41 protein-coding genes and 8 pseudogenes are annotated in these 42,440 nt (G+C 70.8%); 26 read left to right on the top strand and 23 right to left on the bottom strand.

Features of this window, described 5'->3' with window-relative positions; translation table 11 throughout:
• Positions 1–175 precede the first annotated feature (175 nt).
• Entirely contained in the window at positions 176–931 is a 756-nt protein-coding gene (locus ACWDO5_RS09845) for an SIS domain-containing protein (RefSeq protein ID WP_450529808.1), read from the bottom strand.
• Between the two features lie 226 nt (positions 932–1,157).
• Between ACWDO5_RS09845 and ACWDO5_RS09840 the strand changes: the two genes are divergently transcribed.
• The 3 genes from ACWDO5_RS09840 to ACWDO5_RS09830 all read left to right on the top strand — a co-directional run bounded on the left by ACWDO5_RS09840 (position 1,158) and on the right by ACWDO5_RS09830 (position 3,408).
• Entirely contained in the window at positions 1,158–1,850 is a 693-nt protein-coding gene (locus ACWDO5_RS09840) for a metal-dependent transcriptional regulator (protein ID WP_450529807.1), read from the top strand.
• Positions 1,851–2,387: 537 nt separating this feature from the next.
• Positions 2,388–3,257 carry an alpha/beta fold hydrolase gene (locus ACWDO5_RS09835; protein ID WP_450529813.1) on the top strand — a complete coding sequence of 290 codons (870 nt, stop codon included), beginning with the start codon at positions 2,388–2,390 and terminating at the stop codon, positions 3,255–3,257.
• A gap of 13 nt (positions 3,258–3,270) precedes the next feature.
• Entirely contained in the window at positions 3,271–3,408 is a 138-nt protein-coding gene (locus tag ACWDO5_RS09830) for a hypothetical protein (RefSeq protein ID WP_450529806.1), read from the top strand.
• 15 nt (positions 3,409–3,423) lie between these two features.
• Here the strand turns inward: ACWDO5_RS09830 and ACWDO5_RS09825 are convergent, their stop codons facing one another.
• The 6 genes from ACWDO5_RS09825 to ACWDO5_RS09800 form a co-directional block, all read right to left on the bottom strand.
• On the bottom strand, positions 3,424–3,624 hold the full coding sequence (locus tag ACWDO5_RS09825; protein WP_450529805.1) for a hypothetical protein: 201 nt from the start codon (positions 3,622–3,624) through the stop codon (positions 3,424–3,426).
• Positions 3,625–3,747: 123 nt separating this feature from the next.
• Positions 3,748–4,212: an SSI family serine proteinase inhibitor gene (locus ACWDO5_RS09820; protein ID WP_450529804.1), complete on the bottom strand. Its 465-nt coding sequence runs from the start codon at positions 4,210–4,212 to the stop codon at positions 3,748–3,750.
• 382 nt (positions 4,213–4,594) lie between these two features.
• Positions 4,595–5,392 (bottom strand): hypothetical protein, encoded by a 798-nt coding sequence (locus ACWDO5_RS09815; RefSeq protein WP_450529803.1) that lies wholly within the window; start codon positions 5,390–5,392, stop codon positions 4,595–4,597.
• A gap of 75 nt (positions 5,393–5,467) precedes the next feature.
• Positions 5,468–7,072 carry a transporter gene (locus tag ACWDO5_RS09810; protein WP_450529802.1) on the bottom strand — a complete coding sequence of 535 codons (1,605 nt, stop codon included), beginning with the start codon at positions 7,070–7,072 and terminating at the stop codon, positions 5,468–5,470.
• Positions 7,069–7,890, bottom strand: a complete 822-nt coding sequence (locus tag ACWDO5_RS09805) for an ABC transporter ATP-binding protein (protein WP_450529801.1) — start codon at positions 7,888–7,890, stop codon at positions 7,069–7,071. Before ACWDO5_RS09805 ends, ACWDO5_RS09810 begins: the two co-directional genes overlap by 4 nt.
• A gap of 59 nt (positions 7,891–7,949) precedes the next feature.
• Positions 7,950–8,606 (bottom strand): bifunctional DNA primase/polymerase, encoded by a 657-nt coding sequence (locus tag ACWDO5_RS09800; RefSeq protein ID WP_450529800.1) that lies wholly within the window; start codon positions 8,604–8,606, stop codon positions 7,950–7,952.
• A gap of 279 nt (positions 8,607–8,885) precedes the next feature.
• Between ACWDO5_RS09800 and ACWDO5_RS09795 the strand changes: the two genes are divergently transcribed.
• Both ACWDO5_RS09795 and ACWDO5_RS09790 read left to right on the top strand, forming a co-directional pair.
• Complete coding sequence (locus ACWDO5_RS09795; protein WP_450529799.1) at positions 8,886–10,268, top strand: transcriptional regulator; 1,383 nt, start codon at positions 8,886–8,888, stop codon at positions 10,266–10,268.
• A 157-nt stretch (positions 10,269–10,425) separates the two neighbouring features.
• On the top strand, positions 10,426–12,003 hold the full coding sequence (locus tag ACWDO5_RS09790) for a hypothetical protein (protein WP_450529798.1): 1,578 nt from the start codon (positions 10,426–10,428) through the stop codon (positions 12,001–12,003).
• A gap of 28 nt (positions 12,004–12,031) precedes the next feature.
• Here the strand turns inward: ACWDO5_RS09790 and ACWDO5_RS09785 are convergent, their stop codons facing one another.
• A complete protein-coding gene (locus ACWDO5_RS09785) occupies positions 12,032–13,357 on the bottom strand; it encodes an ABC transporter substrate-binding protein (RefSeq protein ID WP_450529797.1) in 1,326 nt (441 codons plus the stop codon).
• 173 nt (positions 13,358–13,530) lie between these two features.
• Between ACWDO5_RS09785 and ACWDO5_RS09780 the strand changes: the two genes are divergently transcribed.
• Both ACWDO5_RS09780 and purU read left to right on the top strand, forming a co-directional pair.
• A complete protein-coding gene (locus tag ACWDO5_RS09780; protein ID WP_450529812.1) occupies positions 13,531–13,977 on the top strand; it encodes an SCO4402 family protein in 447 nt (148 codons plus the stop codon).
• A gap of 74 nt (positions 13,978–14,051) precedes the next feature.
• Complete coding sequence (gene purU / locus ACWDO5_RS09775; RefSeq protein WP_450529796.1) at positions 14,052–14,903, top strand: formyltetrahydrofolate deformylase; 852 nt, start codon at positions 14,052–14,054, stop codon at positions 14,901–14,903.
• Between the two features lie 13 nt (positions 14,904–14,916).
• On the opposite strand, the gene ACWDO5_RS09770 is transcribed toward purU, so the two are convergent.
• The 3 genes from ACWDO5_RS09770 to ACWDO5_RS09760 all read right to left on the bottom strand — a co-directional run bounded on the left by ACWDO5_RS09770 (position 14,917) and on the right by ACWDO5_RS09760 (position 21,222).
• On the bottom strand, positions 14,917–16,215 hold the full coding sequence (locus ACWDO5_RS09770) for an extracellular solute-binding protein (protein WP_450529795.1): 1,299 nt from the start codon (positions 16,213–16,215) through the stop codon (positions 14,917–14,919).
• Positions 16,212–17,375, bottom strand: a complete 1,164-nt coding sequence (locus ACWDO5_RS09765) for a hypothetical protein (protein ID WP_450529794.1) — start codon at positions 17,373–17,375, stop codon at positions 16,212–16,214. Before ACWDO5_RS09765 ends, ACWDO5_RS09770 begins: the two co-directional genes overlap by 4 nt.
• A 61-nt stretch (positions 17,376–17,436) precedes the next feature.
• Positions 17,437–21,222, bottom strand: a complete 3,786-nt coding sequence (locus ACWDO5_RS09760) for a tetratricopeptide repeat protein (protein ID WP_450529793.1) — start codon at positions 21,220–21,222, stop codon at positions 17,437–17,439.
• A gap of 36 nt (positions 21,223–21,258) precedes the next feature.
• Here ACWDO5_RS09760 and ACWDO5_RS09755 point away from each other — a divergent pair, with 36 nt between their 5' ends.
• On the top strand, positions 21,259–21,564 hold the full coding sequence (locus ACWDO5_RS09755; RefSeq protein ID WP_450529792.1) for a trypco2 family protein: 306 nt from the start codon (positions 21,259–21,261) through the stop codon (positions 21,562–21,564).
• A 42-nt stretch (positions 21,565–21,606) separates the two neighbouring features.
• Here the strand turns inward: ACWDO5_RS09755 and ACWDO5_RS09750 are convergent, their stop codons facing one another.
• Positions 21,607–22,899, bottom strand: a complete 1,293-nt coding sequence (locus ACWDO5_RS09750; protein ID WP_450529811.1) for a maleylpyruvate isomerase N-terminal domain-containing protein — start codon at positions 22,897–22,899, stop codon at positions 21,607–21,609.
• A gap of 47 nt (positions 22,900–22,946) precedes the next feature.
• Entirely contained in the window at positions 22,947–23,528 is a 582-nt protein-coding gene (locus tag ACWDO5_RS09745) for a sigma-70 family RNA polymerase sigma factor (protein ID WP_450529791.1), read from the bottom strand.
• A gap of 222 nt (positions 23,529–23,750) precedes the next feature.
• Between ACWDO5_RS09745 and ACWDO5_RS09740 the strand changes: the two genes are divergently transcribed.
• The 4 genes from ACWDO5_RS09740 (at position 23,751) to ACWDO5_RS09725 (ending at position 26,654) form a co-directional block, all read left to right on the top strand.
• Positions 23,751–24,125 carry an STAS domain-containing protein gene (locus ACWDO5_RS09740; protein WP_450529790.1) on the top strand — a complete coding sequence of 125 codons (375 nt, stop codon included), beginning with the start codon at positions 23,751–23,753 and terminating at the stop codon, positions 24,123–24,125.
• Positions 24,126–24,238: 113 nt separating this feature from the next.
• Positions 24,239–24,751 carry an EF-hand domain-containing protein gene (locus ACWDO5_RS09735; protein WP_450529789.1) on the top strand — a complete coding sequence of 171 codons (513 nt, stop codon included), beginning with the start codon at positions 24,239–24,241 and terminating at the stop codon, positions 24,749–24,751.
• Between the two features lie 128 nt (positions 24,752–24,879).
• The gene (locus tag ACWDO5_RS09730) at positions 24,880–25,788 is read left to right on the top strand and encodes an acyl-CoA dehydrogenase family protein (RefSeq protein ID WP_450529788.1); all 909 of its coding nucleotides are present in this window, start codon (positions 24,880–24,882) and stop codon (positions 25,786–25,788) included.
• A gap of 413 nt (positions 25,789–26,201) precedes the next feature.
• On the top strand, positions 26,202–26,654 hold the full coding sequence (locus ACWDO5_RS09725) for an ATP-binding protein (RefSeq protein WP_450529787.1): 453 nt from the start codon (positions 26,202–26,204) through the stop codon (positions 26,652–26,654).
• A gap of 94 nt (positions 26,655–26,748) precedes the next feature.
• Here the strand turns inward: ACWDO5_RS09725 and ACWDO5_RS09720 are convergent.
• Positions 26,749–27,068 (bottom strand): annotated as a pseudogene (locus tag ACWDO5_RS09720) (cyclase family protein); the annotation flags it as partial.
• An 82-nt stretch (positions 27,069–27,150) separates the two neighbouring features.
• On the opposite strand from ACWDO5_RS09720, the pseudogene ACWDO5_RS09715 reads away from it, so the two are divergent.
• Together ACWDO5_RS09715 and ACWDO5_RS09710 are read left to right on the top strand one after the other, a co-directional pair.
• Positions 27,151–27,312, top strand: a pseudogene (locus ACWDO5_RS09715) (SDR family NAD(P)-dependent oxidoreductase); the annotation flags it as partial.
• Between the two features lie 49 nt (positions 27,313–27,361).
• A pseudogene (locus tag ACWDO5_RS09710) lies at positions 27,362–27,571 on the top strand (Zn-dependent alcohol dehydrogenase); the annotation flags it as partial.
• Between the two features lie 23 nt (positions 27,572–27,594).
• Here the strand turns inward: ACWDO5_RS09710 and ACWDO5_RS09705 are convergent.
• Positions 27,595–28,587: a GlxA family transcriptional regulator gene (locus ACWDO5_RS09705; protein ID WP_450529786.1), complete on the bottom strand. Its 993-nt coding sequence runs from the start codon at positions 28,585–28,587 to the stop codon at positions 27,595–27,597.
• Between the two features lie 115 nt (positions 28,588–28,702).
• Between ACWDO5_RS09705 and ACWDO5_RS09700 the strand changes: the two genes are divergently transcribed.
• A complete protein-coding gene (locus ACWDO5_RS09700; protein WP_450529785.1) occupies positions 28,703–30,043 on the top strand; it encodes an MFS transporter in 1,341 nt (446 codons plus the stop codon).
• Here ACWDO5_RS09700 and ACWDO5_RS09695 read toward each other — a convergent pair.
• Positions 30,033–30,176 (bottom strand): hypothetical protein, encoded by a 144-nt coding sequence (locus ACWDO5_RS09695; RefSeq protein WP_450529784.1) that lies wholly within the window; start codon positions 30,174–30,176, stop codon positions 30,033–30,035. The two genes, ACWDO5_RS09700 and ACWDO5_RS09695, sit on opposite strands and share 11 nt — an antisense overlap.
• 203 nt (positions 30,177–30,379) lie before the next feature.
• On the opposite strand from ACWDO5_RS09695, the gene ACWDO5_RS09690 reads away from it, so the two are divergent.
• Both ACWDO5_RS09690 and ACWDO5_RS09685 read left to right on the top strand, forming a co-directional pair.
• Positions 30,380–31,270: a sigma factor gene (locus ACWDO5_RS09690; protein WP_450529783.1), complete on the top strand. Its 891-nt coding sequence runs from the start codon at positions 30,380–30,382 to the stop codon at positions 31,268–31,270.
• Between the two features lie 38 nt (positions 31,271–31,308).
• Positions 31,309–31,527 (top strand): annotated as a pseudogene (locus ACWDO5_RS09685) (cytochrome ubiquinol oxidase subunit I); the annotation flags it as partial.
• 15 nt (positions 31,528–31,542) lie between these two features.
• Here ACWDO5_RS09685 and ACWDO5_RS09680 read toward each other — a convergent pair.
• The 3 genes and pseudogenes from ACWDO5_RS09680 to ACWDO5_RS09670 all read right to left on the bottom strand — a co-directional run.
• Positions 31,543–31,764 (bottom strand): annotated as a pseudogene (locus ACWDO5_RS09680) (enoyl-CoA hydratase/isomerase family protein); the annotation flags it as partial.
• Positions 31,765–31,775: 11 nt separating this feature from the next.
• A pseudogene (locus ACWDO5_RS09675) lies at positions 31,776–31,919 on the bottom strand (acetate--CoA ligase family protein); the annotation flags it as partial.
• A 69-nt stretch (positions 31,920–31,988) separates the two neighbouring features.
• Positions 31,989–33,146: a flavin-containing monooxygenase gene (locus tag ACWDO5_RS09670; RefSeq protein WP_450529782.1), complete on the bottom strand. Its 1,158-nt coding sequence runs from the start codon at positions 33,144–33,146 to the stop codon at positions 31,989–31,991.
• Between the two features lie 174 nt (positions 33,147–33,320).
• Between ACWDO5_RS09670 and ACWDO5_RS09665 the strand changes: the two are divergent.
• Positions 33,321–33,591, top strand: a pseudogene (locus tag ACWDO5_RS09665) (DoxX family protein); the annotation flags it as partial.
• A 97-nt stretch (positions 33,592–33,688) separates the two neighbouring features.
• Here ACWDO5_RS09665 and ACWDO5_RS09660 read toward each other — a convergent pair.
• Complete coding sequence (locus ACWDO5_RS09660; protein WP_450529781.1) at positions 33,689–34,357, bottom strand: pyridoxine/pyridoxamine 5'-phosphate oxidase; 669 nt, start codon at positions 34,355–34,357, stop codon at positions 33,689–33,691.
• A gap of 53 nt (positions 34,358–34,410) precedes the next feature.
• On the opposite strand from ACWDO5_RS09660, the gene ACWDO5_RS09655 reads away from it, so the two are divergent.
• Positions 34,411–34,983 (top strand): TetR/AcrR family transcriptional regulator, encoded by a 573-nt coding sequence (locus tag ACWDO5_RS09655; RefSeq protein WP_450529780.1) that lies wholly within the window; start codon positions 34,411–34,413, stop codon positions 34,981–34,983.
• Between the two features lie 111 nt (positions 34,984–35,094).
• Here ACWDO5_RS09655 and ACWDO5_RS09650 read toward each other — a convergent pair whose 3' ends face one another.
• The 3 genes from ACWDO5_RS09650 to ACWDO5_RS09640 all read right to left on the bottom strand — a co-directional run bounded on the left by ACWDO5_RS09650 (position 35,095) and on the right by ACWDO5_RS09640 (position 36,502).
• Positions 35,095–35,472: an FAD-dependent monooxygenase gene (locus tag ACWDO5_RS09650; protein WP_450529779.1), complete on the bottom strand. Its 378-nt coding sequence runs from the start codon at positions 35,470–35,472 to the stop codon at positions 35,095–35,097.
• Positions 35,406–35,708 (bottom strand): hypothetical protein, encoded by a 303-nt coding sequence (locus ACWDO5_RS09645; RefSeq protein ID WP_450529778.1) that lies wholly within the window; start codon positions 35,706–35,708, stop codon positions 35,406–35,408. Before ACWDO5_RS09645 ends, ACWDO5_RS09650 begins: the two co-directional genes overlap by 67 nt.
• Before the next feature lie 146 nt (positions 35,709–35,854).
• Complete coding sequence (locus ACWDO5_RS09640; protein ID WP_450529777.1) at positions 35,855–36,502, bottom strand: TetR family transcriptional regulator; 648 nt, start codon at positions 36,500–36,502, stop codon at positions 35,855–35,857.
• Positions 36,503–36,800: 298 nt separating this feature from the next.
• Here ACWDO5_RS09640 and ACWDO5_RS09635 point away from each other — a divergent pair, with 298 nt between their 5' ends.
• From ACWDO5_RS09635 to ACWDO5_RS09605, 7 genes and pseudogenes are all read left to right on the top strand, one after another.
• Positions 36,801–37,574: a VOC family protein gene (locus ACWDO5_RS09635; RefSeq protein WP_450529776.1), complete on the top strand. Its 774-nt coding sequence runs from the start codon at positions 36,801–36,803 to the stop codon at positions 37,572–37,574.
• A 276-nt stretch (positions 37,575–37,850) separates the two neighbouring features.
• Positions 37,851–40,292 (top strand): outer membrane protein assembly factor BamB family protein, encoded by a 2,442-nt coding sequence (locus ACWDO5_RS09630; protein ID WP_450529810.1) that lies wholly within the window; start codon positions 37,851–37,853, stop codon positions 40,290–40,292.
• 99 nt (positions 40,293–40,391) lie between these two features.
• Entirely contained in the window at positions 40,392–40,535 is a 144-nt protein-coding gene (locus ACWDO5_RS09625) for a hypothetical protein (RefSeq protein WP_450529775.1), read from the top strand.
• 48 nt (positions 40,536–40,583) lie between these two features.
• Positions 40,584–40,898, top strand: coding sequence for a hypothetical protein (locus ACWDO5_RS09620; RefSeq protein ID WP_450529774.1), 315 nt, complete (start codon positions 40,584–40,586; stop codon positions 40,896–40,898).
• Between the two features lie 70 nt (positions 40,899–40,968).
• Positions 40,969–41,517 carry a hypothetical protein gene (locus tag ACWDO5_RS09615; RefSeq protein WP_450529773.1) on the top strand — a complete coding sequence of 183 codons (549 nt, stop codon included), beginning with the start codon at positions 40,969–40,971 and terminating at the stop codon, positions 41,515–41,517.
• An 89-nt stretch (positions 41,518–41,606) separates the two neighbouring features.
• Positions 41,607–42,095, top strand: a complete 489-nt coding sequence (locus ACWDO5_RS09610; protein ID WP_450529772.1) for a hypothetical protein — start codon at positions 41,607–41,609, stop codon at positions 42,093–42,095.
• Positions 42,096–42,135: 40 nt separating this feature from the next.
• A pseudogene (locus ACWDO5_RS09605) lies at positions 42,136–42,438 on the top strand (fatty acid--CoA ligase family protein); the annotation flags it as partial.
• Positions 42,439–42,440 lie beyond the last annotated feature (2 nt).

Raw genomic sequence — 42,440 nt, 5'->3', positions numbered from 1 at the left:
CCGACGCCCAGCGCGACGGCGACGACCAGGACGTACGAGCCGAAGACATTGCCCAGGGCGGTGGCCACCACAGGCCTGGGGGCTTGCTCGCCCCACGCGGCGGAGCCAACGAATTGACACAGCCGGGAAGGGGCGCGGTGGGGGAAAGCCCGCGCAGCGGCCCCACCCCCACCACCTAGTGGCGGAAGAAGATCCGGTCCCCGTACTCACTCATCACACGCCCATTCCACTCGTGCCCCCCATCCACATTCCCCGACCTCAGCAGCGGCGGCTCGATCCCCCGCTCCACCAGTCTCTCCGCCGCCGCCACCACCATCGCCTGCATCAGCGCGCTCGTCACGACCGTCGATGCCGGCGCGAACGGCGCCTCGATCCCCTCGTGCGTCAGCTCCGCGTCCCCCACCGCGATCTTCGAGTCGAGCACTATGTCGCAGTGGTCTTTGAGGAACGTGCCGGACACATGCCGGGACGTCGTCTCCCGCGCGTACGCCGCCGATGTCACGCCGATGACCTTGAGCCCGAGCGCTCGCGCGTTCATCGCCATCTCCACCGGCAGCGCGTTCCGCCCGGACAGCGAGACGATCACGAGTACGTCGCCGGACCTGGCCGGGCTGGCGTCGAGCACCGCCCCCGCGAGCCCGTCCACCCGTTCCAGCGCGGAGCCGAGCGTCGCCGGCATGACGTCGACGCCGACGGTGCCGGGCACGGCGAGCAGGTTCATCAGGGCGAGGCCGCCGGCCCGGTAGACGACGTCCTGCGCGGCGAGCGACGAGTGTCCTGCGCCGTAGGCGAAGAGCCGCCCGCCCGCAGCGACGGTGTCGGCGATCGCGACCCCGGCGGCCTCGATGGTCGCCGCCTCCTCGTCCCGTACGCGCTCCAGCAGACCGATCGCGGCGTCGAAGAACTGACCGGCCAGCTTGCTCTCGCTCATCGCTGAGCCCTTCCGGAGGACGGGTAGATGCGTACGCAGGCAACGCAGGGGGAACGACCACATGGCACGCGGCGGGAACACCAGTGTCGCGGATCACGTTGCGGTCTGGACCATTGCCCTGTCAATACGGGCTCTCCGACAGGCTTCCCTGGCACGGCACGCTTGTCAGTGGGATGCGTCAGAATTGAGTCGGGGCCGTAGCGCACGATTTCATCGAGGGGCACGTATGTCCGGACTGATCGACACGACGGAGATGTATCTCCGCACCATCCTCGAGCTGGAAGAGGAAGGTGTGGTGCCCATGCGCGCCCGTATCGCCGAGCGACTCGACCAGAGCGGTCCGACGGTCAGCCAGACCGTGGCCCGTATGGAACGGGACGGCTTGGTGATGGTCGCCGGCGACCGCCACCTGGAGCTGACCGACGAGGGCCGGCGGCTGGCGACGCGCGTGATGCGCAAGCACCGCCTTGCCGAGTGTCTGCTCGTAGACGTGATCGGCCTGGAGTGGGAGCAGGTCCACGCGGAGGCGTGTCGCTGGGAGCATGTGATGAGCGAGGCGGTGGAGCGGCGCGTGCTGGAGCTGCTGCGCCACCCCACGGAGTCGCCGTACGGCAACCCGATCCCGGGCCTGGAGGAGCTGGGCGAGAAGGCGGAGGCCGATCCGTTCCTGGACGACGGCATGGTGTCGCTGGCGGACCTGGACCCGGGCGCGGACGGCAAGACCGTGGTCGTACGGCGTATCGGCGAGCCGATCCAGACGGACGCCCAGCTGATGTACACGCTGCGGCGGGCGGGCGTGCAGCCCGGCTCGGTGGTGAGCGTGACGGAGTCCGCGGGCGGGGTGCTGGTGGGCAGCAGCGGCGAGGCGGCGGAGCTGGAGGCGGATGTCGCCTCGCACGTCTTCGTGGCCAAGCAGTAGCCGGAATAGCTGGGTAACCGTCACCTCGCTTTCCGCCAGCCAGCAACCGATTTCTGTCCGGAATGGCAGCGCCCGGGCGAATCGCGTGCCACTCTGTGGCTGAGGCATGACCCGACGGCCGGGGAGGGATCAGGGTGATGCGCCCGTCGTATGCTCCGCCCGCACAAAACCGCGCCCAGCACATTCGGTACGCCCAGCAGGCCCCGCACGCCCAGCGCATGCCATGCGGCCCGTACGCACAGGAGGGCCCCGGCGCCTATCGGCGCCGGGGCCTGTCCTCCCCTGTGCTGACCCGGAGCCCCGAGCTCTCAGGGTCAATCCCCTCGGACCGTCTTCCCCGAGCGGCCCGCCTCCCGCTGAAAATCTCCCCTCGGCCACGGGCATCAATCCTTGAAGGCGGTCACTCGAACGAGGGGTGTTGCGCGGCAGAAGGGTTTTCTCGAATAGAGGTTCGATAGTCTGGCGGTACTCGCCAGAGCTCGACAGGGGCTCGGCGCGGTCTCGATCACCGGGGGAGAGAAGGGGGTGCCAGGCCACATGGTGCGGCGCATCGACGTAACCGGAGCCGACGGCGTACGCCTGGCTGCCTGGGAGTTCGCGGATCCACCCAAGGGGCCGGGCGAGGCCGTGCACACCCCTGCGCCTGGGGTCTTATTGCTCCACGGACTGATGGGCCGTGCCTCCCACTGGGCGTCCACGGCCCGCTGGCTGGCGGAGCGTCACCGCGCGGTCGCCCTTGACCAGCGCGGTCACGGCCGCAGCGACAAGCCGGCCGAGGGCCCGTTCACCCGCGAGGCGTATGTATCCGACGCCGAGGCCGCGATCGAACGGCTGAGCCTCGCCCCGGTGACCCTGATCGGCCACTCGATGGGCGCGCTCACCGCCTGGCAACTGGCAGCCAAACGCCCGGACCTGGTCCAGGCCCTGATTATCTGCGACATGCGTGCCTCGGCGCTGGGCGCGGCCTCGCAGCGCGAGTGGGACGACTGGTTCCGCTCCTGGCCCGTCCCCTTTGCGACGCTGGCGGACGTACGGAAGTGGTTCGGCGAGGACGATCCGTGGGTCGAGCGCCCCAGTCCGACCCGCGGCGAATTCTTCGCAGAAGTAATGGCGGAACGGGCGGACGGCTGGCGCCCGGTGTTCTCCCGCCGCCAGATGCTGACCTCCCGTGAGACATGGGTATACGACCCCCACTGGGAGGAGCTGGCCCAGGTCCAGTGCCCGACCCTGGTGGTGCGCGGCCTGGACGGGGAGTTGGGCCGCGCGGAGGCCCAGGAGATGGTCAGGGTCCTGCCGCGGGGCGAGTACGCGGAGGTGGCGGACGCGGGCCACCTGGTGCATTACGACCAGCCGGAGGGGTGGCGGACGGCGATCGAGCCATTCTTGGACGGGGTGCTGACGCCTTGAGGTGTGGCGCCAAATGCGGCCCGGCTATTTCGTACTGACAGCTTCGGATCGCGAGTTCCAGAACGATGGCGGGGAAGAACGGGTTGAGGATGAGCCGTTCCTTCGCCAGTTCTTCGAGGAGGCGCGCTGGGTTATCGAATGGAAGCAATGATCAAGGGTTAACCCTCTAAGTTTCGTACTGGCCGTCCCAAGGCGCCGAGAAGCTAAGACCGTCCGGGTAGGGCTCCGCCCAGTCGTCTTCGGCCGCGAACTCGGCGTGGCATGCGGGGATGAGGCCGAAGACCACGCCGTCAACGGTCAGACGGGACGGGCGGATCTCGATGTCCGTGGGCGTGCGCTCCTGCAATGCCCCAAGCAGCTCGGCCAACCGCGCCCGAGACGGTCAGCCGACCGTGGCAGGAATCCCCGCCCTTTAGGACGGGCAGCGGAAGTCAACGGCCTCGTGGAACGTCGCGCGCCGCGCCGCGCAGGGTTAGAACGTCGCGCAGGGTTAGAAGGCGAAGACCGCGCCGTCGGCCAGGCTGCCTTCCATCTCGCACGCGTTCCCGAACGTGGCCGACCACGCGACCCGCTTGCCCTGCCACACGCCCTGGGCGGTGACCACGACCGGGGCCCACTGGCGCGTGCACCTCTTCGTCGACGGGGTCTCGGTCAGCGCGCCGAACTCGCCCTCGATGTACAGCAGTTCCATACACGCGGCCGCAGGCATGGGGTGGGTGCCGTCGGGGCGCCGGGCGCAGTTCAGGGTTACGGCGCGCTCGACGGTGGCGGTTACCGCGTCCTCGCCCTTGCCGATGGTGAGTACGAGGGCGGAGGGGGCGTACAGGCTCTTCGCCTGGGCGGGCTGGGCAGTTTGCGTGGGCTCGGCCTGTGCGACGCCCGCGGCGGCCGTGCCGGTCAGCAGGAGGGCGGCTGTCGTGGCGGTCGCGGCGACTGTGTTGAGGATGTAACGCATGTGTGCAACTCCTTCGCTCGGGGGGCGATTGCGGTCGGGAGTCTTGCGCATGCGGACAGTGAGTGCACATCCATCGCCACTTTCCGGCCGCGTACGTTGCAGTGAGGGTTACCGAATGGTCGTTCGGGCAGCTCGGGGTGGGTGCGGGAGCGTGTCCAGTATGTGGACGATCATTGATGGTGTAGCGCAAAACTACCGTCTGAGCTGCGTAAATGTTTGGACGGTACTTTGTTCGGGCGGGCTGCTTCGACTGGAAAGCATCGCTCGGTGAGGGGTGCGGGCGTCGCGGCGCGGTCCGTCTGTGGGGCGGAACGTATACGCGTGCTAATCAGCGGGTGTCGCTCCGATGGCCGCAATGAGGGTGCGGAGTTGTGTGGGCGAGTCAGCCGATCGGCTTACGGGTCTCCTCACGGACCTTCAGCGTCGCCTCCGCCACCGCCTTGAGGTCGACCTCCTCCGGGGACTGCTTGGCGATCTGGACGTTGGTCAGGCCGACCGCCGCGTTGGTGTTGTCGTCGGCCCAGGCGCACATCGGGAGCGTGGACGTTCCGCCGCCGGTCTGTTCCGTCGTCAGTACCTGGCAGGTGATGGTCACTTCCGAGCCGGCCGGAGTGAAGTCCTTGGCGGGTACGGCGATGGTGGACCCGTCCGACTCCCCGGCGCCCTCCAGGATGCTCGTGCGGGCCTCGTCCGGGTCCTTGATGCGGCCGTACATGCCCGAGATGACCAGGACGCCGGACTCCGACGTCGAGAGGTACTGCGCCACGGCGGCCTTGGCGTCGCGGATGTTGGCATCGCTCGTGCCGGCCAGCCCGTCCTGGCGCTTGTCGGACTGGTCCTCGCCCAGCTTGTACTCTCCGTCCAGCAGCGTCTCGGGGAGCGTCAGTTGGTACTCCGCCTGCGGGAAGCTCCCGCTGCTTCCGCCGCTGCCACCACCGACGACGTTGTTCCCGAACCAGGCGAAGGCGAATACACCCGCGATGCACGCCAGCGTGATGAGCGCGATCTTCGGGCCTTGGTTCTTCTTCGGCGGCTGGGGCGGCGGCGCGCCCCAGCCGTACGCCGGGCCACCCGTCCCCGGGTACGGCTGCTGGTACTGGGGCTGCGGCGCGTAACCCTGCTGCGGGTACTGCGGATACTGCGGCTGCGTATACGGGTTCGGGGGTGGCGGCGTCGACATGGCCGTGACGCTACTTCACGCGTGCTCAGCTCCCCACCAGCAGGCCCCTCACCCCTGGCCCTCACCCCTGACCCCTCACCCCTTACTGACCGCCGTCAGAATCTCCGGCAGCCTCCTCGCCGTCTGCGGCGCCGCCACCCGTACACCCGCCCACCCGATCAGCATGCCGTACGCCGTGCCCAGCGGCAGCAGCAGCCACAGCGCCGAATGGGAGTTGGAGGCATGCAGCCAGATCGTCAGGGCGATCACCGGGGCGCACAGCACCGCCGCCGAGACCATGCCGCCGAAGATCGAGATCCAGGCGAGCCCGCCCTGGCCCGGCGCGACGTTCTTGTACGCGCTGTCCTGCGGGATCGAGTACGGGAAACGGGCCGACGCCACCGCCCCCGTCGCCAGCATCGCGCCCAGCAGCGCGAAGGATAGGCCGAGCACCTCCGGCAGGGCCTTCCAGTCGCCGAGCACGGCCGCGGTGAGGGACGAGACCAGGACCGTGTACGGGAGGGTGATCACCAGCAACGCCAGGGCGCGGGCGCGCAGTTCCGTGTACGCGTCCTTCGTGGACGAGATCGTCAGCGCCACCATCCAGAACGCGGACGTGTCCTGGCCGAACTGGTTGTACATCTGGATACCGAGCATCCCCGCCGCGAAGCAGGCGAAGTAGATCGAGCCCGTGCCCTGCAGCGCGTTGAAGAGCGGCACGATCAGACCGATCGCCAGCGCCGTCACCCACGCCGCCTTCGTCTTCGGGTCGCGCCACACATAGCGCAGGCTCCGCTGCATCACCGTTCCGGTGCGTCCCTCGGGCAGCAGCTGGTGGAAGCCGGACGATATAGCCGTAGCCTCCTTGCGGCCCGGCTCCGAAGCCGCGGCCAGGGTCGAGCCGTCCGGGGTCGTCATCAGCTTCGTCAGGCTGCGCTGCCAGGACCACAACAGAGCGAACAGAGCCACGGCAGAGAGCGCCAACTGCCCCACCGCGACCGCGTACGAGCCCTCGCTCGCCGAATCCACCGCGCCGATCGCGGCCGCCGGCGGCAGCCACCGTACGATCCCCGCCACCGGGTCCAGCGCCGAGAGACCGCCCGCGTTCCCGATCCTCTGTGCGCCGAAGTTGACGACCTGGATGCCCACCGCGATCACCAGACCGCTGAGTACCGCCAGGTCGCGGCCCTTGCGCGAGGTCAGCAGGCGGATGTTGGCCGCCGCGACCGCTCGGGCCAGCGCCACGCACACCAGCAGTGTGAGCAGGGTGGCGAGGACGGAGACCAGAACCCCGGCCGCCCCGTGCGCGAGGGCGATCGCCGAGCCCACCACCAGGCACAGCGTGAACAGCGGGCCGATGCCGACGAGCGATGCGGCGAGCAGGGCCCGTACAAGAGGCTGGGGACGCAGCGGCAGCATCACCAGACGGGTCGGGTCCAGCGTCTCGTCACCGCTGGGGAAGAACAGCGGCATCACCGCCCAGCCGAGTGCCAGCAGCGCCGTCAACAGCACCACCACCGACGCCGCGTGATCGTTTCCGCGCAGCGCGATCAGGCCGATGAGCTGGAGCGCCGCGAAGAGCAGGGTGACGACGATGGACGAGATGTACGCGGCCCTGCGGCCGGACGACTGCCGCAGTCCGTTGCGCAGCAGCGACAGCTTCAGCCTTACGAAAATGAGGGCCAGGGAAGCGGTGTTCACCGTGAGCCACCGCCGCCGAGCCAGTCCAGCGACTGACCGGAGTCCCGGCTGTTCGCCCCCACCAGCTCCAGGAACGCGCTCTGCAGCGACGGCGCATCGCCCCGTACCTCCGCCAGCGGGCCGTGCGCGCGGATGCGGCCCGCGGCCATCACCGCCACCCAGTCGCACAGCGACTCCACCAGTTCCATCACATGGCTGGAGAAGACGACCGTGGCTCCCGACGCGGTGTACCGCTCGAGGACGCCGCGGATCGTCTGCGCCGACACCGGGTCGACGCCCTCGAACGGCTCGTCCAGGAACAGCACTTCGGGGTTGTGGAGCAGAGCGGTCGCGAGTCCGATCTTCTTCCGCATGCCCGTCGAGTAGTCGACGACCAATTTGTGCTGCGCGCCCGCCAGGTCCAGTACGTCCAGAAGCTGCGTGGTGCGCTCGTCGACCTCGGCGCCCGGCAGGCCCCGCAGCCGCCCGTTGTATACGAGCAGCTCGCGGCCCGAGAGGCGCTCGAAGAGGCGCAGCCCCTCCGGCAGCACGCCTATCCGGGACTTCACCTCGACCGGATCGCGCCACACATCGCGGCCCGACACCTCCACCCGCCCCTGATCCGGGCGGAGCAGGCCCGTCACCATCGAAAGGGTCGTCGTCTTGCCCGCGCCGTTCGGTCCGACCAGACCGATGAACTTGCCGGCGGGGAGCGTCAGATCGATGCCGGCGACCGCGATCTGCTCGCCGAACCGCTTCCACAGCCCCTCAACGCGAACGGCGGGCGGCGCTGTGTGCGCTCCGCCCGCCTCTGTGGCTCCAATTGCCTGGTCCGGCATGGTGCCCTGCCTTTCGGTGTCCCCATGTCTGTACAGGTCCACCTTATGTACGGCACGCCCTATCGACGGCGTGCTCGTTCGGCTGCCGCCTCCCGCCCGCATGCGTACGCCAGCGGGCTGATCAACTCGTCCGAGTCCGGCAGCCACCGGTTGGCGGAGGTGGGGCGGCGCGCCCACTGCACCGCGCCATGGCCGCCGATGCGGGTCGGCGGGGCCGCTACATAGTGGCCCTGGCCGCGCGCGATCAGATCGATGGCGCTCGGCGCCCAGCCCAGGGTGCGGATCAGATCGGGGACCTTGAGGGCGGCTCCGGGCAGTACGAAGAACAACATCCGGCGGTTGGGGGTGCAGGTCACCGGACCGAGAGGGAGGCCCATCCGCTCCAATCGCGCGAGGGCCAGGAAGCCCGCGGACTCGGGGACGTCGATGGCGTCGAAGGTGCGGCCGGTCGGCAGCAGGATCGACGCCTTCGGCTGCTTCGACCACAGCCGGCGGGCCGCGGTCGCGCTCCCGGTCGCCTGGTTGCCCCAGTCCGGCCTTGCCGGGTGGGCGCCGGGCGAGGCGCAGGCGACGTCGCCGCACGAGCAGTGTTCTCTGCCGTCCACCGCCTCGAGCCAGGTGCCGGGGAACACGTCCCAGTGCCTCTCTTCCGCGTACCGCACGGCATGTTCCAGCTGCTGCTCACCTCGCTGCTGGGGGATCTGCGCGGCTTCCATGACTCCGATGGTCTCTTCCACGACACACTCAACTACCGCCGTCACCTTGGGTTACGGGCGTGCCGTGGGCGGGGCGCGAAGCATCGGTCCTGCACGCAGGGCGCACGGGTGCACGGGTGGGGGCGCGCATGAGGCCGGACCGCGGCGGGTGGGTAGCCACTCGCAGGGGGTCACGCCGATTCCCGGGAAAAACCGACGAACTCGCTCCAAGTCTGCATTCTCCGTATATCAGCCGGGCAGTGATCACTTCATGGATCACCGCGGCCTCAGGGGGTAGTCATGGCAGCCAGGCCTCTCGTCGCCCGACAACCGAACGAACGGTTGCAGGCGCTCATTCAGGAAGCCGGGTGTTCCAACGCCGGCCTCGCCCGCCGAGTCAACATGGTCGGCGCTGAGCGCGGGTTGGACCTGCGCTACGACAAGACATCGGTTGCGCGCTGGCTGCGCGGGCAGCAGCCGCGCGGCCGGGCGCCGGGAATCATCGCGGAGGCGCTCGGCCGCAAACTCGGCCGTACGGTCACGATCGACGAAATCGGCATGGCGAACGGCAAGAACCTGGCGACGGGCGTCGGCCTGCAGTTCTCGCCGACCGTGGTCGGCGCGATCGAGCAGGTCTGCGAGCTGTGGCGCAGCGACGTCGGCCGCCGCGACTTCCTGTCCGGGTCGGCGGTCGCCGCCTCCGCGCTGGTCGAGCCGAGCCGCGACTGGCTGATCACCGGTGCGGACACGCAGGTGGCGCGTACGGCGGGGGCGCGGGTCGGGGCCTCGGACGTCGAAGCGGTACGGGCGATGACGACAGCCCTGACCGAGCTGGACCACCGCTTCGGCAGCGGGCACGTCCGTCCGGTCCTCGTGCACTACCTGAACAGCGTGGTCTCCGGTCTCCTTTCGGGGTCGTACCGCGAATCGGTCGGCCGCGAACTGTTCGCGGCGGTCGCCCGGTTGACGGAGCTCGCCGGCTACATGGCCGTCGACACCGGTCAGCCCGGGCTCGCCCAGCGCTACTACATCCAGGCGCTGCGCCTCGCCCAGGCGGCGGGGGACCGTGGGTACGGCGGGTATGTGCTGGCGGCCTCCATGAGCCACCTCGCGGCGCAGCTGGGGAACCCCCGGGAGATCGCCCAGCTGGCGCGGGCCGCGCAGGAAGGCGCGCGGGGGCAGGTCACCCCGCGGGCCGAGGCGATGTTCTTGGCGGCCGAGGCGCGCGGGCACGCCCTGCTCGGCGACGCCCGCACCTGCCACGAGGTGGCCGGCAAGGCGCTCGCCGCGCTGGAGCGGGCCGATCCGTCGGCGGGCGACGACCCGGTGTGGATCGCCCACTTCGACCACGCCTATCTCGCGGACGAGCTGGCGCACTGCTACCGCGACCTGGGCCAGGCGGAGGCGGCCGCGCACCACGCGTCCCAGGCGCTGGACGGTCACCCGGATTCGAGGGCCAGGCGCCGGGCGATCGGCCTCGTTCTGCTGGCCACGGCCCAGGTCCAGCAGCGTGAGGTGGAACAGGCCTGTCACACGGGCACGCGCGCGGTGGAACTGCTGGGGAGGCTGCGCTCGAGCCGGGGCGCGGAGTATCTGGAAGACCTCCAGCAACGGCTCGAGCCGTACAGGGACGAGTCGGCGGTGCGGGAGTTCGGGGCGCGGCTGGAGCTCCAGGCGGCCTAAGGGGTGTCTTTCGGGACGCTTCTGGAGCGCATCGGCGGCCGACCCTTAACAGCGTCTTAAGGAGGCTTCTTGTTACTGCTTCCACACGTGTGTGCGGAGCCGCTGAGGTACCCGGTAGCGTGAGCCGACGGCCGTAGGTCCACACGTAGGAGTCCCGGTGACGCAAAGCGGACAGGGTGACGAGCGGCAGCTGCCTGCTGCGCGGCCCGCGCATGAAGGCGTCGTGCTTCCCGCCGACGGAAGTGAGCCCTGGATTCCAGGCGTCTCCGACGCCCAGGTGGCTCCGGCGGGCGGACAGCCGTGGGGCGAGCCGTGGGGACCGCAGCAGCAGCCCGGGCAGCCCGGGCCGCCGGCGGACGGTGGGCCGGTCGCGCAGCACGGCTGGGGCGATGCCCCGCATGCGGGGACGGGGTACGGCGGGCAGCCGCTGCCGCCGCAGGCTGGGTACGACGCGCTCCCGCCCGCGCAGGCCGGGTACGGCGCTCCGCTGCCCGCTCAGACCGGGTACGACTCGCTCCCGCCCGCTCAGGCCGGGTACGGGGCTCTGCCGCCCGCTCAGACCGGGTATGACGTGCTGCCGCCGGAGCAGGCGGGGTACGACGCGCACCCGCAGGGGCAGGCCCCCCAGGCCTCCTACGGCGCGCAACCGCTGCCGCAGGCTCTGCCCCCGCAGGCCGTCCCCATGGGGGACTCCGACGCCACGCAGTACATCCCTCCTGTCGCGCCCGGGGCGCTGCCGCCCGAGACTCCCGCCGAGTCGACGCAGTTCCTCGGGGCCGGGCGCGCGCAGGCGCCCGTCCCGGGGCCCGACGCCGAGGCCACGCAGTACATCGCGCCCGTGCCCCCCGCGCCCTCCGCCGCGCCCTTTGGGATCCGGCCGGGAGCTCCCGGTGACCGGCAGCCGCCCGCGGAGTTCGACAGCCTCTTCCGTACGGACGCGCCCGCCGCCCAACCCCCGGACGCCACACAGCAGTTGCCCCCGTTCGGGGCTCCGCGCGCGGCCGCTCAGCCGCCCCGTCAGCAGCAGTACCAGCAACCGCAGTACCCGCAGCCGCAGGCGCCGTACGAGCCGCAGGGTCCCGAGCGCGAGCCCCGGCGGCGTAAGTCCGCGCATGTGCCCGTCATCGCCGCTGTCGTCGTCGGCTGTGCCGTCCTCGGGCTCGGCGTGAGCGCCGTCATGTTCGGCGGCTCCGGGGACGGGAAGACCGACCCCGGCGCCGGCAAGAACGTCGCCGCCGCCTCTGACGCCCCCAGTAACAACCCCAAGGCCGCTGACGACCCCGCCAAGCCGCAGGCCGAGGCGCTCGACAAGCTCCTCGCCGACAGCAACAACAGCCGCGCCGCGGTCATCCGCTCGGTGGAGAACATCAAGCAGTGCAAGAACCTGGACCAGGCGGCCAGTGATCTGAGCGGGGCCGCGGAGCAGCGCCGCGGTCTGGTGACGCGCCTTGGGGGGCTCGCCGTGGACAAGCTGCCCAGCCACGCCCAGCTGACCGCGTCGCTCACCAAGGCCTGGCAGGCGTCCGCATCGGCAGACGACCACTACGCGGCCTGGGCCAAGCAGGTCAAGGGCAAGAACGGCTGCAAGGACGGCAAGGCGCGCAATACGGGACAGACCGCCCTGGCCACCCGTGCCAGCGGAGACGCGACCAAAGCCAAGCAGGAAGCCTCCGGGCTGTGGAACGCCATCGCTGGAAAGTACGGCCTCACCCAGCGGCGCAGTGACCAGCTGTAGGGGACGACAGGAGACGAGACGCGCGGCGTCAGCCGGACGCGACGGCGGAAGCCGACAGCGTCTTGCTGACGTCCACGAAGCCCGGCTTCTGGGAGACCAGCCGCCCGTCGCGCACCACTTGGAACGTCACGCTGTGGTTCACGATCCGCGGAAAGCCGGGCGTCCCGAGCATGTCCACGTACTCCCAGCGCAGGGTGGGAGTCAGCCCGCCGGTCGTCACCGGTACCCCGCTGTCCAGGGCGTGCGAGATCTTCCCCGGCGTGATGTGGTCCGAGTCGAGCGACTGGATGACCGTCCGCAGCACGGTGTACGCGATCCAGGTGGTCTGCACGCCCGCGTCGGCCGGGTCGATGCGGTTGTCGCCGAACGCGTGGGTGCGGATCACCTGCTCCATCTCGCCCCAGCGCGCGTCGCCGGCGTCCGGGTACCAGCCCGTGATGTAGGCGCCTTCGAACGGGCCGTTGCGGCCGCCGGTGCGGTCGATGAGGGGCTGGCCGACGGAGCCCATGACCGAGGAGACCCGGATCTTCCGGTCGTCCTCCGGCAGCCGCCGGAAGGAGTCGAAGAAGGTCTCGGTACGGTCGCCGAGCGCGACGGTGACGCACCCCGGGCGGTCGTCCGACCCGGAGCCCGACCCGGGTCCGGACCCCGCCTTCTTGCGGGCCTGCTCGGCCTGCGCGGTGTAGTCCGTCGCGTCCTCCGCCGCCAGGATGTCCGCGGACTCGTGCCGATCGCCCTTCGCGAGGCCGGCGTTGAGCAGCCCGGGCAGTTCGTCGCCGGCTATGGTGTTGGGCCGCACCAGCGAGACCCGGTCGCAGGCGTCCGCGAGCTGCTCGCCGTTGCCGGCCAGCAGGGCCGCCTGGCCGCCGTTGACGGGGTAGGAGAGGTAGCTGGTGAACTCCTCCTCGGATATCCCGTAGCCGCCGATGAAGGGGATACCCGCGGCCTCCAGCGGGGCCATGAAGGCTTCGCCGTGCTGGCTGTACGAGCCGACGACCGCGACGACGCCCTCCTTGACCGCCCGCCGGGCGCAGGCGGCGGCGCCGGTTGAGGTGTTCTGCTCGTTGCAGGAGATGACGCGCAGCTCGTGTCCGTCGAGCCCGCCGTGCGCCTTGGCCCAGCGGGCGTAGGCCTTCGCCATCGCCGGCATGCCGGGCATGTTCGTCGCCCGTGTCTCCTCGGGGGCGAAGGTCATTACCTTGATGGGCTCCCTGCCCCCCGAGCCGCCGGGGAGGACGCCACAGCCCGTGACCAGGGACGCACCGGCTGCCACGGCAGCCGTCGTCATGCATATGGCGCGAATCCGAGCGGTCTTTGATGGGCGGGTGGAGGAGGAACGTCGCCAACCGGTCATGCTCCGCCACATTTCCGCTTCCCGGGTAACGGAGTAGCGAGCATGGTTCAACGAGGGGTGACGGCAAGGTGAATTGCAGGGGGGCGTCCAGCCGTGCGAGAGGGGAACGTACGATCGGCGGCGTGCAGCAAGGTTCGGACAACTCTTCCCGTCGCGGCCGTCGCTCCTCCACCATGGGCGGCATGCCGCTCAATGACATGCCCTGGTGGCGCTGGCGCAGCAACGTGCGCTCGGCGCTGCACATGCTTTCCGACCCCGTCTTCCATCAGGAGTGCTGGCTGGCCGGCCGCGAGGGGTACGGCGACGTCACCGACGCCGTGTACCGCCTGGTCGAGGACACCTGGCTGGACAACTGGTCCGCCGAGAAGTACGTCGGGACGATCTTCCGCGACTCGGGCGAGGCCGCTCTCGTCGATGTCGCCGTCCTGCGCGTGCTGCGGATCATGCACCAAGTCGGTGCGGACGCTCCCGTATCGGCCTATCTGGAACACCACGGCTGGCCGGAAGCCGTGCGGGCCGCCCGGGAGGCGCACGTACGCCTTTCGGCGAGCGACGACGAGGATCCGGACGTGCCGCCGCGCTCGCTCGATGTGCTGCGCATCATGACGCGGTCCGCCTGAGGGTCCGCTCCCCGAAGGGTCCGCCTGACGGACCGGGATCCGCCGGGACCCGGCGGATATGGCACCCTACGAGGATGACCGACCAGTACGTCCTGACGCTCTCCTGCCCGGACAAACAGGGCATCGTGCACGCCGTGTCGAGCTATCTCTTCATCACCGGCTGCAACATCGAGGACAGTCAGCAGTTCGGCGACCGTGACACGGGACTGTTCTTCATGCGGGTCCACTTCTCGGCCGAGGCGCCGGTGACCGTGGACAAGCTGCGGGCCAGCTTCGCCGCCGTCGGGGACTCTTTCCAGATGGACTGGCAGATCCATCTCGCCGACGAGCGGATGCGGATCGTGCTGTTGGTCAGCAAGTTCGGTCACTGCCTCAACGACCTGCTCTTTCGCTCCGGGACCGGCGCGCTGCCGGTCGAGATCGCGGCGGTCGTCTCCAATCACACGGACTTCGCCGAACTGGTCGCCTCGTACGACGTCCCGTTCCATCACATTCCGGTCACCAAGGACAACAAGGCCGACGCCGAGGCGCAGCTGCTGGAGCTGGTGCGCGGCGAGAATGTCGAGCTGGTGGTGCTCGCCCGCTATATGCAGGTGCTCTCGGATGATCTGTGCAAGCAGCTGAGCGGCCGGATCATCAACATCCACCACTCCTTCCTACCGAGCTTCAAGGGCGCGAAGCCGTACCACCAGGCGCACGCTCGCGGCGTGAAGCTGATCGGCGCGACCGCCCACTATGTGACGGCCGACCTCGACGAGGGCCCGATCATCGAGCAGGAGGTCGAGCGGGTCGGCCACGGGGTCACCCCGGAGCAGCTGGTGGCGATCGGTCGCGATGTGGAGTGCCAGGCGCTGGCGCGGGCGGTGAAGTGGCACGCGGAGCACCGGATCCTGCTCAACGGCCGCCGTACGGTGGTGTTCGCGTAACCGCGCGCATTCCTCACTGGCTGCCGGACGGCTTCGGCACGTTGTCGCAGAGATCGTCCAGTACGAACGCCCCCTCCTGCCGTTGCAGGATCCGTTCCGCATCAAGCCGGTCGAGCAGCCGGCCCAGCAGCTTCGCGTCCTGCGGTGCGCCCAGGAATTCCAGTACGGCGCGGTAGAAGGCGTCCCGCAGCGTCGGCGGCATGGCGTCCGAGGCGTCCAGGCAGATCTGGCCCGCCCCGTCGAACAGGCCCTGGACAGCGCGGGTGCTCTGCGACAGCGGTACGGTGCCGAACGCGCCGCCGGGGAAGTACGGCCGCTCCCCGGGCCGCGCCGCCTTCGCCCAGTCCTCGCGGGCCTGGCGGGAGGTCAGCCGGTCGAGCAGGTCCCAGGCGGCGGCGCTGGGCTTGAAGACGGCGGCCATGTCGCCGGACACCTCGAACGCGTTGTCCTCGCTCTGCCCGTCGCTGAGCCCATCGGTGTTCTGCGCGTCGAAGAAGGCGGCGGTGGAAACGGGCTGCACGTCGTCGCCGTAGTGGCGGCGGATGAAAGAGCCCTGGTGCTCATGGGTGCAGTGACCGCTGTTCAGCAGTCCGTACCGGCCGTTGCCGAGCTGCTCGAAGGACAATTTGAGCCCCTCCGCGCCGAGGTTCCCGCCGTTCGCGGCGAGCAGTTCGGCCCACTCCTCCCAAGCCGCCTTCGTCTGCCACCACGAGGTCTTGCCGGTCGCCCACCTCTCGTACGCGGTGGGCCCCTCGCGTTGCAGCAGCAGGTCCTCCACCCAGTCCGTGCCCGGCCAGCCGGAGGTGGCGCCGGAGCCCACACCCAGGCACCAGTCCGGCCTCTTCCCGGTGCTCTCCGCACGGCTGAAGATCAGCGACTTCAGGTCGACCCGCACCGGCGCCCAGTAAGCGCGTGTACGGGCCTCGCCCTGCTCGTTCTCGATGGTCAACGAGGGCGCCCACGGCGGGACCGCGGCCCCGGCCACCCGCTCAGGGAGCGGATACGCGTCTTTGGCCCTGGCGTACTCGGCGAGCTCGCCGGGGCTGCTCAGTATCGCCAGGTCCGGCGGCGCGCCCGCCTGGAGCTGGGCCACCAGCGTCTCGCGCAGGGAACGGGTGCCCTTGTAGACGTAACTGCGTCCGGTCCGCTCACCGATGCGCCGCAGCGCCTCCACGAACGGCTTCTCCTCGCCGTCGGTCCACGGGCCGAGGACGACCAGGGTGCGCTCCTCGGCCGCGTCCGAGCAGCCGCCCGCCGTCACGGCGGCAGCGGCGAGCAGACAGCAGGCCAGCAGTGCCCTCAAGCGCTTCATACGTCTGTGTACTCCCGTCGGGGGCGAACGGCCGGATAGGGCCGGCCGTAGAGGAAGAGCGTGACGCCGCAGGCGAGCGCGCCCACGCCGGCCGCGGGAACGACGATGCCCGCGGTCAGCGACCAGCCGTCGGGGTGGGCTTCGCGCATCACGGCGGCCGCCGCGCGTGCGGTGGACTCGATCGTGCGGGGTGCCCTACGGGCCGCGCCCATGTGCTCCAGGACGCCGACGGTCGTACGCACCCGCTCCTGCGCGGCGTGCTCCTCGGCGCCGCCGACGGCCAGCAGCACGGGCGTGAGCAGCACCGGCACCGACGCCACCGCCAACTGCAGGCTGATCAGCCGCAGCCGGTCCCGCAGGAAGACCGAGGTGCCGACGAGGACGAAGGCGAAGAGGGCGGCGGCTAGTGCCGCGGCGGCCGCCGCGGCCAGGGTGAGCGGGCTCCAGGCCGCCAAGTCGCGGTTCTCCTCGTGCAGTTGGCGCTCCAGCTCGGCGATGCGGTCGAGGATGGAGATGGGCTCCTGGGGGGTGGCCTGGGCTACGGTCCGGTGCTTACCGCGCAACATGTCGTCGGCGTAGTCGACTCCGGCGTTGCGCAGCAATGGGCTCAGACGGTTCCGGTCGGCCCATGCGATCTTGTCGTCGTATGCGACGACCAGGCCGGAGACGACCCGCAGCTCCTGCTCCTGCGCCTTGTGCAGAGCCCCGGACTGTGCGACCCGGTTGAGGCTCTGCGAGGCCTCGGTCAGCAGGGAGCGGTAGGTCTCGCCGAGCTCGACGAAGCCGGCCTGCTTGGCGGTGCGGAGCCGTAACTCGGCCTGGACCTGGGCGAGTTCAAGGGAGATCCGGGCCTGCGCCAGATCCACGACTGCGGGCGCGCAACGATCCCGCAGCCGCTCCGAACGGCTGTGCACGTCGCCGTAGGCGGCCGCGGAGAGGGCGAGAGCGACCACGGCGAGCGCGGGCAGCACCAGCATCCGGCGGCGTAGGAACGCGGCGGTGGGGCGGCCGCCCTCGGGGGCGCGGCCCGCGGCGCGCAGCCACAGGGCGGGGAAGAGCCCGCGCAGGGCGGGGAGGGCACGGGTGGCGGCGGGGCGCAGCCGCGCGAGGGCGGGGCGGAGCCGGCTCAGGCGCGGGCGGAACAGCTTGCGGCTGGTCATGCGCCCTCCCGGGGGCCGCGGTGCCGGGCCGGCGCGGGACGGAGCAGCCGATTCAGGCTGCTCATGTGTCATCGCCCGGCCCGCGCAGCCGCGGACGGCGCGGCAGCCATCCGGTCAGCGGCCGCGCCGCCCGGTCCCGGTCCCGGTCGCGGTCGCGGTCCCGGTCGCGGTCCCGGTCCCGGTCCCGGTAGTGCTTCAGGCCAAGCGGACGAGTCCGGTACGCACTGTCGAGCAGCGCCTCCGCGAGCGCCGCGTCCTCCGCCCGGTCGGTGCGCGGCACCTGCTTGGCCAGCTTGCGGTAGCTGGCGGAGAGCTGCTCGCGCAGCTCACGTTCGGTTGCCGGGACGGGTATCCCGGGCGGCAGCGAGGCGCGCAGCTCGGCCAGCGGGTCGGTCTTCTCCCGCGCGGCGCCGACCAGTTCGAGGAGCAGTTCCAGGAGCTCCGCGGTGAGCCGTTCGTACGCCTGCCGGTCGGTGAGCCCCTCATGGCTGACCAGCCTGCGCAGCGCGGCGAACGCGCGCACCGCAGAAGCCACCGTCGGCGCGCTCCCGTCCGCGGGCGGGCTGGCGTGGATACGGACCATCGCCGTACGCGCCGCGGTGCGATGCCGGGAGTCCGGGGGCACACCGTCCAGGAACGCGAGGGCCAGATCCGGGCTGCGCCGGGCGAGATGGATGCGGGCGAGCCCGAAGGCGGCGCTGCCGAGCGCGTGATTGCGCCGCCACACCGCGTCGTAGAACTGCATGGCCTGCCGCTCGCGGTCCTCCCGGGCCGCGGCCGCGGGGGTGCCGACGTCGTCCGCGGCGCGCCGTTCGTCCGCCAGCCTTTCGTGGCAGTAGCCGAGGGCGAGCTTCGGCGCGTACTCGCCCGGGATGGCGTAGTACACCTCGTCGAAGCAGGTCAGGGCCTGGTGCAGGCGGCCGTGGGCAAGCTCGGTGAGCCCCTGGTGCCAGTCGAGCCGCCAGTCGTAGTCCGCGCGCTCGCCGAGCAGGCCCCGGGCCCGGTCGAGCTCCATCGCGGCGGCGACCAGCTGCTGGTCCCTCCCCCGGCGGCCTCCCCCAGCTACCGCTGGGGGTGTCCCCAGGCGCACTTGGTCGCGGGCGAGCTCCAGATGGAGCCGGCAGCGCAGCAGATGCAGCTCGGGGGAGGCCAGCCACTCGTCGCTGAGCTGGAGCAGACCTGCCGGGTCGGCGTACGAAGTGCGCTGCAGCTCCTTCCAGTTGGGGTCCCGCTGGTCCGGCTTGGGCATGGGGAGGGCCACCGCGACCTCGGCCGGGTCGGGCACCCCCGCGCCGAGGAGGTAGCCGCGGGTGCCGCCTGTCCGCCAGCGGCCCAGCGGCGGGGCCTTGCCGAGCTGACCGTCCAGGGCGGTGGCGGCCCGGTCGAAGAGCGGGGACGGCTCGAAGGTCTCTTCGCCGAGCCGCAGGGAGCGCAGTTCGCGCAGCACGCCGCGCAGTTGGAGGGCCATCTCCTGGGCGGATGCGTAACGCCGCTTGGGATCGGGTGCCATGGCGCGCCGCAGGGCGCGCTCCAGTGACTCGGTGCCGAGGTCGGCGGGCGGCGCGGGAGCCTTGGCGAGCAGTGAGCCGAGGACAGCCCCGACGCTGTAGAGGTCGCCGGCGGTCGTCATCTCGCCCGCGGGGCCGGTCTCGGGCGGCCGGTGGCTGACCGGTCCTGGCGTGCCGGGCTTGCGGACGCCCGCGACGTCGATGAGTTTGATGCCGTTGCCGCAGTGCAGGACGTTGGTGAGGGACAGATCGCCGTAGACGAGGCCCTCCTGGTCGTGCAGATAGCTGAGCGCGTCCAGGATGAGCAGCCCGTACACGACGATGAACTCCCGCACCCGGGGCCCGGAGAACGGGGGACGGTGCTGGGCGATCCGGGCAGCGACCCACTCCAGCGGCGCCCCGTCGGCGAACTCCATCACGATGAACTCCGCCGAAGTCGACGGATGGCGCGCGTAGTTGACCACCCGTATGACGGACGGATGGTTGAGGCTGACCAGCCGCAGCCGCTCCTGATGCGCCTGCAGGACGGCTGCGGGGTTTCCCGGGTCGAGGATTCCCTTGAGCGCCACCGGACGGTTGTCGAGCAGCAGATCGCGGGCGAGATACACCTGCCCGTGGCTGCCCTGGCCGATCGGGCCCACCACCTCGTACTGCTGGTGCAGCCGGTCGCCGCCCGTCAGATGGGGCCCGGCCGGTGCCGTGACGAGCGCGTCCGGGTTACGCACGGCGACGACCGGCAGATCGGTGAGCCCGTCGCCGGGCGGGTCCACGGCGAACTCGTGCGGGCCCAGCGGCCCGGCCAGGGTCAGCTCCGCCGCCTCGGCGTCCAGCAGCGCCGTCTCGATGTCGACAGCGAGCCGGAACAGCTCGTGCGGCAGGGCGGGCGTGTCGTACAAGAGGCCACCGCGGCAGAGCTGTTGGAGCCGCCCGCGCAGCCGTGGGGACCGGTCTTCGGGGCGCCGCGGTATCGGCCGGCCTGCCGTGGCCGGATGCCCTGGCAGCTGCCGTAACCGCTGTTCGGTCTCGGCGAGCCGGGTGACACGCGCGGCGAGCCGGTCGGCGCGGCGGTCCGGCCACCCGGGTTCCAGGAGCTCGGCGCGTACCCGGGCGAGCAGCGGCGAGCGGGGGTCGCTGAAGACGAGCAGCAGCCGGCTGTCGCCGCGGGCGAGCAGCGCGCGCAGCAGCGCCACGATCTCCGCGTCCGGCGATGCGGACCGGTCGACGGCGAGGAAGGCCGCGATCAGCGGCGGGCTCGCCTCGGCGATCTGGTCGAGCAGCTCGGTGTGGGGTGTGCGGGGCGGGGGCGGGTCGTCCAGGCCGATCCGGTCGGCGGCGTGGACGGCGAGCTCCTCGGCGGTGCGGTTGGTGGCGTCGACCGCGATGTCGATGCTGCCCACCTGCGGCTCGCCCACCGAACTCGCGGACGCGGACGGCGGGCTCTGCTCCCGGTCGGCGAGGGTGAGCGCGGAGCGGACGGTGTGCAGCAGCGCGTGCTCCCCCTCACCGGCGAAGGCAAGCTCGACGGGGTCGGTGTCCGCAGCGCCGTCCAGCCAGCGAGTAAGCCTGCGATGCAGGCCGGGGACCCGGCCGGAGGCGGTCCTGTCGGGGGCGACGGCGACGTCGCGGGAGACGGCACGGGGCCCGTTGACCGTCAGCCCGAGCCGTTCCAGCGGCAGATACTTCAGCACGGTCTCGGTCGGGATCATGTAGGCGTGCTCACGGCGTACGGGCGCCTGCGGGGTACCGAACTGGTGGGCCACGATGCCGATGAGCCGGCGTGAGCGGCTGTGGACGACTCCGCTGCCGCTGTAGCCGTGCCGCACGACGTACGAGGAGCCCTCCGTGTCGAGCTGCACCCACTCGGGCTTGGGCGCGGGCCCGCCGCGCCCCATCAGCCGGGCGTCGAGATGCTCGCCGCCCGGCAGGTCCTCCGGGTAGCCGGTGAAGTGCACCGGCTCATTGCGCGCCGGGATCTGGCGGTGCAGCACCGCATGCGGCACGGACGGCTCGCGGTCCAGTTTGAGCAGGGCGAGGTCGCCGCTGAAGTACGGGGTGGGCAGGGCCAGATACTCCCGCAGCAACCGGGCGCGCAGCGGGCCCGGGTCCTCGCCGCTCAGGGCGGCTCCGGGTCCGTCCACGTAGACGGTGTCGAAGGGGGTGCGGGCGCCGTCCTGGCCGGGGCGCGACAGCACCGTATGGGCGCAGGTGAGCACCAGACCCCCGGGGAGCAGCACCCCGGCGCCCAGCGGGCGGCCCGAACGGTCTTGCGTACGCAGCAGACAGACCCGCCAACTCTCCTCATGCGAAGAGGAGTTGGACGCACGCAACGGCTCCCTCATACTTCTCAACGATAACTACAGGAGACGGGGGACGCGATGGCTGTGCGTGACAATGAGTCGGTGGCCGGGCTCGCCGAGGTGATCGGACAGGTCCGGGACGAACTGGAGCGGGCGCAGCGGGCCGGCGAGGGGCGCGATCTCAAATTCAGTGTGGAGAGGGTGAATCTGGAGTTCGCGGTGCAGGTCCGGCGCGAGGGCGGCGGCAGGGCCGAGTTGCGGATCGGGGTGGTCACGGCGGGCGGCGGCGGGACGGCGGCGCGGGACACGACACACACGATCCAGATCGAGCTGAAACCGCAGGGACGCGACGGGGACCCGAACGTGCGGGTGGGCGGGGAGTAGCCCGCGCCGGCGGTAGCCCGCGCCGGCGGGCGGCCGCGGCCGCTACAGCCTGCTCAGCGACGCCGCCGCGAACAGCACGTCCCGGATCGCCTCGCGGTCCCCGTCCTGGCCGGCCGCGGCCTCCTCCGGCGAGACGTGGCCCGCCACCAGGTGACAGAACTCCACGCCGTCCAGCGCCACTTGGGCCACCGCCTGGTCCGCGGAGCCGACGGCCGCCGGGGAGTCCAGCGCGATGAACCAGTTCCCGCCGCCCGAACCCTCGACCTCCAGATGCAGCGAACGGCCCGGCGCACCCGCCGCGACCAGATGTTTCGCGGGTCCGGCGAGGCCCGCGCGTCTGCGGTCGGCGAGCGCCGCGGGCAGCAGCCGCGCCGCCAGGTCGATCATCCGGTGCAGATGGGAGCCGCTCGGCGGCTCGTACGGATAGTCCACCGCGTCCGCGATGTCGCCCGCGTGCATCCAGCACTCGAAGGCCCGGTCCAGCAGGGAGTCCCGCAGTGGCAGGGCGAAGTCTCCGTACGAGACGGACAGTTCCGCGACTCCGCGGCCGGCGAAGGAGACCGTGCGGATGAGGGAGTGGCTCTGGTCGCGCCACGGCTCGCGGATGGTGCGGGTGGGCGGCAGGTCGGCCGTGCGCCAGAAAGCTTCGGTGCGCTCGGTCGGTACTGTCGGCGCGTTCGGTCCGAGCGGATCGTCCAGACCGAGGGTGCCCGCGACCAGACCGTCGACGGTCATCAGATGCGCGATCACCCCGGCCACGGTCGTCCGGCGGCTCACCTGGCGCTCGCCCTCGAACCACTTGAGGCGCACGGGCGCGTGCCACTCCGACTCGCCGATGTCCCGCAGCAGGGCGTCGAGCCGCGCGGTCTCGGCGTCGTACGGATTGGCCCAGGTGGGCACCGGGATACGGGCCGGCCTGCGCCCCAGGCAGTTCTCAAGGACGCGGAACCGCAGCAGCGGGTCGAGGTCCAGGTCCCGGTCGGTGTGCAGCAGCGCGACGGCATCACGCAGCCGCAGGGCCTCTTCGGCGCAGGGCGCGCAGTCGCCGAGGTGTTCCTCGACAGCCGCGGTCTCCTCGGCGGAGCAGGCGGACAGCGCCCATGCGCCCAGCAGGGACTTCAGCACGCTGTGGGACGGGCCTTCGCCCCCGGGCGGTCCATCTCCCGTTCCGCCGGCCGTTCCGCCCCCTGTCTCGGGCGGCAATTCCGGCGGCAATCGGGGCGGCAATTGGGGCTCTGGGGGAGCCGCTCCGGGCAGCAGGAGCGGGGGTGCGTCCAGCGCGTCCAGATTGTCCGCCGCCGAACGCGGTCCCGGGATACGCGGCGCGCCCCGCATCTCGTCGCGGCCGTCGTCGTCGCCGTGGCCGCCGCCCAGCGGGCCGTTCACAAGGAGCGTCCGTATCCGGGCGGGGACGACCCCTCCAGCGGGCGTGTGTTGGCGGTGGACAGCAGTTGGAGGCCGAGCCGCAGCCGGCGTCTGGCCTCGTCCTCGGTGACCCCGAGGTCTGCCGCGGTCTGGCGGTAGTCCCTGCGCTGGAAGTACGCGAGTTCCAGCGCGGCGCGCAGCGGCGCCGGCATGGAGGTGACGATGTAGTCGGCGCGGGCCGCGACCGCCGCCCGGCGCACCTTCTGCTCCAGCTCCTCCGTCGTGCCCTCGCCGCTGTCCGCGAGCGCGGCGGCCTCGGCCTTCCGCAGCCGGTATACCGCTTGGCTGTTGGTGATCCTTGCCACCCAGGAACGCATTGAGCCCTGCTTGGGGTCGTACGCGTCGGGGTTCTCCCAGATGTAGCCGAAGACCTCGCGGGTGACCTGGTCGGCGGCTTCGTCATCGTCGAGAACCCGGTGGGCGAGCATGTGCACGAGTGACGCGAACCTGTCGTACAGCTCCCCGAGCGCGGCGGCCTCTCCGCGCGAGAGCCGTTGCTGCATCCTGCGGTCCCAGCGCGGTGGTGTGTCCTTTGCCATACGGCCCCCAAGCCTTGCCCCTGTGCCTGTCGCCCCTTCGAATGTAGTGCGCGCGGCCGCGGACGCACGACCCTTTGCGCCAAGAGTGCCCGTCGAGGGGGACCAGGATGGTAGGACCCTGACGGTCCCCGGTCGGCCTGCCTGGACCGTTGTGTTTCGTGTGGGGACGGCTGGGCAGCTGCGACAGGAAGCGCGGATTCCGGTACGAGGAGAGGTCGCGTCGTGATGCTTGAAGTGGACGAGACCCGACAGGGTGCGTGGACCGTGCTGCACGTCTGCGGCGAGCTCGATCTCGTCTCCTCGCCGGTGATCCGCCAGCATGTCCATGACGCGGTCGCCGTCGGGCGCCGTGATCTGGTGCTCGACCTCTCCGAGGTGCTCTTCTGCGACTCCAGCGGCGTGGGCCAGCTGATCGCCGCCCGCCGCCTGCTGCGCTCCTGCCAGGGCAGACTCCGGCTGATCCTGCCCGCCCGCGGCGCCGAGGAAGGATCGCACGTCAACCGGGTGCTGGCGGCCCTCGGGGTGCGCCGCCTCTTCGAGGTGTACGCGGACGCCGGCTCGGCCACCGACGAGGAGGCCGAGCCTCTCTCCGCCTGACCGTAGTCACCGGGTGACTGTCTGTCCGTCACCAGGCCATCGCCCCGATGTCGCCGTCACGTAATTGGCTGGGTACTTGCACACGTCAGCGTCCGGGGTCGTACCCTCGCCGCATGGACAGCGCAGAGTACGAGCGCAAGATCGCTTCCCGCTTCGCCGCCTTCGACCAGGACGGCAACGGCTATATCGACCGTGAGGACTTCAGTGGGGCCGCCGCGGCCCTGCTCGCCGAGTTCGACACGACCGCACGCTGCGACAAGGGCCAGGCCCTGTACAGCGGCGCGGAGGCGTTCTGGCAGGGCATGGCCGGGATCGCGGACGTGGACGGCGACCAGCGGGTCACCCGCCAGGAGTTCATCACGGGTGCGGTGAAGAGGCTGCGCGACAACCCCCAGCGGTTCGCCGAGATTGCCCGCCCCTTCCTTCACGCCGTGGTCGCCATCGCCGACGAGGACGGCGGCGGCGTGACCCCGTCGGCCGCCGAGCGGGTGCTGCGGGTGCTGGGCGTGCAGCCAGGCGTCGCGGCAAAGGTGGCGGCGGCGCTGGACGCGGACGGCGGCGGCCGGATCAGCGAGGAGGAGATCCTCTCCGCCTTCGCGGCGTACTACGTCACGCCCGAGCCGTAGCCCGTCCGCCGGGGCTCCGCCCCGGACCCCGCGCCTCAATCGCCGGCGCGTCGCGATGCCGATGGACGCGCCCGGGGGTCACCGTCCGGCCGCTGCGGACGCTGGCCGGGTCGGCGGAGTTCGCGGAGATGTTCCTCGACGAGGTCAGGGTGCCGGTCGCCAACCGGGTCGGCCGGAACGACGGCTGGCACGTCACCATGGTCACCCTCTCCTTCGAGCGCGGCACGGCCTTCGTCGGCGAGGTCGTCGCCTGCCGCCGCACGCTGGGCGAACTGGCCGCCGCCGCCCGCGCGAACGGCACCTGGGACGACCCGGTGCTGCGCCGCAGGCTTGGCCGGGAAGCGGGCCGGGCGCTGCTGAACGGGCCGCTCGTGGCGACCCATCTGGCCGCGTGCGGCGGGCTGCCGGGCGCTGCGGACGGTACGCGTGTGATCACCTGTGCCACCCAACTGCGTGCCCTCGTACCGCACTTCGCCGACGCGGACGCTTTCGTCGTCATCCATGGCACCTCAATGCGCGTCCGGTATCCGAAGGACCTGCAGTCGGCCCGGCCCGTACGGTCCATGGACCCGCTCACTCCGCCGCACCGGATCCCGGGCTTGACGCCGAAGGCCCCGCCGCGTCCGCACGCCGTGCTCCTCACCGCGGCCGAGCAGCTCGGCAGCGCCGCCCGCACCACCGAGACGGCCGTGCAATACGCCAAGGAACGCGAACAGTTCGGGCAGCCCATCGGCGGCTTCCAGGCAGTCAAGCACCTGTGTGCCCAGATGCTCGTACGCACGGAGGTGGCCCGCGCCGCCGTCTACGCGGCGGCCGTCACCGAGGACTTCACCGAGATCGCCTGCGCCGAACTGCTCGCCGACGAGGCCGCGGTCCAGGGCGCGCGCGACTGCCTCCAGGTGCACGGCGGAATGGGCTTCACCTGGGAGGCGGACGTGCATCTGCACCTCAAGCGGGCCTGGCCGCGCGCGCAGATGTGGCTGACGGCGGCGGAAGCGGAGGAGATCCAGGCCGAGGCCTTGGCCTCAGCACTCTGAAGCGTCACCGAGCGTTGACCGGATGTCGGGAACGGGCGTCGATACCGGGTTGTGTCCTTCGAGCGACTCGTCACGGCCCGGAGTCGGGGACCTGCTCCGGTACCCTCCGTGGGATGCGACTGGTTCCGAGGCAGGGGTGTCACGGTGTTGCCAATACGGCGGCTCCGGGCCCGGGAATGCGCGCCGTTCAGCCCGTGCGCGCGCGTGCTGCGAGCCTCTGTTCGACTCCCCGCAACGTGCGTCGCACAGTATGCACCACTGGTACTCCTTCGCGCTGGAATATGCCCGAAGCGCTTGTTGCGGTGACTGTACGTCAACCATGCTGTCTCGCAAGGGAGTCACGTTCAGTGACCTGGTTGAGGACCCTGTCGAGGTGCGAGGCGATGTGTCCGCCGGTTCGGATGGTGTGAGCGGTGCAGGTGCTTCTGGTTCAGTTGGAGGTCGGGCCCGACCCCGCGGAGGTGGGACGCGCCCGTAGGTGGGCCCGTTCGCGGCTCGCCGGGTCAGGCATAGGGGACGACGAGCCACTGGCCGACACGCTGATCCTGCTGATCTCGGAACTGGTCACCAACGCGGTCGTCCACACTGGTTGTCCGGCTGTGCTGCGGATGCTCTTCGGCGCGGGTGCGGCGGAGGCCGGGACCGTACGGGTGGAGGTCGCCGACATCAGCGCCTGCCCCCCGAAGCCGCGCCACGCCGAAGGTGAGGACACCAACGGCCGCGGGCTCGAACTGGTCGACGGCCTCGCCGACCGGTGGGGCTGGCAGCCGGAGGGCGCGGGCAAGTCCATCTGGTGCGAGGTGGACAGGGGTGCGACGGAGATCGCGTACGAGCCGGCGGTGCGGGGCTTCGTCACCGCGCCGTAGACCGGGACCTCGCAGGGGCGACGAGGTCGAGAGCGTGCACGGGCAGCCAGAGGTTCTCGATCTCCGGCGGGAAGATCTCGAAGGCAATCAGGGCGGCGTCCCAGTGGGTGGCGGCCTGAAGCCCCATGGTCACGGCGTCGTCGCTGGTGGCGACCGTGCCGGGGCCGAAGAGCTCCTGATCTGGACCATGGTGTGCAGGGGGTTCACCCGGCCGAGGATGATGCCCGTCCGGATGCCGTCCTGCTGGAGAGGGAGCGCGAGGGCGACGCGGCGGCCGCTGCGGACGGTGGCGGTGGCGTCCTTGACGACCTCGTCGTTGATCAGGTTGAGCGTCCCCATCTCGTCGTCCTCGCCCCAACGCCCCCAGTTGTTCACGCGCTTGGCGATCTCGTGGAACTCGGCCGGGAGTGACATCGGGCCTCCTGGGACTTGTGCTCAGGTATTTGACTGACCGTAGAATCTAACGATCCATCAGAAACCGCGGGAGGGGCCGGACGTGCGGAACTTCTTGGCAGGCAAGGTCGTCGCCGTGACGGGTGCCGGGCGCGGCATCGGCTGGGCGGTGGCACTGGCCGCGGCGGCGGAGGGGGCGCGGGTCGTCGTCAACGACTACGGCGTCTCGATCGAGGGCAGCGAGCCGACGTCGGAGGTCGCGTCGACCCCCGCTCCTCAATCGCCGGCGGGGCTGGATTTGAGCTTCGTGCCGGTCGGCGATGTTCCTGGACAAGTCCATCCTGGGCTGCCGCTACGGCTCCTCCCCTCCGCAGCACGACATCGCCCTGTACGCCGAGCTGTACCGGCAGGGCAGGCTCCTGCTTGACGAACTGGTCACCGAGACCTACCCGATCGAGGACTTCGCGAAGGCGGCGGACGACGCGCACCACGGGCGGGTGGCGCGTGGCGTGCTGACGTTCTGAGCCCTGTGCTCTGTGGTGGCCCCTCAGCCCTCGGCGGCGGCGCGGAAAGCGCGCCGGTAGGCGGTCGGCGGCACCCCGAGGGCTGCCTGCAGGTGCTGGCGCATCGACTGCGCCGTGCCGAAGCCCGCGTCCCGTGCCACCTGATCGACGGAGAGATCCGTGGATTCGAGCAGATGCCGGGCCCGCTCCACGCGCTGCCGCGTCAGCCACTGGCCGGGGCTGATGCCTGCCTCCTCGCGGAAGCGGCGCGTGAACGTCCGTACCGACATGGACTCCTGGTCGGCCATGTCGCGCAGCTGGATCGGCTCGTGGAGGCGGCTGAGCGCCCAGGCCCGCGCGCTGGTGGTGGTCGCCAACTGCGGTTCGGGGACAGGCCGGTGGATGTACTGGGCCTGACCGCCGTCCCGGTGCGGCGGTACGACCGTACGGCGCGCGACGTCATTGGCGACGGCCGTGCCGTGGTCACGCCGCACGATGTGCAGGCACAGGTCGATTCCGGCCGCGACTCCCGCCGAGGTGAGCACGTCACCGTCGTCGATGAAGAGGACGTCCGCGTCGACCCTGACGGACGGGAAGAGCCGCTGGAAGTGCTCGGCGGAGGACCAGTGGGTGGTGGCGGGCCGGCCGTCGAGGAACCCGGCTGCGGCGAGGACGTAGCCGCCGGTGCAGATCGAGACCATGCGGGTGCCGGGCCGGATGTGCGCGAGGGCGGCCGCCAGCTCTTCGGTGAGCCGGCCCTCCTCGTAGACGGGCCCCAGTTGGTACGAGGCGGGGACGACAACGGTGTCGGCGGTGGCCAGTGCTTCGGGGCCGTGCGCGACGTGAATGTCGAAGTCGGCGTCCGTGCGGACGGGGCCGGGCCGGACCGAGCAGGTGACGATCTCGTACAGGGGGTGGCCGTCCGCGTCCTGGGCACGACCGAAGATCCGGTGCGGAATGCCCAGCTCGAAGGGGAGCAGCCCGGTCAGTGCCAGCACGACGACCCGATGCCTCTTGACCCCGTGGTGCCTGCTCACCTCGTCGTGCCTGTTGACCCTGTCATGCCTCTTGGCTCCATTCGTGGCCCGATCCTATCGAACACTGTCCTCCGGGCCACTCGTTGCGGTTGATCGCTCCCCGGATGCTGGTGACGTGACCCAGACAACCGAGCCGCAGAACGGCAGACCGCCCTTTCGCCGCCCTCCGCGTATCCGTGTCCACCGTGCGTGGTTCGTCGCTGTCGTCGCTTTTGTGACGATCATCGGTGCCGCGGCCTTCGCCTCCCTGCCTGGTCTGCTGATCGAGTCGCTGCACGAGGAGTTCGCCTGGTCACGCGGCACGATCGGCTTCGCGGTCTCGGTCAATCTCGCGCTGTACGGGCTCACCGCGCCGTTCGCCGCGGCGCTGATGGACCGCTTCGGCATCCGCCGGGTGGTCGCCGTAGCTCTCACGGTCATCGCGGTCGGCTCCGGGCTCACCGTCTTCATGACGACGTCCTGGCAGCTCGTCCTCTACTGGGGCATCCTCGTCGGCCTGGGCAGCGGCTCGATGGCGCTGGCGTTCGCCGCGACGGTCACCAACCGCTGGTTCGTGCAGCGGCGTGGCCTGGTCACCGGCATCCTCACCGCGGCCGGCGCCTCCGGCCAGCTCGTTTTTCTCCCTGTCCTCTCCTGGCTGGTCGAGAACCACGGCTGGCGCCCGGCCTCGATCACGGTCGCGCTCTCGGCGCTGGCCGTCGTCCCCTTCGTCTGGCTGCTGCTGCGTGACCACCCGGCGGACGTGGGGATCGCGGCGTACGGCGCGGAGGGCTTCACCCCGAAGCCGGACCCGGTGCCGGGCGCGGCCCGCCGCGCGGTCACTGTGCTGTTCAAGGCGGCCCGCACCGGGCCGTTCTGGCTGCTGGCGGGCACCTTCGCGATCTGCGGGGCGTCGACGAACGGCCTGGTCAAGACCCACTTCGTGCCCGCCGCCCACGACCACGGCATGCCGATCACGGCGGCCGCGTCGCTGCTCGCGGTGATCGGCGTCTTCGATGTTGTCGGCACGATCGCGTCGGGGTGGTTCACGGACCGCTTCGAGGCGCGGCGGCTGCTGGCGGTGTACTACGCGCTGCGCGGGAACTCACTGCTCTTCCTGCCGATGCTGCTCGCCCCGTCCGTCCAGCCGCCGATGATCTTCTTCATCGTCTTCTACGGCCTGGATTGGGTGGCGACCGTGCCGCCGACGATCGCCCTGTGCCGCGAGCACTACGGCGAGGACAGCGCGATCGTCTTCGGCTGGGTGCTGGCATCGCACCAGGTGGGCGCGGCGGTCATCGCCTTCGCGGGCGGTGTGACGCGGGATGTCTTCGGCTCGTACGACGTGGTCTGGTACGCGTCGGGCGCGCTGTGCGCGGCGGCGGCGCTGATGGCGCTGGTGATCCGGCGCAGGCCGCTGGCCGCGCTGCCGCCGGTCTCTTTGCAGAAGGGGGCAGAAGACCCGGTCAGGGGCTGAAGCGCCCGAACTTCCCCCGGTGGAAGAACAGCGGCGCGCCCTGGTCCTCATCGGCCGCGCTCCCGTCCACGGCACCCAGCGCCGCCACCCTGCCGACGACGATGGCGGTGGCCGCCATCCCTGCGTGTCCCATCAAATCCCCCATTGTTTCTGGCGGTCCGTCAGTTTGGAAGGGTGCCCGCGTCGCCCGTGCGGTCCGTACTCATTCGGTCCGTACTCATTCGGTCCGTACTCGTGCGGTCCGTACGCATCGGTGCTTGCATTGCATCCCCCCGTCACATCGGATGGGTTTCGTCGGTCATTGCTGTGACACGACGCGACGGAGGTATGTGACCGATGGACGAGCACGACCGGCTGGCTGAGCGGTTCGAGGCGCGCCGGAGCCATCTGCGGGCCGTGGCCTACCGCATGCTCGGCTCGGTGAGCGAGGCGGACGACGCCCTTCAGGAAGCCTGGCTGCGCATCAGCCGATCCGACACCAGCGAGGTCGAGAACCTGGGCGGCTGGCTGACGACAGTGGTGGGCCGGGTGTCGCTGAACATGCTGCGTTTGCGCACCTCACGGCGTGAGGACCCGCTGGACGCGCATGCGCCCGAGCCGGTCGTGAGCCGTGCGGAAGGGACCGAGGGGATCAGCCCCGAGCAGGAGGCAGTGCTGGCCGACTCGGTCGGGCTCGCGCTGCTCGTCGTACTCGACACGCTGGCACCGGCGGAGCGGCTCGCCTTCGTACTGCATGACATGTTCGCCGTGCCCTTCGACGAGATCGCCCCCATCGTGGAGCGCTCTCCGGCCGCGGCACGCCAGCTCGCCAGCCGCGCACGCCGCCGGGTGCAGGGTTCGACCCCGGTTCCCGAGGTCGACCTCGGTCGCAAACGCGAGGTCGTCGACGCCTTCCTCGCCGCCTCGCGCGGCGGTGACTTCGACGCCCTGCTCGCCGTGCTTGATCCGGACGTCGTGCTCCGGGCCGACCACGCTGCCGTTTCCGCGGGCGCGGCGGAGCAGGTCCGTGGTGCGCAGGCGGTGGCCGACACCTTCTCGGGGCGGGCCCGGATGGCGCAGCCGGCGTTGGTGGACGGGGCGGCGGGTGCTCTGTGGGCTCCGGGCGGGAAGCCGCGGATCGTCTTCGACTTCACGATCAGGGACGGGAAGATCGTCGGGATCGACATCCTCGCCGACCCCGAGCTCATCGGCGAGCTCGATCTGGCGGTTGTCGACGACCAGGGCTAGGCGCGCCTTCGTCGACAGCGGGCACGTCACCGTTCTCGGTGTGTCCGCCCCCTGTTCCGAGCTTCAAGTCGGCCCGTAGCGCCGCCGTCCGGGTGGCGCGCAAATCGTCCGGAGTGTCGTCGCCGCCTCGACGGAGGGAGGCATTGCCGAAGTTCTGGGGCAGGCTCTTCCTGATCAACATCGCCATGGGTGTCGTCACCGGCATGAACTGGTCCGACTACTCGCGCTTCGTCGGTGACATCTGGGCCGCGGCCTTCGCCGCGGAGGCGGCCGCGGATCGTCCGCGCCACGTCCCCGGGGATCCGCTCCCGGCCGGCCGGTGGCGTCCCGCGCAGGTCGGCCCCCGCGCAGAAGCCCTTGCCGGTGGCGGTGATGACGACGGCACGGATCCCTGGGTCGGCGGAGGCGGCGGCGAGCAGCGCAATAACGCGTTCCCGATGGTTCCAGGTGACGGCGTTCATTGCCTCGGGGCGGTTGAGCGTGATCCACGAGACGCGCGCGGCCGCCCCGCGGCCCGGACGGCCGCCGCCGCGCTGGTCACCAGCTGCTCGCGCGGCACACGGATGCCGTACGCCCGAAGGAGCTGCTTCGCCGCGTGCTCGCTGAGCTGCTTGCCCGTGGCGACCCGCAGGCTAGGAACGCCCGCTCTTGCCGAGCCGCCGCATCCGCGCGGCTCGGCAGGGGTCCCAGGCTCAGGGGGTGGACCGCGACCAAGAGGTCAGGTCGCGGACGCGGCCAGCTTCTTCGCGATCTTTCGCGCGTCGATCGCCATCTCGCGGAACATCCCGCTGATCGGGTTGGTGAACCCGGTGAAGTACAGCCCCGGCGCCTGTGCGGCGGTGCGGCCGCCGTGCACCATCGGGCGCCCCCGCTCGTCCAGTACGCCGAGATGGCCCACCAGGTTCTCCAGTGCCCGCCGGTAGCCCGTCGCCGCGATCACGGTGTCCGGGGAGATGCGGGTGCCGTCCGCCAGGACCGCTTTGCTGTCCTCGAAGGAGTCCAGTGCCGCGACCGGTTCGACCTTGCCGGAGCGGACCGCGTCGATCAGGCCGACGTCCTGGACCGGGATCGCGCCCTCGCGCACCCGGGAGTACAGGCCCGTGTCCGGGCGCGGCAGGCCTTGTTCGGCGAGGTCGGGGACGGCGATCTTGCCCATGATCTCGCCCGCCCGGTCCACGAGGCGGACCGGGAGGCGGCGGACCAGGATGCCGGTGCGCTGGGCCGGCCAGCCCGCCGTCGAGCGGCGGACGATGTGCGGGGTGGTCCGCACGGCGAGCCGGACCCGGGCGGCGCCGCCCTCCACCAGGTCGACGGCCATCTCGGCGCCGGTGTTGCCGACGCCGACGACCAGCACGTCCTTGCCCGCGTACCCGGCGGCGTTGCGGTACTCGCCCGCGTGCAGCAGTTCGCCGGTGTACGAATCGCCGCCCGGCCAGTTGGGCAGGCGCGGGGTGTGGTTGTAGCCGGTGGCCACCACTACCGCCCGCCCGGTCAACTCCCGGCCGCCCGTCGCGTGCAGCAGCCAGTCGGAGCCCGACGGCTCGATCCGGGAGACCTCGACCCCCGTCACGATCTCCAGCTCGTGGAACTCCGCGTACTTCTCCAGGTAGCGGATCACGTTGTCGCGCGAAACCCAGCGTCCGAAGGACCGGGGCATCGCGAGGCCCGGCAGGCCGGACAGTCGCCGGGTGGTGTGCAGATGCAGCCGGTCGTAGTGGCGGCGCCAGGACGCGCCCACGGATTCGGACTTCTCCAGCACCACGGCCCGTATGCCCTGCTCCCGCAGCGCCGCGGCAGCCGCGAGACCGCCCGGGCCGCCGCCGATGACGTAGACGGGCCGGTCGTTCGTGAGGTCGATGTCCTTTTCGTCGGGCATGAATCGTGAGCGTAACCGCACGATTACTTGATGGGTCTCAGTCAAGACGGGAATCGGTTGCGAATTGATCACGCGCGCACACCACTTGTTCACGAGCCGTCGCATCTCTTGCGCGCGAGCAGCCCCATCCGCTGAACTGACGTGTCGTCAGAATCGATGCGGAGAGGGGTCCGGATGGAGACCGTCTGGCTCACCGGTGCAGAATGGCTCGCCGTCCTTCGTATCGGTCTCGGCCTGTGGTGGCTGGAGAGCTCGCGCCACAAGGACAAGAAGGGCTGGTTCGAACGCGGCACCGGCATCCTGGGCCGCCGACGTCGCGGGCAAGCACAAGTGACCGTTGGTGAAGACCGGCTTCGAGGTGGTGGTCCAGCCCCGCCCCAAGGCGATGGCGTACATCGTCGTCTACGCCGAACTCGCCCTCGGACTCGGTCTGGTCGTCGGGTTCAGTGCGCGGAGGGCTGGCTGAGCATCGGCATGGCGCTGGAGGCACCTTTCGCCAGGAGGACGGCGAGCAAGCAGTACCGTTCTTCCGGCCGGCCTGATCACGGCCAGAGCAGCTCCGTTGCCCAGCCGCTGTCCTCGCGGCGGTAGCGCAGCCGAACGTGCCGCCGCTGCCCGTCGCCCTGGAAGAACTCCACCTCGTACGGATCGAGCACATAGCGCGTCCAGGTCGGCACGGGCGCGTCCGGCTCGGCCTGTGCCCGCTCCCACGCCGCCTGCGAGGCGTCCGCCAACTCGCTCTGGGAGGCGAGGACTTCACTCTGGCGGCCGGTGAGCGCCGCGGCCAGCGCGCCCGTCGAGCGGGCGTGCAGATCGGCCTGGCTCTCGGTGGAGCCGCCCGCGCTCGCCCGGCCCCGGATCCGGATCTGGCGGCCCTGCGCCGCCCAGTAGAAACCCAGCGCGGCATCGGGGTGCGCGGCCAGTTGGCGGCCCTTCGCGCTGGTGGCGTGCGAGGCGAAGTGCCAGCCCCGCTCGTCCGCGTCGTGCAGCATCAGCGTCCGTACGTCAGGACGCCCCTGCTCGTCCACGGTGGCCAGCGTCATGGTGTGCGGCTCACTCTGGCCGGCTGCCACGGCCTCCGCGAACCACTGGTGGAACAGCGGCAGTGGCGCGCTGGGCGCCGCGGCAGGGTCGAAGCCGGGGAGCGTGGTGTCCCAGACCCGCTGTGCGTGCAGGAGCCTGCGGAACGTTTCCTGCTGATCGTTGTCCATGCCGTTATTACTACACTCGCAGTGGTGTCAGGGGGGCAGTGAGAGGAACACGCATGAGGCAGAACCTCGCCCGGCGCGCCGCGCTGGTCGACGCGGCCATCGAGGTACTCGCCCGCGAAGGCGCGCGCGGCCTGACGTTCCGGGCTGTCGATGCCGAGGCGGAGGTGCCCAAGGGCACCGCGTCCAACTACTTCGCCAACCGCGACGAACTGCTCACCCAGGCCGGCGGCCGGATCTACGAGCGGATGCGCCCGGACGAGGCGACCATGGAGGCCATGCTCGAAGGGCCGGCCACCCGTGAGCGGACCGCCGAGCTGGTGCGCGATGTGGTGGAGCGCGTCACCGCGTTCCGCACCGGCTATCTCGCACTTCTGGAGCTGCGCCTGGAGGCCACCCGCCGCCCCGCCCTGCGCGCGGTGCTCACCGAGCGCGTCAGGGAGGACGTCGAAAACAATGTCACCGGGCACCTCGCCGCCGGTCTGCCCGGCGACGCCGACGCGGTCAAGATGATTTACCTCGCCACCAATTGGCTGGTGGTGGAACGCCTCACGCTTCCGGACGTCTTCCCCGAGGAGGAGGCAGGCGCCCTCATCGCGGCGCTGGTCGAGCGACTGCTCCCGGAGTAGCCCGTGCGTCCCGAGCCGAGCGTCATCGCCCAGTGCCCCGCCGCACGGGACCTCACCAAACCGGACCTCACCGCCGGTGCGTCACCGTGCCGGGCCCCGCCGCCCGGTGCCTCACCGCGCCGCGGCCAGTGCCTCGCGGCTCGCGTAGTCCTTGATCCCGATGGCGTACGCCGCCTCCTGCACACCCTCGGTGATCTTCCTCGCGATCAGGTTCTTCCAGGGCATGTACGGCAGAATCCGCATCATCGCCATCCGCAGACGGATCTTGCCCTTGGAAGGGACCGTCATCTCCTTCGCGAAGCGCTCGGCGAACTTCTGGTTGAGCTCCACGCCGGGCCGCATCCCGCTTTCGTAGCGCTCGTACGCCGGCGTGTGATCGCCGTTCGCCGCCGCCAGTTCGCCCGCCAGGATGTACGCGCCGATCAGCGCGAGGCCGGTGCCCTGGCCGGAGGCCGGGGACGCACAGTGGGCCGCGTCGCCCAACAGCACGACCGCCCCTTCGACCAACGGTCCATCTCGATCAGGGTGATGGAGTCGAAGTAGAAGTCGCGAGCGGCCGCGGCGTTCTCGAGCATCGCCGGGATCTCCCAGCCGTCGCCCGCGAAGGCGTCGGCGAGGATCTTCTTCTGCCGGTCCACGTCCCGGTAGTCGTACGACAGCTCGGGCGAGCCGAAGATGAACAGGTTCTTGGCGGTTCTCTCGCCGCCCGAACTGTAGGCACACACCAGCTTGTTGGGCAGCGCGTGGTATGTCTCCCAGCGGTCCAGGCCCAGAGCTCACCACGGACCAGGAAGACTAAAGCCGACGGCGGTCACCCGGAAAGGGACCGCCGTCGGCGTGACAGGACTTGAAAAAGGTGAGGCGCAGCCGTCTACTTCACCGGCTTCTTGCCCGTGATGCCCAAGTGCACCAACAGCGCCAGATTCGGCTTCAGTTCCGCCTGCTTCACACCCCAGCTCGTGAACCCCTTCTGATGCGCCGCCACCGCCGCAAGCATCGCAACCAGCGAGCCTGCGATCGCCCCCGGGCTGACGTCCTTGTCGACCCTTCCCTTGGCCTGCAAGTCCTTCACCGCGTCCGCAAGGGAGTTGGTGACCGAGGTCAGGATCTTCATGCGGATCTTGTAGAACCGCTTGTCCCCCTCCGCGGCTCCCAGGTCCACCACTCGAAGAATCGCGTCGTGGCGGCGCCAGAAGTCGAGGAAGCCCTCGACCAGTTCCTCCGACGTCTGCCAGGCGGCCTTGCCGACCCAGGAACGGCCGGAGACCAGCTCGGTCAACGCCGCGCCCTCCTTGGCCATTTCCTCCGCGATCTCGAGGACCGCGCCCTCGACGTCGGGGAAGTACTGGTAGAAGGTCGCGGGTGAAGTGCCCGCCTTCCGGGCCACGTCGATGACTTTGACGTCCCGGTACGGCGAGGAGCTGAGCATCTCGCTGAGGCAGTCGAGCAGCTTCTGCCGCGTCGCCTGGCCGCGTCGTCCGGCCACTCGGCCATCGACGGTGCGTACTTGTCCTGTCATGCCGTCAGCTTACCGAGGGGTGATCGGCGCGCGATTCGGCCGAGTGCAAATGGGGTGCGGGAGGGCTGCGGCCGGGGCGGGGCAGGGGTTCGGCCGGTGTACGCCATTAGTGTTATCAACAGCCTGTGGATAACTTCCGTGGACAACTCAACGAATCCCGGCCCGGTCGGGGCTCGCGTATCCCGATAATTGGCCAAATGTTCGATTAGATTCCCTGCGTCACGCGGGTCGCGCCGCTAGCTTGAATATGACGGGCGCCACACCCGCCACATCCCGCACCAGGGAAGGAACCAGGTCCATGGCCGTATTCCCACAGGGCGCGCCGTGCTGGGTGGACGCGGCGCTCCCCGACGTCGAGGCGGGCAAGCGCTTCTACGGCGAGCTGTTCGGCTGGACATTCGGCGAGGGCGAAGGGCCGCACGTCGACGCCTTCAGTGACGGAAAGCTGGTCGCCTCCCTCGTGCCCAAGCGTGACGGCCGGATGCCCACCGTCTGGGGCGTCTATTTCGCCACCTCCGACGCCGCCGCGCTGATCAGGGAGATCAGGGAGGTCGGCGGCCAGGTGATCACGACGCCGGTGCAGGTCGGCACAGCCGGGACGATGGCGCTCGCCACGGACCCCGGCGGCGCGGTCTTCGGGCTCTGGCAGGCGGGCGACAGGGCCGGCTTCGAGAAGCAGGGCGAGCCGGGCTCCTTCTGCTGGACCGAGGTGTACACGCGGGACAAGGAGCGGGCCGACCCCTTCTACGAACAGGTTTTCGGCTTCCAGGGCACGGACCTGCCCGACGACTCCATCGACTTCCGGATGTGGTCCCCGGCTGGTACGGAGCCGGGGGAGAACACCGCCATCGGCGGCCGCAGCGTAATCACCGACGCCTTCCCGGCCGAGATGCCCGGTCACTTCCTCATCTACTTCTGCGTCGACGACTGCGACGAGACCGCCGCGATCGCGACCCGCCTCGGCGGCCGCATCCAGGCGCTGCCCTTCGACATTCCGTACGGGCGCATCGCCGTGCTCGCCGACAACCAGGGCGCCTCGTTCGCCGTGCTCGCCGAGCCGAAGGCGGCCTGAGGCTCGCCATGCCTGGCGGGCGACTCGATCTCCTGCGGAGGGTCTCTGCGCGCCACCGGACGCCTGGAGGCGCGCAGCTGAACCATTTCGCCCCCCGATCCGTGCCCGAATCCGGGTGAGACACCCCGATCCGCCCCCGGGTTCGCAACTGCCGCCTCCGACAGGAAGAATCAGGGTGCGCACCGCTGAGGGTCTCGGTGGTGAGACGCTGCACGGGGCTGTAATTGACGGGCTCCGTATCTTCTGGGGCCCGTACGGGGAGGTGGCAGGCAAGTGATCGAGCAGCTGACGCAGCATGACCCGAGACGGATCGGTCCGTTCGAGGTGCTGGGCCGGCTCGGTGCCGGCGGCATGGGGCTGGTCTATCTCGCCCGGTCGGCTTCCGGCCGCCGGGTGGCGATCAAGACGGTGCGCACCGAGCTCGCCGAGGACCAGCTGTTCCGCGTCCGCTTCACCCGTGAGGTGGAAGCCGCCAGGGCCGTCAGTGGTTTCTACACGGCGGCCGTTGTCGACGCCGACCCGCGGGCGGCCGTGCCGTGGCTTGCCACCGCCTACGTCCCCGCCCCCTCCCTCGAAGAGATAGTGAATGAGTGCGGGCCGATGCCCGCCCAGGCGGTGCGCTGGCTGGCGGCCGGCGTCGCCGAGGCGCTGCAGTCCATCCATGGCGCCGGCCTCGTCCACCGCGACCTCAAGCCATCGAACGTCCTGGTCGTGGAGGACGGGCCGCGCGTCATCGACTTCGGCATCGCGTCCGGCGTCTCCAACACCCGGCTGACCATGACCAATGTCGCCGTGGGCACGCCCGCGTACATGTCACCGGAGCAGGCGCGCGACTCCCGCAGCGTGACCGGCGCGAGCGATGTGTTCTCGCTCGGCTCCACGCTGGTCTTCGCGGCGACCGGTCACGCCCCCTTCCACGGCGCGAACCCGGTCGAGACCGTCTTCATGCTGCTGCGCGAGGGCCCGGACCTTCAGGGGCTGCCGGACGAGCTCCGGCCGCTGATCCAGTCCTGTATGCAGATGGAGGCCCGGCTGCGGCCCACGCCCGAGGATCTGCAGGCGCAGCTCGCCCCGCATCTGTTCTCGTCCGGCAGCGACGACAGCGGGACCGCGTCCGCATGGCTGCCGGCGCGGGCCACCGCGATGATCGAGCAGCGCCGCGGCGGCAGGCCTGCCGTCCCGGCCCCGGTCGCCGCGCAGCGCCCCGCCGAACCCGCACCGCCCGCTCCCCAGGCACCGCCGCCGCAGCCGCCCCGGCACGCCGGCGACTGGGACTCCGCCTGGCGCGGCGGCAGCGATCCGCGTACGGGACAGGCCTCGCCGTCACCCGTCGCGGCGACCTCTCCCGCCGCCGCGGGACCTGTCCGGCTGCCCGGCTCAAAGGTGCCGATCGGTCCCGGCCCGCGCGTCGCCGACGCCGGCCGCGGCGGGGTCGTCGAGACCGGGCCGGCGACCGGCTGGATCCGCCCGCCCGGCGGGCTGAACGGCGCCGAGGCCGCGACCAGCGCCGTCCCGTCACCCGGACCGGCCCCCGTCCACGCACCCGTGCCGCCGCCCGCCTCGCCCCCGGACGCGCCCACCGGACACTGGCGGCCGTGGCGTTTCCGGATGTCGAACGACGTCTGGGGCACGCCCATGGTCGCCGGGGATCTCCTCTACGTCACCTCCTTCGAGGTGCACGCGCTGGACGTGGGCAGCGGCCGCCGCCAGTTCAAGACCCGGGACGTGGCCTGGGCGATGGCCGTTGCGGGCGGCCGTATCCACGCCTCCGACGGGCCCTCGCTGTACGCCCTCGACGCGACCAGCGGCCAGGAGCGGTGGCGGCTCCAGGCCGACGCCTGGGTGTACTCCCTCAAGGTCGACCGCGGCACCGTCCTCACCGGGACCCGCGGCGGCGGCGTACAGGCATGGGAGGCGTCCAACGGCGAGAAGCTGTGGGAGACGACCGGGGCGCAGACGGACTTCGAGACCCCGGAGGCCGGGCCCGCGATCTTCGGCGACACGGTGTACCTGTGGAAGGACGCGAGGCTGCGCGCGCTGGAGGCCCGTACGGGCGTCGAGCGCTGGTCCTACCCCGTCGGTGACGCGGCGTCCTGCGGCAACGTGCCCGTACGCGTGCATCCCGCGCCCGACGGCTATGTGTACGTCGCGGCCGGCACCCGCGTCCTCGCCATCGACATCGCGAACGGCCTGGTCCGCTGGCACTTCGAGGCCCCCGCGGTGTTCCTCTCGCCGCCGGTCTTCGCACCGGGCCCGGCGGTGACGGGCGGCGGCGTGTATCTCGCCGATTACCTCGGCACGGTGTACGCCCTGGACGCCACGACCGGCAAGGACCGCTGGCGTATCGCCACCGAGTCGCGCCAGTCCGTCGAGCCGGTCCTTGTCGCGGGCGGGAACATCCATGTCGGCAGCGGCAGCGCGCTGTACACGCTGGACGCGGTGACCGGCACCCCGATGTGGCGGTTCGCCGCGGGCGGCGAGGTCATCGGAGCGCCGGTCGTCGCGGACGGCCGGGTGCACTTCGGCTCCGCGGACCATGTGCTCTACACGCTGGACGCGAGCGGCGGCCAGCTGCGCTGGAAGCTCGCGACCGGCGGCGAGATCACCGGGTCGCCGGTGGCGCAGGGCGGTGTGGTGTACGCGTGCAGCAAGGACCGGTGTGTGTACGCGCTGGACGCGGTCAAGGGGACGGCGACGGGGCGGGGCGGGGCGCGGTAGCCGTTGCCGTTGCAGGGGCTTTCCTGCGCCCGATGGCGGGGCGCATTTCCCGGGCGTAGCGTCGTGATCGAGAGCGCGGCGTACCCAGGGAGGCCGACGATGACACGCAACATCATCGGTTCGTTCCTCGCTCTCGTCGGAGCGGCGGCCGCCGTATGGAGCCCCTTCCGTGGCTGGTACGACGGCCGTCATGGGCGCGACTACCGCGTCCAGGACCTGTTCAACGGCATCACAGATACCTAGGCCGAACTGGCTGCCTCGATTCTCCTGCCGTTCGCTTTCGCGGCCCTGGTGACCCTGATCGGCCTCGTCCTGCGCTCGCGGCTGCTGGTCGCGCTCTCCGGGGTGATCGTGCTCGGTTTCACGGTGCCGTGGATGGTCCGCCAGGCCCAGACGGCCGGCACTCTGACCGTCGGCGGCGAGGGCGGTGGCCTCGGTGACGGAGTCGCATTCGCCGTCGGCGGCGGTTTGTTGTTGCTTGTTGCCGCGGTCGTGATGAGCGGCCGGATCCGGAGGGAGCCGCTGGAGACCGAGCCTCCCACCGCCTCCTGGCAGGACGGGCCCGCGTCGTACCCAGGGGACCAATACCCGCCCGGCCGCGCCTGATTCGCGACTGTTACGGTGGCGCGCGGTTGTCAGGTACATCAAGTACCTCAGTTCCAGGGGGAGAGTGGCCATGGTGCGCCGACGTCTCAAGCTCGCGGCCGTACTTGTCGTCGTGATGCTCGCGCTGACCGGTTTCTCGAGTTCGTCATCGGGCGGCAAGGGCGGCAGGGGAAAGAGCGGGTCGAAGAGCAGCAGCGGCGGCGGAGGCGGCTGCTCCAGTTCCAAGAAGTCGAACGGCGGCTACCGCGACTACGACGATGACGACTACAGCTCGTCGGGCTCCTCCTCCGGTTCGGACTCGTACACCGGCGAGCCCACCCCCAGCGCGACGGAGAGCGGCGCCGCGCAGGCGTATGTCGTCGACTGTGTGAAGAAGGGCAGCGGCAAGCGCAAGGCCGATACGTCGGCCACGGTGAAGGTCGTCTCGGACTCCTCGGTGACGCACCAGTACGAGGTTGACGTGGTGTTCCTGGACACCGCGGGACATGTCGTCGACCGCGGTTACACCAAGGTCAGCCTGGACGGCGGGGAGACCGAGACCGTCGAGGTCAGGATGCAGAGCCCCAAGAAGGTGTCGCGCGTGAAGAAATGCGAAGCCGACGCCCTGCTCGACGACTGACTCGGCGGGAGCAGTGGTCAGGCGCTGCTAGGGTGACGTGCGCTCGTCAAAACGAGCCACTTACTCATACGTTCAACGGGGGTTGAAACGTGAAGATCCGTCATGTCCGCGCCATAGCCGTCTTCGGTATCGCGCTCGTCGTCCTGACCGGAGCCCGCGGTTCCCACGGCGGCAGCTGCGGCGGGAGCAGCAGTAGTAGTAGCAGCGGTGGCAGCAACGACAACACCACCACGTCCGGCGGTTCCACCGGCTCGGTGACCGGTGGCTCCAGCGCCAACAAGGCCGAGCGTGACGTCAAGATCGACGAGTGCGGCCTCGACACCGCCGGCAAGAACCTCACCGCGAAGATCACCGTCACCAACAATGACTCGCTGTCGTACAACTACGACGTGAGTCTGCAGTTCAAGGGCGACCTCGGCGACACCGGCGTCAACCTCGCCACTGCCAAGACCGAGGACCTCTCGGTCGCGGCCGGCGCCTCCGAGACCACCACGGTGACCACGCCGTACACGGGCTCGGGCGACGGCTCCGAGTACAAGAAGTGCGAAGTCATCAGCGCGAGCCGCATGGCGAGCTAGTTCGGGGGCTCCGCCCCGGACCCCGCGCCTCAAACTCCCCCAGATCACCGACCGGATCAAGGACATGTTCGTCGTCGGCGGCTTCAACGCCTATCCGGTGGAGATCGAGCAACTGCTGGGTCTGCACCCGGATATGGCGGATGTGGCGGTCATCGGCGTCCCGACGCGGGGCTCGGTGGTACGGCACCGGGGCGCGACGCTCACGGCGGACGATATTCGGTCAACTGCTGGATATGCGGCGGCCGCGACGGCTCCCCTCCGCGCCGCCGCGGCCGCACCCCGTCCAGGAGGAGTACCGATCAGCCCTGGGGCGGCACGGGCGCGTGATGGTCCTGGGTGGTGATG

This window comes from Streptomyces sp. NPDC000880 (assembly GCF_053599675.1).
This window is presented reverse-complemented; position numbering and strand designations above follow the sequence as displayed.

Excerpts from the sequence above, each read along its gene's own strand:
- ACWDO5_RS09760 (WP_450529793.1), bottom strand. The coding sequence starts at position 21,222 with ATGAGGGAGCCGTTGCGTGCGTCCAACTCCTCTTCGCATGAGGAGAGT.
- ACWDO5_RS09690 (WP_450529783.1), top strand. The coding sequence starts at position 30,380 with ATGGACGAGCACGACCGGCTGGCTGAGCGGTTCGAGGCGCGCCGGAGC.
- ACWDO5_RS09805 (WP_450529801.1), bottom strand. The coding sequence starts at position 7,890 with ATGCCGGACCAGGCAATTGGAGCCACAGAGGCGGGCGGAGCGCACACA.
- ACWDO5_RS09840 (WP_450529807.1), top strand. The coding sequence starts at position 1,158 with ATGTCCGGACTGATCGACACGACGGAGATGTATCTCCGCACCATCCTC.
- ACWDO5_RS09655 (WP_450529780.1), top strand. The coding sequence starts at position 34,411 with ATGAGGCAGAACCTCGCCCGGCGCGCCGCGCTGGTCGACGCGGCCATC.
- ACWDO5_RS09755 (WP_450529792.1), top strand. The coding sequence starts at position 21,259 with ATGGCTGTGCGTGACAATGAGTCGGTGGCCGGGCTCGCCGAGGTGATC.
- ACWDO5_RS09730 (WP_450529788.1), top strand. The coding sequence starts at position 24,880 with ATGTTCCTCGACGAGGTCAGGGTGCCGGTCGCCAACCGGGTCGGCCGG.
- ACWDO5_RS09635 (WP_450529776.1), top strand. The coding sequence starts at position 36,801 with ATGGCCGTATTCCCACAGGGCGCGCCGTGCTGGGTGGACGCGGCGCTC.
- ACWDO5_RS09795 (WP_450529799.1), top strand. The coding sequence starts at position 8,886 with ATGGCAGCCAGGCCTCTCGTCGCCCGACAACCGAACGAACGGTTGCAG.
- ACWDO5_RS09845 (WP_450529808.1), bottom strand. The coding sequence starts at position 931 with ATGAGCGAGAGCAAGCTGGCCGGTCAGTTCTTCGACGCCGCGATCGGT.
- ACWDO5_RS09820 (WP_450529804.1), bottom strand. The coding sequence starts at position 4,212 with ATGCGTTACATCCTCAACACAGTCGCCGCGACCGCCACGACAGCCGCC.
- ACWDO5_RS09830 (WP_450529806.1), top strand. The coding sequence starts at position 3,271 with ATGCGGCCCGGCTATTTCGTACTGACAGCTTCGGATCGCGAGTTCCAG.
- ACWDO5_RS09750 (WP_450529811.1), bottom strand. The coding sequence starts at position 22,899 with ATGCGGGGCGCGCCGCGTATCCCGGGACCGCGTTCGGCGGCGGACAAT.
- ACWDO5_RS09615 (WP_450529773.1), top strand. The coding sequence starts at position 40,969 with ATGGTGCGCCGACGTCTCAAGCTCGCGGCCGTACTTGTCGTCGTGATG.
- ACWDO5_RS09800 (WP_450529800.1), bottom strand. The coding sequence starts at position 8,606 with ATGGAAGCCGCGCAGATCCCCCAGCAGCGAGGTGAGCAGCAGCTGGAA.
- ACWDO5_RS09765 (WP_450529794.1), bottom strand. The coding sequence starts at position 17,375 with ATGACCAGCCGCAAGCTGTTCCGCCCGCGCCTGAGCCGGCTCCGCCCC.
- purU (WP_450529796.1), top strand. The coding sequence starts at position 14,052 with ATGACCGACCAGTACGTCCTGACGCTCTCCTGCCCGGACAAACAGGGC.
- ACWDO5_RS09785 (WP_450529797.1), bottom strand. The coding sequence starts at position 13,357 with ATGACCGGTTGGCGACGTTCCTCCTCCACCCGCCCATCAAAGACCGCT.
- ACWDO5_RS09695 (WP_450529784.1), bottom strand. The coding sequence starts at position 30,176 with ATGGGACACGCAGGGATGGCGGCCACCGCCATCGTCGTCGGCAGGGTG.
- ACWDO5_RS09835 (WP_450529813.1), top strand. The coding sequence starts at position 2,388 with ATGGTGCGGCGCATCGACGTAACCGGAGCCGACGGCGTACGCCTGGCT.
- ACWDO5_RS09735 (WP_450529789.1), top strand. The coding sequence starts at position 24,239 with ATGGACAGCGCAGAGTACGAGCGCAAGATCGCTTCCCGCTTCGCCGCC.
- ACWDO5_RS09660 (WP_450529781.1), bottom strand. The coding sequence starts at position 34,357 with ATGGACAACGATCAGCAGGAAACGTTCCGCAGGCTCCTGCACGCACAG.
- ACWDO5_RS09780 (WP_450529812.1), top strand. The coding sequence starts at position 13,531 with ATGGGCGGCATGCCGCTCAATGACATGCCCTGGTGGCGCTGGCGCAGC.
- ACWDO5_RS09745 (WP_450529791.1), bottom strand. The coding sequence starts at position 23,528 with ATGGCAAAGGACACACCACCGCGCTGGGACCGCAGGATGCAGCAACGG.
- ACWDO5_RS09670 (WP_450529782.1), bottom strand. The coding sequence starts at position 33,146 with ATGCCCGACGAAAAGGACATCGACCTCACGAACGACCGGCCCGTCTAC.
- ACWDO5_RS09640 (WP_450529777.1), bottom strand. The coding sequence starts at position 36,502 with ATGACAGGACAAGTACGCACCGTCGATGGCCGAGTGGCCGGACGACGC.
- ACWDO5_RS09625 (WP_450529775.1), top strand. The coding sequence starts at position 40,392 with ATGACACGCAACATCATCGGTTCGTTCCTCGCTCTCGTCGGAGCGGCG.
- ACWDO5_RS09815 (WP_450529803.1), bottom strand. The coding sequence starts at position 5,392 with ATGTCGACGCCGCCACCCCCGAACCCGTATACGCAGCCGCAGTATCCG.
- ACWDO5_RS09770 (WP_450529795.1), bottom strand. The coding sequence starts at position 16,215 with ATGAAGCGCTTGAGGGCACTGCTGGCCTGCTGTCTGCTCGCCGCTGCC.